Source organism: Microcoleus sp. D3_18a_C4, assembly GCF_036702415.1.
Lineage (GTDB): Bacteria > Cyanobacteriota > Cyanobacteriia > Cyanobacteriales > Microcoleaceae > Microcoleus.
Map to the genome: position 1 here is coordinate 1 of NZ_JAUBTI010000011.1, position 55,740 is coordinate 55,740.

A 55,740-nucleotide genomic window follows, 5' to 3' on the forward strand; every position below is an offset into this window, starting at 1 on the left:
ATATCTGCCAATAATTGACAATCTCAAAAACCCGCCCCGACCGGGATATTATGGTTAATCGATCGGACATGATATGAGGAGGTGATATGACAAATAACCCAGAAAAAATTACAATTAGAAATAAAGCTTTCGAGTGGGGAAAACGCACTTATTTAATGGGCGTTTTGAACGTAACCCCTGACAGTTTTAGCGACGGCGGAGATTTCTATACCATAGAATCTGCTTTAGCGCAAGCGGAAAATATGGTAAAGTCGGGGGTAGATATTATTGATATTGGCGGTCAATCTACTCGGCCCGGTGCAGTGGAAATATCATTAGGGGATGAGATCGATCGCGTTATACCTCTCGTACAAATACTGCGACAAAAAGCCGATATTTTTGGCTCAGTTCCTATTTCGGTCGATACTACCAGAGCGCAGGTTGCGAAAGCTGCGGTTGAGGCGGGAGCGGATATAATTAACGATATTTCGGGAGCAACTTTTGATTCGGAAATGCTGTCAACCGTTGCTCAGTTAAAAGTGCCAATAATTTTGATGCACATTCGGGGAACTCCCCAGACGATGCAACAACTGACAGATTATCGCGATTTAATCGGGGAAATTGGGGAATTTTTCGAGAGTCGAATTGCGGCAGCAGTTGCTGCGGGGATTGACAAATCTCAAATAATTCTCGACCCTGGTATTGGCTTTGCTAAGAATTACAGTCAAAACTTAGAAATTCTGCGAGAGTTGCGAAAATTCCGTGTTTTAAACTGTCCGATTTTAGTCGGAGTATCGCGAAAAAGCTTCATCGGTCACATTTTGAATCAGCCAGAAGCGAAACAAAGAGTTTGGGGGACAGCGGCGGCTTGTACAGGTGCGATCGCAAATTTGGCAGATATCTTGCGAGTTCACGATGTCAGAGAAATGCACGATGTTTGTCTGGTTGCCGACGCTATCTTCAGGAATCAGTCTTGAGAAGTCGGAGTCTCAATAACTTTTATTTCCCCGCCCTCAGAATGAATCACATCGGGCATAGAACCCATCAGCTCGCCCAGAGCTTCGCTCATGCTCCGGGGGTCCATAAACAGAATTTTGGCATTGTCGCTTTCGCCCAATTTTTGTTGAGCCTCTAAGTATTTTTCGGTTACTAAGTAATTCAAAACTTGCTTGCTATTGGGATGGGAGTCTAAAGCTTCAACTAAGAGCCTCATATACTCCTTAGTGCCGATCGCCTTATTGACCATTGCTTGCCACTCGCTCTTGGTAGCGCGCTCCAATTCCATAGCTTCTTGCACCCTTTTCGGAGGTGTAATGCTTTGAATTTCTACCCGAATTACTTTGACACCCCAAGTTTCGGTAGCTTCGTCCAACTTCTTGAGTAACTTTTTATTCATGTCATCTCGGGAACCCAAGATGTCTTGCATGGGCAATCGACCAATTTCAGCGCGAAACGTCGTTAAAACTAAGTTGGCGATCGCATTTTCAATTTGATCGATTCCATAATAAGCTTTCTGTAAATTCACAACCCGCCAATACACAACGGCATCGACTTCGAGAGCCACATTATCTCCCGTGATTGCTGACTGAGGTTTAATGTCTAAAACTCTTTCACGGCTTGTGTCCACGCAGACGACTTTTTCGACCAGGGGACTGATAAAGTGGAATCCTGGCTTGAGGGTGCGCTTGTATTGACCCAAACGTTCCACTAAAGCTTCGTCGCCACCGCTGACTATTTTGACGCTTGAGTTAACAGCGTAGCCGAGGATGAGCGCAAAGAGCATGGTAAGAATAGACTGCCCCATTTCTATTTTCCTGCTAAGGTTGACTGAGAATCGATCGGAATTCTACTCTAATTTAACTCAAACTCGGCCCCGCAGTGCTAAAATATCTCGACTGTTAATAACTAACTATTTCATCGGGTGGGCCCCATCGGCTCCGACTCTTACGGCGCTAGTCAAGAACCTCAGCCCTGACGGCATGAGGCTTGAAAGAGAAATCTAACAAGCCATCTTGACCCGCCAAGCGTCTTAACTGACTACGTTTTTTGAGTCACGACACCGGGCGAATGCGAAGCTAGTTCCCTGCTCTGTCGCTAGTGGTTAAACAGTTCTAAGGTCACGCTTTACAGTGCTGCTAGCCTAACAAGCTCAGAAAACATTGGCAAAGCTAACTTTACCCCAGAAATGGGAGATTGAGGACAACCATATCCTCACGGGGGGGGCAACCATACCCCCCTACCCCGCAAGGGGATTCAAATTAAATGTAAAGCCGTCCTGTAAAGACGGGGTTTCAAACCCCAGGAATTTTGATGAAAAACGATCAAGAGTTTCCCTGGTTCAAACCTTTAAGGTTGATCGCCCCAAGCATTTTGTTGGGTGCAGGAATCTGGAGTGTCGCAGCGGCCCAACCGGCACAAGCTGAAACAATCGCCCTGCAACTCTCGCAAAACTTGCAGTCGCAGAACTTGCAGCCATCGCGCCGAGGCCCTGCTGTTCGAGAAGTTCTGTCCTATGAGATGAAGGGAGACGAACTCAGGATTTGCAAGCAGGAAGGCAACTCCGAGAAAAAGTGCCAAGTTGTAGGTAAAGGCTACACGATCGGTTTGAGAACTGCCAACGACCTTTACGGTCAAGGAAACGCTGTCAATGCCGAAGCTTTGTACCGGCAACTCATCGCTCGCTATCCCAAAGAAGCGGATGCTTATTACAAGTTGGCAACTATGCTGTCGGGGCAAGGTAAAATGAGCGATGCGATCGCTCTATTCCAAAAAGCAATTGAAGTCAACCCGAAGCACGCCAAAGCTCACAACGATTTAGGCGTGGCGATGGCAAGTCAGGGGCAGTTGCCCGAGGCAATTGTTCAGTGGAGACAAGCCGTTAAAATTAACGATCGATATCCCGATGCTTTAAACAATTTAGGAGTCGGTTTGTACCAGCAAGGAGACAAGGAATACCACGCGGAGGCGGTAGCCAGCCTCAAAAAAGCTAAGGAGTTATTTATCAAGCAAGGTAGAACTCAAGCTGCTAACAGAGTAGAGAAAATTTTGGAGGAAATTAATTCGCGCTCCAGCGACTCCTAACCTCAACCGCCGATCGCCGATTGAAAGAAAAAACATCTTTGGCGATCGGCGTTAATGGGCGTTCAGCGGCGCTTAAACACCCCAAAAACCGCAACCTAAAGCATTTCCTTCAAAACTTGTATAATCAAATCCCCATCCACCCGATCGCTCACAGCAGCCTCACCCAAGCGCACCGGCAGCACAAACCGCACCTTGCCATCCTGCACCTTCTTATCCAGTTGCAAAGTATGCAAAATTTCCTCAACATCCACACCAGCGGGCAATTTGGCAGGTAAACCCGCTTTTTCAATTAAAGCAGATTGACGGCGATCGCACTCAGCATCCCACATTCCCAACTCCACAGCCAACCGGCTTGATCCAGCCATGCCGATGGCCACCCCTTCCCCGTGATTGATCGCCTTGTAATTGGTCAAACTTTCCACAGCATGACCGATGGTGTGTCCGTAATTCAAAATCGCCCGCAAACCCGATTCCTTCTCGTCTTTGCTTACCACCTCAGCCTTAGCTTGGCAAGACCTGCTCAAAATTTCTGCCAACAAATCCGCCTTCACATAACGCATTTGATCCAAACGCTTGCAATTCTCCAACTTCCCGAAAAGTTCAGCATCCCAAATCACCCCGTACTTGATGACTTCCGCCATAGCCGAACGAAACTCCCTCGCCGGCAGAGTTTTGAGTACATCCGGGTCAATCAAAACCAAGCGCGGCTGGTGAAAAGCCCCGATTAAATTCTTCCCTAAAGGATGATTTACCCCCGTTTTGCCGCCAATAGAAGCATCAACCATCGCCAGCAGCGAAGTCGGAACCTGCACGACATTAATTCCCCGCAGCCAAGTCGCCGCAGCAAAACCCGTCATATCGCCAACCACCCCGCCGCCCAAAGCCACCATTGTCGATGAACGTTCTAAACGGTTTTCCAAAGCCGCACCGTAAATTTTCTGTACCGAATTTAAAGTTTTGTACTGTTCTCCCGGTGGTAAAATGCAGCTACTGACTTCCATGCCGGCCGATTCGAGGGCTGCTGTTGCTCTTTCGCCGTACTGCCGAAAAATCGACTGATTCGACACCAGCAGCACTTTTTTGCCCAAGCTGAGATCGCCCATCAGACTGCCGAGTTCGTCTAAACCGCCCGATCGCACGCAAACATTGTAAGATTGTGGCCCCAAGTCAACTTTAATTATGGATTGCATATTTATCTAATTTAGATATTAGATTTTAGATTATCAGAAAATTGGGTTGAAAACCCCGTCACTTCGACGGATTAATGTCGATATAGTGTCGCTCTAGTATGGCATACTAGAGATAGCACAGGCTGAAAAACCGCTATCACAAGACAATATAAATCTGGGGTGTCCCCACTTGACAGGATAGGAAGTAGTAATGCGTAGTGGATGGCGATAACCACGATAAACAGAGCTAGGGTAGCCAACGATCACCCGTGAACCAGCAAAATCAAATACTTGATATTCAAGTTGTACCGTAGGGCATACGGAAACAAGGGGAGCAATCCTCTAAAGCTTGCGGAGATAAGCCCGCTGGGACTCCTCTAAATTAGACTCGAAACTTAGTTCTATTGAACGGGTTTTTGGTTTAAGTAGTGCCGAAAGGATAGAGAGTTTTAAGGTGTATCAGTGAACCAAGAATCCCCACCCATTAAGGCTGGGGAGTGTCAAATGTCTTTTTATTCATTGTTTTGGAGAAATGGCAATGACTCTTAGCGGAGCAATAACTTATTTCGGGCTTTTTGGTGGCATGATCGGCTTGGCGACAGTGCTGATGTTTGGTCTGCGGGCTGTCAAACTCATCTAATTTGCTCATTTAGATGTCTCAACCAGAGGATTTAATCTCTGGCCAAAGTATCAGTTCGACAAAGTATTTGCGCCAACAATCTCTAGGTTTATCTGTAGATTGACGGCGCAAATATTTGGTTTCATAGAACTTGATGCTAGAATTTCCTAATTTAATATTAGACCCAAAGTAATTTGGTTAATGCTTCAATCTAAAATCTAAAATCTAAAATCTAAAATCTAAAATCTAAAATCCCTCGATTCCCCAATTATTCACCTTGAGGATGAAGGAGCGATCGCACTTGTTGTAAAATTCGATCGCTCCTGATTAATTACAAGATTCGTTCTAATTGAGTCGATCGCACTTCTGCCAATTTCTCAGCCCCTGTCGTATCAAAAACGATCGCGTGTTTAGCCGTCGGCAACAACCGCCGTAAAATCTGTATGTATCCATCCGCATCGCCCCGACGGTGGAACCGAGCAACCACCAATCGCTGCATATTTGGCAATTGTCGCACGATACACCAGGGATGAGTGTTTAATTTGGGCTTGGATGTTGGTATCATAGGGTAATCCTTCCCCACCTTCGTGGGGTGTGATAGAAAAGGCGATCGCCCTTAAGTTTTCGAGGCTAGGAGGGCGATCGTTTTTAGTGTACATAGATATCATATGTTGCATACGCATCAATGTCAAGTTAAAACATGGGATACGTTAGACTGCGGATTCGAGAACTAGCTGAGCAAAAGGGTTGGACACTAAAGCAAGTTGCCGATCGATCCGGAGTTAATTACAACACTGTCAGAAGCTACGTTCAGCGCGATGCTTTGAATACAGCCGATCTTTCTGCTGTCTACAAAATTGCCCGCGCCTTCGACGTGACAATGGAAGATTTGGTCGAGATTTTGGAAGATTGAGGGCGCACCAATGGGGCGAGTTCGACTAAAGATTCGAGAGTTGGCAGAAGAAAAGGGCTGGACGCTGCAAGACGTGGCAGATCGCCAAGAGGGTCAATTACAACACGGTTAAAGGGTACGCTAGACGCGATGATGGGATGAGTATGGTCGATCTGAGTGCCGTTCAGAAGATCGCCCTTGCTTTTGATGTCATGAGTCAACTACCCAGCATCAAGCGGAGTACCGCCGGAGATGTGGGCTTGTATCTGAGCTCCACCGCAATTCCGAGAATCTTTGCAGAATCTCAGCTTTAGTTTCACGGCCCGACACATTAGGGGATGCTGACAAGCTCCCCGTACTCGTCCAGTCCTGCCGGACAAGCAACGTTCTCATGGCAATATTTCGCGCACCCACCAAATCAGCATGAAGCTCGTGTCCGCAACACTCGCAACGAAACAATAGTCCTTTTTTAGGTCTATTGCCGGCCGAAGTGTGTCCGCACTTTGGACAGCTTTGCGAGGTATAATTAGCTGGAACTTTAGTAGCTAAAGAGCCGTTCAAATTAGCTTTGTAGTCAATATAGCCGTGCAATTCGGCAAACGACCATTTAGCTTTATTTCGATTAGCTCTTCGCTGTTTCTTGCTAGCCTTTTTACCAGACTTGGACTTAATTATATCCCCAACTCCGGTTAGGTTTTCCAGTCCAATCAAAGTATTAGGTTTGGCAATGTCCTTGCTAATTTGGTGGTTCACGTCAGCGATAAACCGTCTTTCTCTTCCCGACAAAGCAATTAGTCTGCGCTTTGCCGAACGAGTGTCTTTACGCTGAAGAGTTTGTCTAGCTTTATGATAGCGGTTGGCTTTATGTCTAGCTTCTGAACCTGAGTAGAAATTAGACTTGTTTTGTAAGTCTGTTTGTACGGCTAAGTAGCGCATCCCCACGTCAACGCCAGAAACTCTAGTTATTTTCAGTGGGTCGAGTTCAGGGGTTTCTACCTCAACACTTACCATCAAATAGTAAACTTTAGAGGAACGCTGATAGACAATTTTAGCTGCTCCAACTTTGGAACCATTCGCAATGAAATCCAGATGCTTGTTGTAGCCATCATACGAGACTACTATTCTACCAGCTAGGGTAATAATACTCACCTTCTGCTCGGATTTAAACGAGTAGTCACGCTGATAATTCAAGGTACAGGTTCGAGAGATATACTTAGGGGGTTGGTCTAGTCCTTTGTACCGTTTCTTGGTGTACCCTTTAGCGATAGCATCGTTAGATTGTTTTACCTTAGTCCAGAGAGTTTTATACGTTGCCGAAACTTGTCTGGGTACATTGCAAGCCATCTGAGCGCCAAGTCCAAATCGAACTCGCAATTCATTGTAGACAGCCTTTTGTAACTTAGCACCATTGCTGGTTTTGTTCGCATCAAAAGCAACTTGTGAAGTATGATTCAAGGCATCGCGATAAGCCAAGGTAGTCTGAGATACCAAAGCTTTTTGCTCGGCATTCAGGTTTAGTTTTAGCTTGGCGGTGATTATTTGAGGCATTACTTTCACGAACTCTGACAAAATTCTATCTCGTGAAGATGGCAAAAGCAAGTGGTGTAGCAAAAATTATTTGTTCGCTCATCGACCGCCCCTCACCTTCCGACACATAAAGTCATCGGTTTGGTTCGGGGCGGCTCTCCTGGCTCACGCAAATTCCTCCCGACGCTCACCTGGGTACAGGTAGAGCGCGGGACTCCTTTTGGTTTAGTTGAAGATTTGGTCGAGTTTTTGGAATAGTAAGGGCGATCGCGCTAATGGGATACGTTAGACTGCGGATTCGAGAACTAGCTGAGCAAAAGGGTTGGACACTAAAGCAAGTTGCCGATCGATCCGGAGTTAATTACAACACTGTCAGAAGCTACGTTCAGCGCGATGCTTTGAATACAGCCGATCTTTCTGCTGTCTACAAAATTGCCCGCGCCTTCGACGTGACAATGGAAGATTTGGTCGAGATTTTGGAAGATTGAGGGCGCACCAATGGGGCGAGTTCGACTACAAATTCGATCGCTAGTAGAAGAAAAGGGCGAGATCGCTAATGGGATACGTTGATTAATGCCGTACTTCTCGCCGTCTTTTCTTTACTTGTTCGTAAAGCATATAACTACCTTCTATAGCCGATCGCCCGCTATCCCCTAAAATAATTTCTACTCCCTCAATCCAAAATCTAAAATCTAAAATCTAAAATCGATATGTCTCATTCCACCGATATCGTCACCCTCGCCCGCTGGATGGCCGCCGACTTCAGCAACCAAGCCCAAGCCTTTGAAAACCCGCCCTTCTTCGCCCACATCCGCGTCTGCATGAGACCTTTGCCCGTCGAAGTTCTGGATGGGATCAGCTTGTACCTAGAACAAGCCTACGATATTGAACTGCACGTACCGTACCGAGTCCGAGTTTTGAAATTAGTCCCAGTGGGCGATCGAATCGACATCGAAAATTATGCCATAGAAAACGAAGAACAATTCTACGGCGCGGCCCGCGACCCGCAACGGCTGCAAGAAATCAAAAAAGAACAACTGACTCTACTTCCTGGCTGCACCTTTATTACGCAGTGGACGGGCAACAGCTTCAAAGGGTCTGTCGAACCCGGAAAAGGCTGCATGGTGGTCAGAAAGGGCAAAAAAACCTATCTAGACAGCGAATTCGAGATTGACCAAGACAAATTTATTAGCCACGATCGCGGACGTGACCCAGAAACCGACGCCCACGTCTGGGGAGCCCAGGCCGGCCCCTTTGAATTCACCCGCCGGGCCAGTTTCGCCGACGAAATTCAGGTTTAATCTAAAAAAACAGACTCCTTCCTAGGCGAACACGCTTGATTAAAGGTTCAGAATGCACCATAACCTGATACATTAACCCAGTATTGGCAAGCAAGATTCACCGTTGATTTATGAAAGTCCTGGTTATTGGTGGCGATGGCTATTGCGGTTGGGCAACCGCACTCTACCTTTCTAACAAAGGTTACGAAGTTGGCATCCTCGACAGCTTCGTGCGGCGGCACTGGGATCTGGAACTGTGCAGCGACACCCTCACTCCCATCGCACCGATTCAGCAAAGACTCCAGCGATGGCAAGATTTAACGGGCAAGTCGATCGACTTGTTCGTCGGTGACATCACCAACTACGATTTTCTCAGCAAAAGCATGAGAAAATTTGCACCCCTTGCGATCGTCCATTTCGGCGAACAGCGTTCGGCACCTTTCTCGATGATCGATCGCGAACACGCAGTCCTCACCCAAGTCAATAACGTCGTCGGGACACTCAACCTGCTGTACGCCATCCGCGAAGACTTCCCCGATTGTCACCTAGTGAAATTGGGGACAATGGGCGAATACGGCACGCCGAATATTGACATTGAAGAAGGCTACATTACGATCGAACACAACGGTCGCAAGGATACACTACCCTATCCCAAACAACCAGGCAGTTTCTACCACCTGTCAAAAGTCCACGACTCCCACAACATCCATTTTGCTTGCAAAATCTGGGGTTTAAGAGCCACCGACTTAAATCAGGGCGTAGTCTACGGCGTGCTCACAGATGAAACCGGCATGGATGAACTGTTGATCAACCGTTTGGACTACGACGGAGTATTCGGTACAGCGTTGAACAGATTTTGCATCCAAGCTGCGATCGGTCATCCTTTGACGGTTTACGGCACTGGCGGACAAACCCGCAGCTTCTTAGACATTCGGGATACCGTGCGGTGCGTGGAATTGGCTCTAGCCAACCCCGCCGAAGCCGGACAATTCCGCGTCTTCAACCAATTCACCGAACAATTCAGCGTCGGCGACTTAGCCTCCTTGGTGCAAAAAGCAGGCATGGCTATGGGATTAAAAGTAGAAATCAACAACATCGAAAATCCCAGAGTCGAGAAAGAAGAACATTATTTCAATGCCAAAAACACCAATTTGCTAGACCTCGGTTTGCAACCGCACTATCTCTCAGATTCCCTGCTCGATTCTCTGCTGAATTTTGCTACAAAATATCAGCACCGTGTCGATAAAAACCAGATTTTGCCGAAGGTTTCTTGGAAGTAAGTTCAGACCTCTACCTGCGGGGAAAGAGATTTTTTAACGAACCGCGAAGGCGCGAAGGGCGCGAAGTAAGAGAAAAGAAGGGAAGAGAGGAGAAGGGTTCGCAAATTCTGAATGGAGTTTGCTGTATATTACGATAATCTATCTTTTTTATCTCTTTCTCTGTGTCCTCTGTGTCCTCTGCGGTTAATTAAAAAATTCCATTAGGTTTTTACTGCTGGCTTTTTGGGAATAAATGCTGTCTGTAGAAATTCGCACGATTATTCTGTTGCTTTTTGTTGTTCTGCCGGGATTTTCAGCGAGTGCAGTTTGTGCTTATTATTTAATAGCGGAATGGGCGGCACTAACGGCGAGTAATCAAAATTACCGCGCCCGTTAGCGAATCACCGGCTGCTGGGGAAAGGGAAATATTAATTGCTAAAACTGCACAGGAAATTCACAGAATTAATTGCTTTGCCGAAGGTGTGGGATTGCTTTGAGGTAGGATAATTGGATCGAGCGGAATTCACGGAATTTGTATGTTGCCCCCAGAAAAATCTCGATCGTAATTAGTGGCAATGAATCTGCGAACCGAACCATACTTAAACCAGGCAAGTAAATGGCCGAAAACAGGTCGTCACATTCTGGCACAATTTGACGAAAATACCGTTGTAGTGTACCAAGCTTACCGTCCGGCGATCGGTCTTTTTGCAGCGGAACAAGGTTATTTCGGTGGGGAATTTAGTCTGAATCGCATGAGTTGGATTAAGCCCAATTTTCTATGGATGATGTATCGATCGGCATGGGGTACTTCATCGGGTCAAGAAGTAATTCTTGCTATTTGGCTGAAGCGATCGGCTTTTGACGAAATTTTAGCATCGGCTGTCCATTCTAATTTCGTTCCAGCAGTGTATGGAAGCGAAAAAGAATGGCAACAAGCTGTTAAAAATTCGGCTGTACGGCTGCAATGGGACCCGGATCGTCACCCAAATGGATCGAAAATGGATCGGCGGGCAATTCAACTCGGTTTGCGCGGCAGTGTTTTAGCTCGTTACGCGCGAGAATGGATTGTTAAAATTGAGGATATTTCCCAATTCGTGCAGCAACAGCGTCAATATAACGGAGGCGATAGCACGCAATTACTGACTCCTTGTGAGGCAGTGTATCCTGTCATCGACCCCGACATCTCCCAGAAACTACGATTATCGGTTTCCTAAACAATTTACTATGAAAATTGCTCTGTTCACTGAAACATTTCTGCCAAAAATAGATGGCATTGTGACGCGCCTGATTCACACTGTAGATCACTTGCAGCGATCGGGCGAACAAGTTCTGATATTTTCTCCAGATTACGGGATTAAAGAATACAAAGGCGCACGAGTTTACGGTGTGGAGGGCTTGCCTTTGCCGATGTACCCGGAATTGAAAATGGCACTTCCTTCTCCGGCTGTCGGTCGCCAATTAGAGCAGTTTAAACCGGATATTATTCACGTTGTCAATCCCGCAATTTTGGGATTGGGCGGTATATATTACGGGAAAAAGTTCAACATTCCAATTTTGGCTTCTTACCACACGCATTTGCCCAAATACTTGCACCACTACGGTTTCGGAGTCCTCGAACCTTTATTGTGGGAATTGCTCAAAGGTGCTCACAACCAAGCAGAACTGAATTTGTGTACTTCTACAGCAATGGTGGAAGAATTGAGAACCCACGGGATTGAGCGAGTAGATTTGTGGCAGCGGGGTGTAGATACTGAAATGTTTGTCCCGGAATTGGCAAGTCGAGAAATGCGATCGCGCCTTTCTGCAAATAACCCAGACAGTCCCCTGCTGCTGTACGTCGGCCGCCTCGGTGCAGAAAAAGAAATCGAACGCATCAAACCAGTCCTCGCAGCGATTCCCGACGCCCGCCTCGCCCTAGTGGGAGACGGCCCGCATCGCCAAACCCTCCAACAATATTTTGCCGGTACACCCACTAATTTTGTCGGCTACCTCAAGGGGCAAGAACTCGCAAGAGCTTACGCATCGGCCGACGCCTTCATTTTTCCCTCCCGCACCGAAACCCTGGGCTTAGTGCTCCTAGAAGCAATGGCTGCGGGGACGCCTGTAGTGGCGGCGCGCAGCGGCGGAATTCCCGATATCGTCACCGACGGTGTTAACGGATATTTATTTGACCCCGCCGACGAAGAAGGAGCGCTCGCCGCCACTAAGCGTCTGTTTGCGAATCCCGAAGAACGGGAAACCCTGCGCCATAACGCTCGCCGAGAAGCTGAACGTTGGGGTTGGGCCGCCGCCGCTGCACAACTGCAGCGCTACTATCAATCAGTGGTATTTGCCGAGTCTGTGCCCAGAGCAGCCTAAATGTCAGGATCTGTAGCACCTTTAAACTTCACCGCCAGCTTAGCTTGGCTGTTCGATCGTCAGTTGGTATTGAATAGGGATGTTTTCAAAGACCGATCGAACTTTTTTGCTGCATAAATTACCGTCGTTATCCTGCTGTTGCGTTTACCATTAAACTATGAGTAAGCTCTGTAGGAATGCCTTGCGCGCTGCTTTCATAGCGCCCTTTACCTCACCGGATACGGTCGCCGAGTGCGCTAAAACTGTCACACCGCGCGCTGGGGCCGAGCACAGAGCGTCAAATCCACACTGCACTCTCGATCGAACGAAAGCCTGTCACCTAATTTTCAGGCCTTCTGTTTTGCGAACTCAAGTTCAGCTTGAATTGACGAACCCTCATCAGTATCGAGGTTGGAAAAAAGATCGATCGAGCATACATAACAAGCAAACTGAAGTTGCGTGCGCCACTTTTGAACTCACGATTCATCAAAACGACAAGCGAGTGCCGATGCGCTGGCAAACAAATTCAAGAGTTTGCACCGCCGCCGAATCTAGCGCCGATCGACCTGCGGTGAGTCTACCCCTCTGAGCAAGCAGTTAATCATGACATTCTCCAATACTGGTAGCGTTCTGGCTACACTGACTCAAGTCAATTTTATGGGGGCATTGACCTCCCGTGTTAAGAGCCTGCCAGTTCCTGAATTAGTGTGCCTGCTGGACTTTATCACGGCTGAATTTCAGCAATTTATCCGGGCGATGGACCTGATTAACAATGAAGCACTCGAAAGTCTCTTAGAGCAACTTTTAGATGCCTTCACTGTCAAAATTGGTCAAATTTTGCAAGCAGACCGGACAACTATTTTTTTGGTTGACTCCAACAAAAATCAACTGTGGCACAAAACAGTCGATCCACTTACGGGCGAAGATGTAGAAGTGCGCTTGCCTATGGATGCAGGCATTTTAGGCTACGTAGCAACAACCGGAAAATCGATCAATGTCGCCGAAGCTCGATCGCACGAGTATTTTAATACCGAAGTAGACGAACCACCGGGCTACCACATCGAGACCATCCTCTGTATGCCGATTTTTAGCAGCAAGAGCCAACAGGAACCCGTAGCGGTGGTCAGACTGTTAAATAAAGCTGGCGATGCCCCCTTTAGCGAGGAAGACGAACAGCAGTTCCAGGCTTTTGCAGATTCGATCGGGATTATTCTCGAAAGCTGTCAGTCTTTCTACGTCGTGGCCCGCAACCAGCGAGGGGTTGCCGCACTTTTGAGAGCGACCACGACTTTGGGTCAAAGTCTTGACTTGGAAACCACTTTGCGCTCTGTCATGGATCAAGCTCGCGACTTGATGCAGGCCGATCGCAGCACGCTATTTTTGTTAAATCGGGAAACCAACGAACTCTGGACAAAATTAGCTAAGGCTGACGGCAAAACGATGATGGAAATCCGTATTCCTGCGAATAGGGGAATTGCTGGTTACGTGGCTTCGACGGGTCAACCTCTAAATATTACAGATGCTTACGACGATCCCCGGTTTGACCCATCTACAGACCAGCAAACGGGATACCGCACTCGGACTGTCTTGTGTATGCCGGTGCATAACGCTAAAGGTGAGCTGATCGGGGTAACTCAGCTAATTAATAAGAACCAAGGTACTTTCACCCCTTCCGACGAAGAGTTTTTGCGAGCGTTTAATTCCCAAGCGGGAATGGCGTTGCAAAATTCTCAACTGTTTCAGAACGTGATGGTGGAAAAGCAGTATCAGAAAGATATGCTGCAAAGTCTTTCTGATGCAGTGATTTCCACGGATTTGAAGGGGCGAGTTGTGACGATTAACGAAGCAGCCATAGAATTGTTGGGCTGTCCGGTAAATCAAGCTAAAAGCAAACACCATCCCCAGATTTGGGAAGATAAACTTGTGAATCGCTATGTTTGGGAAGTTGTGCCGATCGACAATTTGCAATTTCGACTAGAAGACAGTCTCAAAACTGCTGCCCGACATTACGTTCCCGAACAAAGTTTAACTGTGGGACTGTTGGTAGAAAAAACGCTAAATTCCCAACCAAAAGAAGAAGGACAAGAAGAAGAAGAAGAAGAAGAAGAAGAAGAAGAAAGTTATATTTTGGCCGTGCCCGATCGCACCGATCCTAATTTATATTATGCTTGGGGCGAAAACCGCGCGTGGACTGAGGAAGTAGCGCTGGCAGAATTAGCTAATGCCCAATCTCTATTTGCGCTGCGAAATTCTGCCCTGTATCACCCTTATTGTCCGTTGCCCATCCCCGCCTCTGGAATTAAAGTAATTGAACGTAGTTTGAATTTGACTGTCAACCCCCTACTCAATCCAGAGGGCGGCGTGCGCGGCGGTTTAGTGGTACTCGAAGACATCAGCCACGAAAAGCGGATGAAAAATACGATGTACCGCTACCTGACTCCTGGAGTCGTAGATAAAGTGATGGCCTTGGGTGAAGGCGCCCTGATGGTGGGCGAACGCAAAGAAGTCACTATTTTATTTTCCGACATTCGCGGCTATACCACGCTGACCGAAAATTTGGGAGCATCCGATGTGGTATCCCTGCTGAACGAATATTTTGAGACGATGGTGGAGGCCGTTTTCCACTACGAAGGCACTTTAGACAAGTTTATCGGCGATGCTTTAATGGCGGTTTTCGGCGCGCCCCTGCCGCTGAATCCTCCGGAAAGTCACGGTTGGATGGCGGTTCAGTCGGCTTTAGATATGCGCCGGCGTTTGAAAGAGTTTAATGATTCTCGCCCCGGTGCAGATCCGTTTCGCTTCGGAATTGGGATTAGTTCGGGAGAGGTGGTTTCGGGAAATATTGGTTCCCAAAAGCGAATGGATTACACGGTAATCGGGGATGCGGTGAATTTGAGTTCGCGCTTGGAACAGCTTACAAAGGAGTATGGCTGCGATATAATTTTGAGCGAATTTACATACAGTTTGTGTCGCGAAGGGATTTGGGTGCGAGAGCTAGACAAGGTGCGGGTTAAGGGCAAAAATCAGCCGGTGGGTATTTACGAGTTGCTGCAAAATAGTTCTGAACCCATCGACGGCGAAACCGTTCGGTTTTTGGAACTTTACAGCAACGGTCGGGATGCTTATATTGCTAGAAATTTTCACAAAGCTATTAATTGTTTTGAAGCGGCTTTAGCGATGCGACCGAACGATCGACCTGTGGAAGTTCACCTCGACCGATCCCTAAGCTATTTGGAAGTCCCCCCGCCCGATGATTGGGACGGCGTGCATACTATGACAACCAAGTAGTAGATTATATTACATCCGAGCGATCAAAAGTAAAAAGATTTGATAAACTTTTGATATATTCCTTATGACAGAGTTAAGAAGTGGAAAAATGTGAAAACATAAATCGGATGCCATATTAAAGTTAGTATTTATTTCCAGGCTAACAATTAAATGAGTTATTTATCTGTTCCTAATGCCACAAAAGCCGATCGTATTCTGGTGGTAGACGACGCACCAGATAATGTTTTGTTGGTGCAGACAATCCTAGAAGAAGAAGGTTACGAAATTAGCACGGCAGAAAACGGCTTTTCGGCCTTGAGTCAAATTGACAAGTCAGCCCCGGATTTGGTACTGCTAGACGTGATGATGCCGGGAATGGATGGTTACGAAGTCACTAAACGAATCCGAGAAAATAAGGAATTGCCCTTTATGCCGATTTTGCTGATCACTGCTCACGACAGTGCCAGCGTAGTGCAGGGATTGGACATGGGAGCAGACGATTTCATCCGCAAACCAGTCGAAATGGACGAACTGCTGGCGAGGGTACGATCGCTCCTGCGGCTAAAACACAGCGTAGACGAGCGCAATTCGATCGCCCTCCAGCGCGAAGATTTTGTCTCCCGACTCGCTCACGACTTGCGGACGCCCCTGGTAGCAGCCGATCGAATGCTAAGTTTAATGCAGCAGGGAGCTTTGGGAGAAATTTCGCTTCCCATGCGCGACGCTTTCGGGACGATGGTTCGCAGCAACAAAAACCTCATCACGATGGTAAATATGTTGCTGGAAGTATATCGCTACGAAGCAGGCCGCAAATCCCTAAGTTTCGCTCCCGTGGACTTGCGCCAGCTTATTACAGAAGTAGCTGAAGAACTAGCTCCCCTAGCGGATGCTAAAGGTTTGTCGATAAATTTAGACTTGACAGAAAGTGCAGAAAGTGCACCGATTGCGAAGTATCCGGGCGATCGTCTGGAGCTGCACCGCTTGCTGACAAATCTCATCGGAAATGCGATAAAATTCACCGACAACGGCTCAATAGATGTCAGCTTAAAAGCTGCCAATTCACCTGCTTATACGAGCTTCAAAAACCAACCGCTGGCATGGGTAATCATGGAAATCAAAGACACCGGCGCCGGCATTTCTCCCACCGAACAAGCAAAGTTATTTGAAAGGTTTAGCTCGGGAACTCACAAGAAATCCAGCACAGGTTTGGGACTACACCTGTGCCGCCAAATAGTCGAAGCTCACCGCGGCACGATTGACGTAAAATCAGAGCTGGGCAAAGGCAGTTTGTTTAGTATTCGCTTGCCTTGTTAGAACAGTATAATTCACCCTAACTTTGGGGTGCCAAAAGCGAACATTAGTACAGATACACTGTAAGGGTAGGGTGCAAAGTGCGTACCTAATCGAATTAGGGTTAATTTACCAGATGTCATATAATTACTTCGCAACCGAATTTATGGCAATATGTCTAACTGTCCAGTGTGCGGTGCTGAATACATAGAAGAAAAAGCAGAGTTTTGCTCGATTTGCGGCTGGGATTTGACTCCCTACCCGCAACGTGCTAAGCCTTCCAAAACTTATTTAAAAAAAGAACAAGTTAGATTGCAGTGGGCCAAACAAATGTGGGAATTGGCCCGCACTCAACAAAATTGGTCAGCTAAATTTGATGAGTTGCATGGGGAATTGCAGCAAGGTGCGATCGCCCGCACATACCTGCAATCTCAGTTAGAATGGGTTCTGTACCGCCTCGAACAACTAAACCCCGAATTGATTGTCAGCACTCTACTGCGGCTGGAAGACAAAATCGGCGCTATACCTGCGACAACTCCGGCTATCTCCGAAGTGGGGATGGACTACCGCCAACTGACAAAGCTATTAGAAACTGGAAAATGGCGCAAAGCTGATGAACACACTTGGGAAATCTTGCTGCAAATCGCTGTCAGGGAAGACGAAGGGTGGCTGAGTGCAGCCGATATTGACAGTTTTCCTCCTACAGACCTTCGCACGATCGACAAACTTTGGCAACAATACAGCAGCGGGCGGTTCGGGTTGAGCGTGCAGCAGCAGATTTGGGAAAGTACCGAGGCAAATTATACTGAATTTTGCGATCGAGTCGGCTGGAGAGTCAAGGAAAATTGGAAATATTACAGCGAGCTCTCCTTCAACGAAGATGCTCCCCCCGGCCATCTCCCCGTCACCGCATGGAGACAGCGCGCCTGTTACGGTGCTGGTAAACTCACCGCAGCCGAAAACTTTGCCCGCATCGCTGCCAAACTCGCAACTGGCGATCGGTAATCATCAAAAAAAAATCAAAATCGACATTAACTGCTATAATCAAAACGGTTTAGCAACTGGGGCTGTGGCTCAGATGGATAGAGCAAGCGCCTCCTGAAGAATCGGGCACCCTGCGAGGAAACTCTGGGAGTGAATGTGGTCAAATTTGGTGAAACCTAAAGAGTTCGTGGATTCCTATGACTCTAAGGCAATACCAAGCCAAGCCTGAGTTCAGGGCGATTAAACAATCGCCTATATTGAAATCAGGAAGGTTTAGAGACTAGACGGTCACCACCTAAAGGCTGCAAGCCTATGGTGAAGGTATAGTCCAGAGAGTGGGGAAACTCACACAAATCTGAAGCGCTAGGTCGCCGGTTCGAACCCGGCCAGTCCCGTTAAAAATCAAGAAAAATTAACAGCAGGAGGGGTAAGCCTAAGTTTTGCCTCTCTTTTTTGCATATCCGCTAACGAATTCGCCCACAGACGAATACTTGCTGGAAGACGAGGACTTACCCAGAACCTCTATAGAATCCATCTGAAATCTCAAATCTGAAATCTGAAATCTAAAATCACCTGTTTAAGCCCCACCACCAGCGTAGAGTCAATCTAAAATCTCAAATCTCAAATCTCAAATCTATGATCCCCCGACCCTTTTTTAAATTTTAATTTTTAATTCCTGTTAGTGGGCTGTACGTGCGGTATTTTTTGCTATGGTTCCTTTGTGAGTTACATAAAATTTTTATAGGTTTAGATGTGGTTAAGAATCAATTCAAACACGCGGCGTTACCAGCCTTTGAATACTTCACGCAGTTTTTGGTTCCTAGTAGGGCTTTTGATGGCGTGTTGGTTTGGCTATCAGGAGGTTAAGAGCGAATTTCAGAGACCCCAAGCTTTGTTAGTTCTAGGTGGGGCTACGGAGCGAGAGGTGTTTGCGGCCAAATTTGCTCTGGATCACCCTGAATTGCCAATTTGGGTGTCGTCTGGCAGCAATCCTGAGTTCGCGGAATGGGTGTTTTCAGAAGCTGGAATTGAGTCCGATCGCGTGCACTTAGACTACAGAGCAGTGGATACGGTAACAAATTTTACTACGCTGGTAGATGAATTGAAAGCTAGAGGGATTGAGAGCGTGTATCTGATCACTTCTGACGATCATATGCGGCGAGCTCAGATTATCGGCGAAATCGTGCTCGGCAGTCGAGGCATTAGTTTTAAGCCTGTCGCAGTTCCGTCTGGGCGAACCCCCGAACCAATGGAAAAAGCTGTTCGCGACGGCGCTAGGGCTATTCTTTGGCTGACAACCGGTTATACAGGTGCTAACTTCAGCCAAGCCAGAATGGAATAAACAAAGGGAAGGATTGAGCAAGTTTTAATTTTTTTCCATTCCCTCTGGTTTTAAAACTTGTCTCCTCTAGCGATTTAACGAACCGCGAAGACGCTGATGACAAATTCGTAAAAGAAGAGAAGGAGTAGTTTAAAATTAAGAGATGAACTTCAAAAGCTAAAGTTAATGACCGACCAAATTCTGCCGCAAGTTCTGGATAAAATTTTGAGTGACAGCAAAACGCCGGATGCTGTTTTTTCGGCTTTGGTGCCGGCTTTAGGCGAGGTGTTAAATTGCGATCGGGTCTTTCTCTACCTCCGCAATCCTGAAACGCAAAGAGGCAGAGTACCTTACTGCTGGCGTCGCAACTCGAACTTTCCAGAGATTGGGGACGCGGAATGGAAAAAAGAACCAGAATCTTTAGGGGAAGAAGACCCTTTGTTTGCAGCAGCTTTGCGAACTGAACCTTCGATTTTTGTTGAGGATGTTGAAACAGCAAATCCTGAAGTAGTCAACAAAAATTTTGAGGCAAAAGAGTTCGGGCATCGAGCTTTGATTCACGCTCACCTTTGTTCTGACGGCTTATTGTGGGGGGTTTTGCAGCCTTGTATGTTCGATCGCCCTAGAGTTTGGACTGACTTCGATCGCCAAGTTATCGCAGCAGTTACAAAAAAAATTTCGCCTTTAGCTGTCGCTTATGTAACCGCTGCTAAAGCAGAAATCTGAGCGTCTGATTATATCAAGTCCGAGCGCTCGCTTATATTTATTGTTTAGTGCGAGCTTCTAGCTCGCGTGCGAGCTTCTAGCTCGCGTGCGAGCTTCTAGCTCGCGTGCGAGCTTCTAGCTCGCGTGCAGGCTTCTAGCTCGCGAGCGAGACGCTCGCACTCTTATGATAACTAATTAACCGGACATAATATTACCGCAATTTAACGCCCCAAATCGTGCATCGCATTAATTTCCGTTGCACATCTTTGAGTCAACGCTTGCAACTCCTCGCGATCCGACGAACCGGGCGCTTCAATTAGCTTGCCAATTCGCACCGTCAGCGGCACCGGACGCGGGATTCCCGAACCTTTCGACGAAATCGCGTGAGTTCCCCACAAACTAACAGGTAACAGCGGCGCTTTTGCCTTAGCAGCTATCAGCGCAGCACCTAATTTCGGTTCAGTAATTCTGCCGTCTGGGGTGCGAGTTCCCTGCAAAAATACACCCGTCGCCCAGCCATTTTCCAAAGAGTTGATAGCCGAGCGAATTGCACTGCGATCGGCACTTTCCCGCTTCACTGGATAAGCACCGTAAAGCGTAATTGCCTGCTTCAAAATAGGAACTTTAAATAACTCTTCCTTTGCCATAAATGCGACGGGCCGCCTCATGCAATTCGACAAAATCGGCGGGTCAAAATCGCTGGCGTGATTGCTGACTACCACCAGTGGCCCTTCTGTCGGAACATTTTCTGCACCGTAGATGCGGCCCCGAAAGTAAAGGTGCAGCATCGGGCTGACAATTGACCATTTGAATAAATAGTAGAGAAGTAAACTTTCGACTGGTTCGCGACTTTTGCTCACAGAAAAACCTTAAATTTTAAATTACATCGAATATTAGCCTATCAGTTCAGCAATCAAAAAAGAAGCACTACACGGATTTTGACACGGATACACGGATAGGCCCAGCGATCGGACTGTTTAGCTAATTGGCTAAGTTGAGTATCATCAGTGTATCCGTGTTTATGCGTGTCGTGTTGTTAGATGATTCGGCGGTTGAAACCGCTTTGCCAGCTTGTGTAGTGCCAGAATTTATTCTGGCGAATTCTTTACAAAGGCTCAATTTCCGGCCAGCATAGCTTTCTGTCCTTCCGAAGAAGTCGCGTAGCCCAAGAAATCCTTAACTGCTTGGCTAGGAGGATTTTTGTAGGCGTAGTACAACTGCCGGTGGTAAGGATAGTTACCAGCATCCGTCGTCGCACCGTTGACTGGAACAACTCGCACCGTTTTCTGATTGACTACTTGAGCGAAAGTCGCATAGCCAATGCCGTTGTTGCCTAAAGCTTGCAGCAGGGGAGTTGTAGCATCTCGATCGAGCGTGGTAATATTTGCCGTCCTACCAAACTCGCCACCTCCGAGCACTTGTTCTTTAAACGTTTGGTGAGTGCCGCTAACTTCGGGTCGATTTATCACTTTAATCGGGCCTGCCGGGCCGCCGACTTTCGACCAGTCTTGAGCATTTCCCTTGAAGATGGCTTGAACTTGAGCGGAGGTTAAACCTGCTTTGAAGGGGTTGTTAATGCCGACTACAAGGGCGATCGTATCTAGGGCAACGGGCACCGCTGCCAAACCCTGACCTTGTTCTTGAGCCGTCAAAGGTCGCGATACCGCTGCAATATCGGCTGTTCCCGCCACCAAATCCTGAATTCCTTTTTCAGAACCGTTCGCTTTGGTATCGACTGTCGTGCCGGAAAATTTGCCTTCAAAGCCGTTCTTGAGGTTCTGATTGATTGTCACCATGCTGGTGGAACCGTCAATTCTCACCGCCGTACCCGCAGGAACAGAAGCTGGAAGCGCAAAGGAAGTAGCTGCAACAGGCGAAGCGCGGCCAACTACTGGCGCGACGGGAAGTGGGACGCCATCGCCTGCGGGTGTGGGAGTGGGGGGATTGTTACTAACATCTTGCGATGCTGGTTTGTTGAGAAAAAAGAACCAACCGCCACCGGCTAGCAAGAGAAATAACAGGATAAAAACTATGGGGGGAGGCCCGCTCTTAGCCATAAAATTGTCCTTAGCTGGGAAGTTCTTTGTTGTTGGAGTCGTCTAACATTTGTAGCCTGCGATTAACTTCATCGTCTAAGGTCATATTGTCTAATTCTGCCTGAAGTCTTTCTTGGGGATTCTCAGATATTTCTGCTAAAGCTTGCTGTTGGAGGTTGCGGCCGTGGACGGCGTTTTTGGCTTGCTCAAATTGCGATCGAGCTGAATCGATACTGAGGTCGTTGTTGACTTTGGATATGGCTCCGAGAGCTTCGTTAATCTCTGCCATATCTTTCATATTTTGCATATCGGTTTTGTAGGCTTCCAGCTTCATCCGCTCTCGATTTAGCTTGTCTTTGGAAGCGTTGACGTACTGTTCGGCTTGTTTTACTTGGGCTTCTAACTGCGGCAGAATTTGTTCTGTCTGAATTACTTTCGACATTGCCAAGCGGGCTGCTTCTTCGTTGCCGTTGCGCTGGGCTGTGAGGGCTTGGCGCTCTACGGTTTGCATTTCTCTAACTTTTTCTTCATATTTCGTTTTGGCGCGCTGGTAGGCTGCAACTTGGGTGGAGACTGCTGCTGCTAGCTTTTGCACTGATTCTTGCATCGATCGCAGTGACTCTTCGGCTACCGCCACCGACACCTGGCCGCCGGATTCCACGGGCAGTCCCCACATCCAGTTCCAGGCACCTACGATGGTTCTGCCTGCCTTGTCGCCCATCAACCAGTAAAGGACTTTTTTCATATAAACATCCAGATAAGCTTGGTTTTTACGCCTAGTCTACATCAGGATTTGGCGATCGCCCCGTCAGGTCGATCGATTTCTCGATTTTTGATTAATATTTTCTAACTGTCTGGATCGTCTATCCCCAATTTGCACAACAGGCAATATTCGGATTGGCCTGTTGTGCGATTCGTTGTTGGGCAATCTTCGGGCCAATTAACTCTAAATTTTATAACCTGCCATTTAATAACAGGCTAAAAATAGATTAGGCGGGCAAATCTGCAAAACTGCTAACATTTACCAGCGCTAAATCGGGACAAGTCCGTTTGATCAAACCTGTGAGAACTTTGCCGGGGCCAATTTCCACTACCCGATCGATTCCCTGTTGCGGCAATTGCAGGGAAATTTCTCGCCAGCGCACGCCTTTGGTCATCTGCTGAGTCAAGCGCTGCTTTAAAGTAGCTGCGCTGGTAGTGGCTGACGGTTCTGCGTTCGAGAGCACCAGCATTTTAGCATCGGAAAACCTTGCAGACTTTAACGCTAGTTGAAACTCGGCCGCCACTGATGCCATCAGGGGAGAGTGAAACGCACCGGAAACATTCAATTTAACGGCGCGTTTGACTTTGATTTTGGCAAGCAAATCTTCTACTGCTGCGGGCGTTCCAGAAATCACGACTTGTGCTTCGCTGTTGTCGTTGGCCAGCACTACGTCTCGGCTGTATTGAATTTGCAATTCTAGTTCCTGCCTGTCGAACCCGATCAAAGCCACCATTTGCCCGCCGGAGGCAGTGTCCATGAGTTCGGCGCGGCGTTTGACTAAGCGCAATCCGGTTTCAAAGTCAAAGACGCCTGCTGCGTAGAGGGCAACGTATTCTCCTAAACTGTGACCGGCAACTACCGCTGGCCGATCGCTTTTTTCTCGCATTAAGTCGGCCAAAATACTTTCTACTACGAACAAGCAAGGCTGAGTGTAGAGAGTCCGAGATAGTTGTGCTTCTTCTTTTTGGCAAACTTCCGGGACAGACCAACCTAAAATTTCTTTAGCGAGCTCAAATTTGGCTTTGGCTGTTGGCAAGTTTAATAAGTCTGCACCCATCCCGATCGCCTGGGAACCTTGTCCGGGAAATACCCATGCTGTTTTAGTCATTTTTCCGGTAATCTGCTAATTGGTGGTTGCTAATTGGTGATTGCAAAAATTCTTTCTTTCCCGCTTCTAAGTTCGCTCGCTGGTATCCGCTATCTTTCCGTTAACGAACTATCTACTCGCGACTCACAATTCTAACATATAATTGCCTTTTTTACCAGGTTTATATTTTTTTTGCTACTTTAATTTGATTAATAGCCGTAGCACAATTTTCCACCTTCAAGCCGGGGAAAGTCGATCGAAGAATAGAGGATTTTCAATCTCAGGGCGGGCTTGTCAAGAACTCCTGTCCCGAGGCAGTACGGCTGCGCCTCTTGCCCTATGTATGGCTTGTTAAAGGATTTGTATTATGCAACGGTCGCACTCCCCACAATCATTAGCCAAAGTTTGAAGCCGCCAAACATTATACCAGTTCCCAAAAAGAATGAAACTGCTTTACCAGCTCCAAACCCATAGTTCCTCAGTAATTCCCAATCTAAAATCTAAAATCTAAAATCTAAAATGGTATTACCTTCCCCATTGAAAAATCGCCGCCCCCCAAGTCAAACCTGCACCGAAACCAGCAGCAGCAATAGTATCGCCCGCTTTAACTTTACCCAGACGCACGGCTTCGTCTAAGGCAAGGGGAATTGAAGCCGCTGAGGTATTGCCGTAATTCGCCAAATTGCTGATTACTTTTTCGGGGGGAATCTTTAGCCTTTGGGCAACTGCATCGAGAATCCGCTGATTGGCTTGGTGCAACAACAGCCAGTCAATTTCAGCAGCGCTGACATTTGCCCGAAACATAGCTTTTTCAATGACTTCCGGCACTTTTCTCACGGCAAAGCGATAGATTTCTTGACCGTTCATTGTGATGGGATGAAATCCGCCAACTCCGACGCTGACGCCCTCAATTAATTCTTTTGACTCGGCTTTGTAAGCCAAATTGAGAGACGAATTTTGTGTGCCGTCGCTGCGAATTTCAAATCCCAAAAAGGAATCGACTTCTGAAGCTTGCAATACCACCGCACCTGCACCGTCTCCAAAGAGAATGCAAGTACCCCGATCCGACCAATTCACCCAGCGAGATAAAATATCGGCTCCGATCAGCAAAACATTTTGATAAACCCCTGTCCGAATGAACTGCGAGGCTGTCACTAAACCAAAAATAAAGCCCGAACAAGCTGCTGTCAAATCAAAAGCCACAGCTTTTGTCGCGCCCAACTGATATTGAATTTTACTGGCCGTGCCAAACAAATCGTCAGGACTGGAAGTCGCCAAAATAATTAAATCGATATCTGTCGGCGAAATTTCTGCCATTGCGATCGCCTTTTGAGATGCCTCTGTGGCTAAATCGCACAAAGAAGTGCGATCGTCCGCCAGCCTGCGGGAGCGAATACCCGTCCGCGCGCCAATCCACTCGTCATTCGTTTCTACTATCTGACTCAAACCGTTATTATCCAGCGAAACCTGCGGTGTACAAGAACCGCTACCCGTGACGGCAATGCCGAACCCTGATTGCTGCAACATTCCTCTCCATTTACTCGCTGTTCCATCTAGAAATTAAAAATTAAAAACTACCAATTAAAATTATTTTTTAAACTGCTGAAATTACTCTTTTTTAAGCAAAACAGTTGGTTTAAGCTGACATTTTTAATTTTACATTTTTAATTTTTAATTCCTACTTACTGCCTCTAATTCACAGCTTCTTGTTCCAGAGCGCTTTGGTTGTTGGACGATCGAATTCGCTCCAGCACTTGGTTGTCAACAGCCTCCTTCGCCAAACGAATGGCATTGAAAATTGAAGCAGCTTGAGACGAACCGTGGCTGATAATGCAAACTCCAGCAACGCCCAACAGCAAACCGCCGCCGTGTTCAACGTGGTCTACCCGCTGCTTGAATCCTTGCAAGCTTTTTTGCAGCATAGGGTCGTTAATTTGATGTTGGAGTCCTTTGACCAACTCTTCCTTAAGCACCTGGACTACGACTTCGCCCACTGCTTCCGCAAACTTCAACAACACGTTGCCGACAAACCCGTCGCAGACAATCACGTCGAATTTCCCCGACAGCACGTCGCGGCCTTCGGCATTGCCCACAAAAGGAATGTTCGGGTTGTCCACCAATAACTGGTGAGTCCGCACGGCTGCGTCGTTGCCTTTAGAAGGTTCTTCGCCAATGTTGAGCAGGCCGATTTTAGGTTCGGCGACACCCAGCACGCACTGGCTGTAAATAGTTCCCATAAGAGCGAACTGCTCCAAAAATTTGGGGCGGCAGTCCACATTAGCGCCAACATCGAGAATGAGTACAGAGCTGCCCGGTATCATTGTCGGCAAAACCGCACCGATCGCAGGGCGATCGATTCCGGGGAGCCGGCCCAACCTGAGCAGGGCAGCAGCCATTGCCGCGCCGGAGTGACCGGCGGACACCACAGCATCAGCTTGCTGCTGCTTTACCAAGTTCATCGCTACGTTAATCGAAGCGTTGGGCTTGCGTTTGAGGGCACTCAAAGGTTCTTCGTGCATTTCGATCGCTCCTTCAGAAGGAACGATTTCTAGCTGACCTGTACAGACGCGGCCGATCGCGTCTTGTTGCCGGAGCGAGTCTTCTATTTGCTGTGGGTCGCCCACAAGCAAAATCTCTACGCCTAATTCTTCTTGTGCCTTAAGCGCTCCAGCTACAACTTCGGCGGGGGCATGATCCCCACCCATAGCGTCTATTGCAATTCTTGCGCGTGTCGATCCCATTGACCAATGTTTGAGAAACACTAAAAATTCTACCAGGAATTGAACCTCCCCACGTCTAAAGCCGGGGGATTCTTGCCCACCAATCAAGGCGACAACGGGACATTCAAGTATCCCTCTACTCACTCAAACAGCTTAAAGCTGAGATTGCGTATACTTTCTGAGGCCTTCGTATGTTTAAGTTTGAACGCTCCATACCCTGCCATTATTTGCCCTTTAACTATTCCAAATCTAGTTGGATCTGTCCGTTGCTGGGATTGCTCCATACTAGGGTACTTCAATGCGCTCTTATGTTATTCCTACTCACTTTTCGCTTGTGCTGATTATACACGGCGGTTGAAACCGCTACCGACTTATCCCCATGTCGGTAGCCCGGGGCTTGCGTCTCGTCTTTCGGTCAGGATCTTGCATCCACAAGTCTGAATAAAGAACTAAAATCCGCTCGCTAGGGCGATCGGACAATTCTTATTTCCGACTACTCTGATAGAACTTGTTTTGTCACTACTTTACTATTTTTGACGGCATCTTGAAAAAATCAATGAAATAGTTTACATGACCGCAAGCACTTTAGTCCGGAAACCCCGGATTCATCCGTGGAGCGAAAAAAAAGCTCCCCATCCTCATCACTTGCCCCCGGATTTATCAGTGGGAGCGCTTTCTTCAATTCTTTAATCTCAAATCTAAAATCTAATATCGATTGACTTTAGGAGTAAAAAATGCTGGATTTATTTAGCTCAGGGATGATGTCTCTGTGGCTGGACATGGCTGGAGTAGGCAGTGCCGCGCCTAATGCTGCGTCAGTGCTGGCTTGGCGGGGAGGGATACCCGGGTTAGTGGTGGCCGAAGATTTGGCTTTTGGGCGAATAAATGCGGCAAATCCCGACTTGCCAGCAGAAGCGACGGTGCGGGAATATTTAAAAGAGTTGAAAGACAAGAACTTGATTGAGGGCAATCAGGGAATTTGGGTGCAAGCGGGAATGATGCCGCTGGTAAGTCAGCAGGGCAAGACGCTGATGCCTGGGGCTTCGCTGACTAAGATTGCGACTTCTCTAGCGTCGCTGGAAACTTGGGGCGCGGATTATCAGTTTGAAACGCGGTTCCGGGGAACGGGGCCGATTAGGAATGGTGTATTGCAGGGGGATTTGGTGGTCAGCGGCGGGGGCGATCCGCTGTTTGTGTGGGAGGAGGCGATCGCCGTGGGCAATGCTCTCAATCAAATGGGTATCAATCGTGTGGCGGGGAATTTGGTGGTGACAGGCAATTTCCGCATGAATTATCAGTCCGATCCTTTGGTGGCGGGGGAGATACTGCGGCAAGCTCTTGAGGGTAGCAATTGGCCTGCGGACGTGGTGGCAATGTATTCTAAGATGGCTCCGGGAACTAGAAAGCCGCAAGTAACGGTTGCCGGCAGCGTCATTGCTGAGAAATTTGTGACTTCGGGGCGTTTGCTGCTGAAACGCCGATCGCTCCCTTTAGCCGAAATTCTCAAGCAGATGAACGTCCACAGCGATAATGAAATGGCTCAGATGCTGACCGACGATTTGGGCGGGGCAAAAATAGTGCAGCAGCAAGCGACTTGGGCTGCGGGGGTGCCGGAGGAGGAAGTTCAATTAGTTAACGGTTCGGGATTGGGAGTGGAAAATCGGATGTCTCCGAGGGCGGCTTGTGGGATGATGCAGGCGATCGGGCGCAACCTTCAGACTACTGGGCTGACAGTTGCTGACTTGTTTCCGGTGTCCGGCCGCGATAAAGGAACTTTGGAATACCGACACATTCCGCGATCGGCTGTGGTGAAAACTGGTACTTTGGACACGGTGATTGCTTTGGCTGGAGCCATACCCACGCGCGATCGGGGTTTAGTTTGGTTTGCAATTATTAATCGCGGCACCGATTGGGACTCTTTGAGAGCGCAGCAAGATATATTTTTGCAAAAATTGGTGCAGCAGTGGGGAACTGCATCGATTTTGCCAGTAGCAATTACACCGCACATTGACGGCGCCAGACCTGCCTTGGGGGCAGCAAATCGTAGCGATATTTTGGTCGGAGGTTAAGAAATAGGGGTTGAGTTGGGGTTCGGGGAAGGAGCACTGACAAAATAGCTTAGAATTGGAACAAGACTATTGTGCAAGAAGATGATCAAACTGCGATTGAAGAGATACGGGAAAAAACGCGAGACAAGCTACCGGATTGTAGCGATGAACAGTTCTACTCGCCGCGACGGCCGTCCCCTAGAAGAGCTCGGCTATTACAACCCCAGAAATAACGAAACCAGGCTGGATGTTCCAGCGATTGTCAAGCGCCTGCAAGAAGGCGCTCAGCCAACTGACACCGTGCGTGACATCCTGAGAAAAGCCCATGTATTTGAACAAGTCGGAGCCGGAGCTAACGTTGAATCCAGCACAGCAACAGTCAGCTAGTCCCAACTATGCTGGACTGGTTAAGTTTTTAATTGGGCCTTTTTTAGAGACCCCCGGCTCTTTGCGGGTTGATTGCGAACTGCACCCGCGCCAATCGCGGGTCTGGGTTAGGCTTGCTTTTGAAGATCCCGACAAAGGCCGGGTTTACGGTAGGGGCGGACGCAATATTCAGGCAATTAGAACTACGCTCGAAGCGGTGGCGCAGACGGCGGGTCAGTCCCTCTACTTAGATATATACGATGGTGAAGCGGGCGATCGCGGATCTGGCCCGCCCAGGGGCGATCGCGATCGCCCGGATCGCGACCGCCCAGATCGCGATCGGCCAGATCGTGGCTCGCGGGAGCCGCGAGGCGACTTCCGACCCCGGACGCCGCCTCCGTCGCCGAGTCCCTTGGCTAGCAGAACTCCGAGAGAACAACCTCGCCGTACTAACACACCTACGTTTAGAACGAGCAGAAATACTCCCGGTTATTAACTAACTGCAGAACCCAGAAAGAATTTTAGATTTTAGATTGCCTGTTGTAGAGTTTGTATTACAAGCCCCGTTTGGTTTGAAATTGCCGGTTTTGCGATCGGAAACAAATGTAAAATTTTAAATTTCAAATGTCAGCGGCATCAGGTTAATCTAAAATCTAAAATTTCAAATCTAAAATCTAAAATTGCCTGACTTAATAGAAGGGAGATTTGATTTGTGCCTCAAGCACCAAACTCATTTGGGAGCTAAATCTAAAAGACGCCTTAGATACTAGGTAAAACCTAGTAACGGGCGTCTTTTTGTTCGCAAATAGTGACTGGTTGAATGTTTAGGAATGAGAATTAAATAACTTCCACAAGTTTGTGGGATGGGCGTCCCGCCCGTCCAAAAAGGACGGGCGTCCCGCCCATCCCACAATAACAATTAAAATTGTAAGTTATTTAATTCGCGATCCTTAGTTGTTAACTTTTAATTGCTTATTTGGAGGAGATTATGTTGGCATGAATGAAAAACTAACAATAGAGTTACCGAGCACTCAAAGTGCAATGTCGCTGGCCGGTAATCAAGAAGAAAACCTGAAAATGATCTCTAAGCAAACCGGTGCTACCCTGGTAATGCGAGGGCAAGAACTGCTGATTTCTGGCACAAAAACTCAAGTAGAATTGTGTCATAAATTAGTGCGATCGCTCTCCGACTATTGGAAATCCGGCAAAAATATTACTGGAGTTGAAATCCAGACGGCGCGCCAAGCTTTGGATAGCAACCGCCAAGGCGATTTACAAGACTTGCAGCGAGACGTTCTCGCCAGAACCCGCCGCGGCGAAGAAATTAGAGCCAAAACCTTCAAGCAGCGGCAATACGTCCAAGCAGTACGCACGCACGACCTGACATTTTGCATTGGCCCCGCTGGTACTGGCAAAACATTTTTAGCAGCTATTTTCGCCGTGCAAGCGCTGTTGAGCAAGCAGTACGAACGGCTGATTTTAACCAGGCCAGCCGTGGAAGCTGGCGAAAAATTAGGGTTTTTGCCCGGAGATTTGCAGCAAAAAGTCGATCCGTATTTGCGCCCGCTTTACGACGCCCTGCAAGAAATGATCGACCCTGAAAAAATGGCCGATTTAATGGAAAGAGGCTTGATCGAAGTAGCTCCTTTAGCTTATATGCGGGGGCGCACTCTCAGCAATGCTTTCGTAATTTTGGACGAAGCTCAAAATACGACGCCGGCTCAGATGAAAATGGTGTTGACTCGTCTGGGCTTTCGATCGAGAATGGTAGTAACGGGGGATATCACTCAAACAGATTTGCCGCCAAACCAACAGTCGGGATTGTCAGTCGCCCAAAACATTCTACGCAACGTTGAGGGCATTGCTTTCTGCGAATTCTCTCAGGCGGATGTGGTGCGACATCCTCTAGTGCAGCGGATTGTCGCTGCTTACGAACTGCACGAAACATAGTCAGTAGTCATTAGTCAGTAGTCAGTAGTCAGTAGTCAGTAGTCATTGGTTGTTGTTTTTAATTACCAATAATCAATGCCCAATGCCCAATGCCCAATGCCCAATGCCCAATTCCAAATACCAAATACCAAATTCCCAATTCCCCAATTAAATTATGCCTAATCTGAAAGAATTCTTGGAAGCTTGCGAACAATTGGGAACGCTGCGTTTAATCGTGACTAGCAGCGCGGCGGTGCTGGAAGTGCGCGGTTCAATTCACAAGCTGTTTTATGCGGAGTTGCCGAAGGGTAAATATGCCAATATGCACGCCGAAATATTTGAGTTTCACCTAAATATGGACAAAATAAAACAGGTGAAATTTGAAACTGGCGAGGCGAAAAGAGGGAATTTCACTACTTATGCAATCCGTTTTCTCGACGAACAAAATGAGGCTGCTTTGAGTGCGTTTTTGCAGTGGGGAAAGCCGGGGGAATACGAACCAGGACAGGTGGAAAATTGGCACGAATTGAAGGAAAAATACGGGGAGGTTTGGGAACCTGCACCTGTTGAGGCGCTTTAAAAGATAGGTTTTTCCACCTGTGAATTGCATATTGGGGGCGGGTAGGATGCCCAACCCCTACTCCCCACAAGCAGAACATTTATTTTTGTGCAACAGGCATCTTGCGTGTTTATGAAAATGGTATAAAATATGATGTTTAACTGATTTGTTGTCTAATTTTTGAATTAATGAACCGCAGAGGGCGCCGAGAACGCAGAGAAGAGAGAAAGAAGAGAAAGAGAGACAGAAGGTTAGTTTTTTGAATGTAATTGGGTATGAAGGGAATTTGGGGTTTTTGTCTGGTTTTGCTGGTGTTGCTGTGGGGTGGCGGTGCGAGGGCGGGGGTTTTGGGCGATCGCATATCAAGTTTTCCCAATTGGGAAAGCAAGCCTCCTATCGCTGTAGCTAAGGGAGATTTGGTATATCCCGACTGGATGGCGGGGAATTGGAATGTTGCTAGCACTTTGGTAGATTTAGCCGCTCCTTTAGCGCCAAATATTGTCACGCCAGGGTTTGAAAGCAACCGCCAGTATTTGCAGCAGCCGGTATTATTTAAAGTGCGATTTCAACCTGAAAAAAATCTTGGGTTAATTTCTAATTATACATTTAAAAATGATCAAAAGATTGTAGCCGATCGCACTTTTAACGGTTTGAATATTGCCAAGGCTTATTTAGGCGATCGTGGCGTACTTTCGGTGAAAGTCGATCCGACCAATCCCAACCGCCAAATTACTGTTTTGAAAGGGGAACGCCAATTAATTTCGATTGTTACCAGTCGGGGGACTGAGACGCGGAATCCTCGCGAGTTTGTGTCTACAGAGATTTCTCAGCAGGTGTTTCGGGGGGAGTCTGATATTTATTTAAACGAGGTGGAAACAACAACGGCTTATCGAGTTGTTGGATGTGGCAAAAATGGCGATTCTGCGAGTAAAAGAATTCAGGCGGATCAGGTGACAGCGATTTATTTGTCGCCCCAAGACCCGGATTATTTTGCGGCTGGGGGGAATCCTGTGGCTTTGTACCGATATCGGTTGGAGTTGGTGGGGGCATCTTCCTTGTGACAGTGACGAGTGGTGGAATTGATACGCTGGAAATCTATCGTCGGGTGGGTGTGCAGGAGGTTTGGTTTTGGTAATATGGGGTAATTTCGGTTTATTGTTTGCGTCCAACGGGATATGAGTTGGTGAGTAAGAGTGAACTGTTGCCGGAGTTGGATTTGCGATCGATCGAGTTTTATTCGCGGATGGCGGATCAATATGATGGGGTGAATGCTTTTATGCGATCGATGTAGAAGTCCAGAAGAGCGATTAAAAAAATCCTGCTTTCCCCTCACATTTTGCCTTGGCGGGAGTTTGTTTCCCTGCAGTTTCGGTTCCCGGATTTCGGTAGTTTTGCAGCAGCAATTGGGGCAAAAAGTAGTCACGTAGTTCACGTAAACTCACCGGGACTCCAACATTTCCTCAACTGTAAAGCCAATATCAATTGCAATCCGCTGAAGCAATCGAGGTGATATATCACGCCCTTTATGAAAAGGAACTGTAGTTCCTCGCCCATCTTGGTGACGGAACTGCTTATGTGAGCCTTTTTGACGCACCTCTACAAAGTCAAGGTTCTCTAGTATGCGGACTATTTCCTGTGGTTTCAGAACTGGGATATTGCTCATGTTTATCGGATCACAATCTGTTGTGTACCTATAAACTCAGTCTGAATGACGAGAGTATCATCTTCTAGGAGCATCTCAATTACCTCACGCAGATTCTCGTGTAACTCATCCAAGGTTTCTCCCTGGGAATGCGCCCCAGGAAATCCAGGAATATAACCAACGTAAAGCTTGGTATCAGAATCTTTTTCGATTATAGCGGTAAATGTTTTCATAAGATTCGCTTTCTATTCGTTAAATGTAAGAAATGTAATCTCTTATAGATTATATAATATTTCACCTGCACTGAATGTATGCTTTGAATACGGGATTGAGGAAAAAGAGCGATCGCCCTCCTACTAACACTTTTTCCACTAAGCCGCGTCGGCCTAAAGATTGTATGGCTTGCCAAAATTCTGATTGGGATAATTCACTATCAGTAGTTTTTCGGGAAATATCTACAGTTTCCTTTTGAGTGGCTAACCAGTATAACGCCTTTTTTTCTGACTCTGATAAACGCTTTAGGTGAGATTCTAAGATGGGTTCTAAGTCACCTAAAAATAAATCATTTACATCGGATAAAAACAGGGAAACGCTACCATCAAATAACTCCAAAATAGTTGCAGCAATGATATTTAGCCAGGAAGGATGACCTTGATAAATGGCGATCAAGTCTGACCATTTTTCCTCATCGACTAATCCTTTTTGTTGGAAAATTTCTGCGGCTTCTTGTCCTAACCCTTTGAGGTGTAAGCTTCGCGTGGACAGGTTTTCGGCTTCTAAATTCGCTATTTCTTTGGGTTTTTCCCAACTGAGGAGGATTAAACAACTCTGATGAGAGGATGTGGCAAGTTGTTTAAAAAATTTGCCATAGTCTTCATAGCCTGCTAAATATTGACCTGCTAATTGACTGCTACTAAAAATATTCTGTACGTCATCAAGAATTACTAGACAGCGAGAAGATCGGAAATAATCGATGATTGTGGGTAATGAGGGTTGTTGCGATCGCCCAAAAAATTGCTTGAGTTCGGTTTGGACGGTTGAAAGTGTGGGTGTGTTGGTGAGGCTTAACCAAATAATATAATCAAATTCGGTTTGAATTTGTTCGATGAGTTTGAGGGCGATCGCACTTTTGCCAATTCCACTTAAGCCGTAGATGGTAATTAAGCGGGTGTGGGCTTGTAAAATCCATTGTTTGAGGGTGGAGAGTTCTGAGGTGCGATCGTAAAAGTAAGGGAATTCCGGTGCGTCTGTTAAATCGATGATTGGGGATTGACTGTTGTTTTGGGGAGAGTTAGGGGGAAAGGGCGATCGGGTTTTTGTATCTTCAATAGTTTGTACAAATTCATTACAAATATTAATATTTCCTTTTACACATCGAACAAAATTAGAAACTTGAGAAATAGTATATTTTTTTTCTAACTTAGAACGAAAATTAAATTTATTGAGGTCTTCTCCTAATTCCTCACCCAGTTTTTCCCATAACTTAGCCGCTTCTTTTTTTACGTGAGATTCGTTACAATTATAATCTTTAGCTATTTGAGGATATTTTTGCCTTTGCCAAACACCCGTTAGTATTGCTTCCTGTAGGGGTGTGAGATGTTCTCCAGTTTTGTCAACAATCAAATTATTCACCCATTGTACAACATCTTCAACATTCATACGTCAGCGTTGAGCGAGGTTTAGTGTACTATATTCTACCAAATCCTACTTTGTCAACTGAATTATACCAAATTTTACTAAATTAGTTCAGGATGGTTAGAAAAATTGGGTGCTAAATCCGACTGTTTTTAGTTGTCATATTTTATCTAAATATTGTAATCTAACAGAGAGAATCCACCACAATTGCTTTCTCGATACTTTAGGTAAATTAGTTTGAATAGTTAGGGGTTATGTATTATGGACTTTTTATTTGCCATACCAAGTTTTATTTTTCACTTGGTATCAACTTTCTTCTCTTGGATTTTCAGTGTCATTTTGGGAATTGGAGGTATTGCTTTATCACCGTTTAAGCTAGCGTGGGGGTTATTGATGGGGGTTGGTAAGGCACTAATTTCAATAGTATTATTACCAACTTTATTGTTTTCCCACCCAGGAGACATCTCAGCCACGCAACCTGTTGTCGGTACAAGTGCTACAGTTCCTAATACTTACAATCTTGAACAAATCTACGATGATATAAGTCGGCTAGAAGAAGAGGGCAGAAAACTGAAGCCTTTGAGCAATAATTATCAAAGAGAACAGTGCGTTATCCAAATGCAAGAATACCAAAATCAAGCCGCAGAGTTAGTAGAGAAAACAAAGGCTTTGCCAGATCAATTTAATACATTAAAGGCAGCCGCCGGATCTCTGAATTCGTGCCTTTCTTGTCGTACATCTTCTCTTGAACAACACTCCTGCAATGCGGTTAGCATGGGTCTTAGGGACTACCTCAATGATGAGTGAAGAGTAAGGAACAGCAATAAAAACAACTTAAGAGGGTATGTATAAATAAAAGCAATTGTAGAGTGCGTCAGGGAAAATAAATCTCCAATTGGAGAACAGGACTTGCCCTGATGCACTGTTATCCCAAGCTTTAGCTAGCGAGGCCCAGCTTCAATTGCAGAATTGGCTATGTTAACGAGCATTTCCTCTCGCCCATTCTTCATAGTTACTCGGTATAAAACGCCTTGATACTGCCATTCAACTAAGGCCGTGCAATAAGCACCGCAGACATTAGAAAAAACTCCTTGTGTTCGGCCTGCTAATTGAATGGTTTTGAATTCACTCCTAAATCCTCTGATCGGTGGTTGGGCTGGTTCTCCACCTCTTTTTGCTGAAATATCCCCGATATAGCAGGGCGTACCGCTGCAATTAGGTATGGAGCTCATTACAACGCTATAGCCCTGTGTTTCGACTCGGCTTTCCAAGTATATATCTCCTGAGAACGGAAGCTGACTGGGGAGAAAAATTGGGACTCTCGTCTTACCTTCCATGTGCGAAAGAATTTCACTAACTGGAAAAGAAATACTCGATCGCGAATTACCTCCTTCAGAATTAGCAGACTGAGGGCGAAACCCTTGCACAAAATTCGTCCACCGCTGAATTTTATTACCAGTAATATCTAAAATTGGAATAGAACGAGTCCTCGATATTGGCCGCCCAGCCTCCCCCTGAGAATATTCGATCGCAGTACGCTCTGGTTTCCCTAAACCATAAGTATTAGCAATCTCGCTAGCCAACGGACAGTTGATTCTAAATTGCCCCATGTCAATTTTACCATTTCCTGCGAAGTAATACCAAGTCCTACCGCCAGCGTTGGGTATCTCCTGACAGTCCAAATATGTCACCTCAAACATCTTCGCAATATGCACGTCATAGAGGCGCAATTGACCCCCATAAGCAGATTTTGTGGTATTGGTTTCTGACACCGTAAGGGTATAAGTTCCTTCCGCGTGTTGTAACCTCATGGGAACTTGTGTTTGAGCGATCGCCTCTGGTATCCTCTGAATGGGAGTTCCCAAAACCCAACTCAAAGTAATAATAGCAAAGCTGCTTAGGAATAGTTGTTTTACGCCTCTCATTTGTTCCTATAAAACTATTGGATAGTTGTATTATAGAGCCTTAGTTTAACCGAAGCAGGACTTACCTGCGTTGAGGCCAAGAAACCGGGTTTCTGCGATAATTTACGCATCGTCACCCAGATTTAGGAAGAAACCCGGTTTCTGACTACCCACGAGAAAACCCAAAATCCAAGAAACCGGGTTTTTGCGACAATCTCGGAATTCCCACGCCCGATTTTGCAAAAAAAACCGGTTTCTGACTCCACAAAATTATTTTTACATAGCAGTCAAAAAATTAGAGGTTTTCCCAATCACTAATATCAACTTTAGCCTGTCCCAAAATTTTAGCTAAAAAGTTGGCACTGATATCACCTTGATGAGGATTGGGGATGGTAATGCGAAGGTTATCTTTCAACATGAACTGATGCCTTTTTCCCGAATAGGGGCCGTCAAATCCCAGTTGTTTCAGGTAATAAATTAAGTCTCGACGTTTGATTGGTTTTAAAGGGGGCATCAGGCGACTTCTTTAGTAATTGTCAGGTCGATATTATCAAGAACTGGTAAAGGAAGTTTCAGGGTGAGACCAAGTAAAATCCAGTCTTCCAATACCTCTTGCAATTCTTCTCGACAAGCTTCGAGACTTACAGCATTTGCATAGACTCCCTCACAGATAGGAATTTCTCCGTAGAAAGTCCCATCATCAGGGAAAATTTCATACTTAGCTTGCTTCATGGCAGCTTGGATGTATTTAGTTAACATATTAAAGCAATCTCCTTTTGGGATTTTTAGCTGATGACGTTATGATAGAGTGCGATCGCACTTCTTCAACAATCTCGACCAACCTCATGGGATGAAAAGCCGACTTACACCCATATAAGTATTAATATCAATCACAATTTCAACCAGACTAATTGCACAACGCTGCCGATATTCAGAGTCATTCAACAAGCGATCGGCATCGCCAATAGTAATCACGGGGAGTGATGTTGAAGTAATTTCCTCGCGCATCACTTGTTCTAGAGAGTTATCGCCCTTCATACTCCGATTGGCCGTCAATAAAATCATCTGGTTTGATTGAGCCAACCGCCAAACTACCCGATCGTCACTATCGATCGGCAGGCTCATTTCATCAAAGGTGATAAATCGAATGAGAACCCAATCTAGCCAGCCACTACTCACAATGCTACCTGAGAGAAGTACGGCGTGTCCTCTCAAATTATGATCGACTAAAAAATTTATGGCTGAGACTTAAGTTTGGCTTTTGCTGCTTGAAGTTTGGCTCGAATAGCTTCTTCACCAGGTTTTGGTGGTTGGGCGGCAATTCGGGCAATCAGATCGCGATTTTTTTCTTCGTAGTACAGCCGCAGTTCCTCAGCTTCCTTAAGAACCATTTGATACTCAGCTTCCACATCAGCGCGATTTGCCTCAATATAAGTTAAAGCCACGTTAATTTGTTCCTCTGTAAGCTCAAACAATCCCCTGATAAACTTAGGCGGATATTGAGCCGTCACATAGTCCATGATGTCGTAGATAGTGATGCGCGTACCTGCGATCGACAGTCCTCTTTCTGTACGGATGATAGCTGTTTGTTCGTTGGATATGGTTGTCATGCTTATAGCCTCCTAGAAGTTATTTCTATATTACTAGCTGATTACGTGGAATTTTGAGATGAATTAACTCTATTATACTTGGCGATCGCTCTCTGAGGACGATCGCGGGAATTACGCGATCGCTCCTTCCACAAATAAACGTATTAACCAATTAGTGAATTTTACTGCGACATCTGTGTGAGGACGCAAAGCTTGACTTGTAATTGCCTTTCCCAAAGGATAACCAGGTTCATCATGCCAAGCAAGATATGTATGAATCACTGCTTTACTACGATGCACTTCTTTGAATGTGGTTACTTTACTATCCTGTGCCTGTTCAACACATTCTCGTGCAAATGTCAAAGATGCTGGTTCTGCAAGTTCAGCACAAAAGTCTTCTAACATTCCAGAATCTTGATTATTAGGCATCAGCCAAAACCCCAGTTTAGGTTCATCTGAAGAAGGCTCGACTACCGTTCCATCAGCATCAGGTTTGTTCGGTAACGTATAGTTGTAATGTTGTAACTTGCCTTTTATACTTTGCCATCTGCCTTCAAGAGAAGGCTTGTCAGCATCAAGCATAACTCCTATTACTTGAGGAGGATTAGGACGTATAATCAGCGCATTTAGTCGCTTCAAAACCCCGATATCTGAACCGCATTGATAGATACCGAAAGTCTTAGGAACATTATGAGCTTTGCATAAAGCCATCACCACATGGCAATCATTATCTCCTTCAACAAGTAAAACTCTATCTGTATCTTGCTTGCAAACACTATCCTTCTCAGACACCTCGCTTGTATTACTCATCGTACTTCAACATCCATGTCAATAGAATCACTCAGGGTCTCAGATGTATATTCTGTTGCTTTTATCGATTCATTTTTGGCATCCAATCTGAAGAAAGCACCAAGGGTAGGATAGTTATTCCAGGCTTGGTAGAAACCCTTGATACAATCGCGGCTGTGAGTTGTTGCAAAAATTTGAACATTAAGTCTCTCCGATATCTGAAAAACAATATCCCAAAATTTAGGTTGGATACTCCAGTGCAATCCATTTTCAAATTCATCAATTAATAGAAGTCCGTTTCGAGCATTGACAAGTGCAACAATTATATGAAACAAACGAGTCATACCATCTCCCATGCTCTTGAGAGGTAATGGTTCGTCTATGCCTTTAATTTTTACTAAAGGAACACGGTTGTCACTTGTACGACTTCTATTAACGTCCTCTACAAAAGCTACTCCAGTAACTCGATGGTCAATGATACGAAGCGCAGAAATAACCTCCGACTCTAAATCGGTCAAGCTAGTTAAATCCCAAAGAGCAGCTAATTTTCGATTTGGCATATTTTCTGTCGAAACAATCTGCCATGTGTATTTAAATTCTGATTCCTGCCTTTCATAAATAAGTCTAGAGCTACTAAGTCGGATGTTTCGCATATCGACACTATCTAACCTAAAAAGTCTTCGAGTTTTTTCGCCTTCTTCTGCTACAATAAAAACTTCAATACTAGATATATATTCGTCAAACTCTACATGAGAAAACTGTACATCAGAAAGACGAGTTTTTCTGATATTCCCTTCATCATCATTTTTATTTTGATATGCAGCAGTACCAATATTAAGCTTTATATTTGATGACACTTCCCCAAGAGAAATGCCATCTTCTCCGATTTGGGGCAATTTATGCCCAAAGAAGAGATGTCGCACAGAATTTCCAATAAAATTTTGGGAATGTGGTTGGGCTTCACTAAACCAATTCTCTTGCCTAGATTGTACAAGCTCAAGCATGACTGTAGCAGAAGCATTGCTGGCATAGAGTTCTACAGCTTCAAGAAATGTACTCTTCCCTGAATTATTCTTGCCAACAATCAGGTTGACACGACCCAGCTTTTTAACTTCAAGGTGTTGAAATAGCCTAAAGTTGTGTATCTGAAATGACTCCAGCATACAATATTCCTATAAGTTTTTATAACAAGCTTATATCATATTTGCTTAAAAAGCCAGTTTTTGAAATAACTCGGCAATTGGAAGAGTAAAGCCGGGGACGATTTCTTCCCCATCGAGGGAGTTAACGGACTTGAGCAGGCGATCGGGCTCTTGGGACGATCGATAAACTAACACATACTGTTCTTTAGGATGAATCACCCAGACTAAACGCGCCCCATTCTCGAAATATTCTACGAGTTTGTCGTGAATTTCTGCCACTGTATTGCTAGGAGAAAGGATTTCTACGGCAAGATCCGGCGCACCTTCTAGGAAGCCATCGGGGAGATCATCTAGCCCTTGCAGGCGTTCTTTTGCCATGAAGGAAACATCGGGCGATCGCTTGTTTCCTGATTTCATCTTAAAAGCAGTGCTGGAATCGAAAATTGCGCCTAATTTTCGCGTTGATACGCAGTTAAACAAGGCTGCACTCAAAATAACGGCAACATAACCGTGTTTTGCACCCGAATTTCCCATGTCAATTAGTTCTCCATTCACAATTTCATAGCGGTGTCCATCTCGGTTGAGTGCCATGAATTCGGCATCAGTCCAGATTTTTTTATCTGCTGGTGTTTCAACTTGGTTTTCAGTTAGGTTTGACCTTTGGTTTTGAATTAGAGTAGCCATAGCTTTCTCCTAAACTTATATTTCTCGTTAAATAGAATCCATTTCAGCCTCTTAAAAATCGCCCTTAAAAACTAATGCGGCGGTAGACTTCAGACATCGGAAGTTCTATATTTAAACTGTGCAGGACGATCGCCCGATCGAGCCGATCGCAAACTTGCCATTGCCAGCGATCGCTACTTGGGCGATCGCCATTATAATATTGCTCAATGTAGGGTTCAGCTTGACTAACCAGCAAATATTCACAAAAACTAGCAAGAGAACGATATTTTCTGAACTTTTCACCTCGATCGTAGCCTTCAGTAGAGGGGGAAAGAACCTCGACAATCAGTAACGGATTGAGAATTTCATCGGTGCGATCGCCATTGAATTCCGGTTCACCATCAATTACCAGAACATCGGGATAAGTTCCGTGATTGAAGCTAGGAATCCAAATTCGTAGATCGCCGTTATAGATTTGAAAATTTGTGTCTCGCACAGCCACGTTAAGAAAAGTCGTAATGTCTACGGTAATACGGCTGTGAGCGGGGGAACCTCCTGACATAGCGATAATCTCTCCGTTACAGTATTCGTGACGTTCTTCGGCTGTTTCCTCGATCGCCCGGTATTCATCTGGAGTAAAGCGAGTCTTTGTCGCATCTGGAAGATTTGGCGGGTTGGTTTGAGTTATAACCACGATCGCACCTCCTAAATAATTAGACCTTAAATAATTATGGCTGACAGCTAGATAATTGTCTCAACCCAGAGGCGATCGCTTTTTGGGCAAATAAATAAATAAATAATATGGGCGATCGCACAATCTCCTGACATCGCCTTCTCAAAGTTGAGATCCTTCGTGGCTCCGCTGCACCGCAGGATTTGACTGTTGGCGCTGTGCAATTTTGATTAACATCCTCAATGCGTCATTCACTGCTGCATCATTAGGAAAAGCTTGGGCAATATCGGGGTCTAAAAGCACCAAGTTTGTCCCTGCACGATATTGCTCAACATACTTGCCTTTAACACCTCCTTTCATCTGAGCAAAGTCATACTCAGCAAGTAATTCGTCTTCCATTTCGTTCTCAATATCCTTCTTCATAAAACCTCTGCTCCTGGCGGGTAGCTTTTCTGGCACTGATGATTCTTACTTTTTCTCCTCGATCGGTGTATGCAACAATTAAAAGTTGTCCCTACCTGGATATACCAATGATAACGTACCTGCTTTCTCCGATGGAATGCTGAGGATCGGGAAAAGTTACAGATAGCGGGTCATTAAATATGGTTGTGGCTTCTTGAAAGGAAACACCATGCTTCTCAACATTTAGTGTCGCTTTGTCTGGATTCCATTCAAATTCCATAAATAACTCTCCATGCCTTTTTCCGATTCTGCTTCACAACCGCTAAATTCTCGCTTTCCTTTTATTTTTAACACTCAATTGCTTAGTAAGCGATGTATAATAATGCAAAGCAAAAAGCAGATTAATTCCAAAAAACACCAAAGTTAAAACAAAGGTAAAAAACGACATAAACGACAGCCGGGAAGTCATCGTAAACATCGCCAAAATGATTGAGCAAAGCCCAAAACCGGAAGCAAAAGAACTTAAAAGTAGCAACCGCACCTTAGACATAGTTTAATTTAAAGATTATCAGTAAAATACACTCTTGGCATCTACAGAGGAGTGCCAAATGATACTTATTACTATATAGCGGAATTGCTCAGTTCCGCCAAGGGCAAAACGACTGCTTTCCTAAAAAGGTTTGAATTATTATACAGAAAAATACAGCCCGCGCTCTTGTAAACTCCTGTTGCTCGACTTAATATCAATCACAGGAATTCCCCAGCCTCTGCGAGCATTCCACCTTTCGCCGTACAGTCACCGCAGCCGCAATCCCGCTGACAGCAAAGTATTCGCTTCCAAAACCGCGCTTTCCCTGGGATTCCAAACATTGCCAAAATCCACCAACGCCGTCACCTGCAAAACTCCTTGGTTGTCGCGGGTTCGCTTGCATCGGATACCGCAACTCGGCTGAATCAAAAATCCCGCTATCGGTCAGCAAAGCATCCTGATGGTAGGCCCGCAATGTGTCTGAGCCCCCTATACCCAATGGTTCGATCGCCAAAAGCTCTGCCCCAGCCAATTTCACATCCGATCGCACCTGCAGCAGCGTCTCAGGAGCCAACAACCGCACGTACTGCAATTGACCCCGCCAAATCAAAAAGCGACTGTCAGGGCTGCTGCTGCTCACCGTAGCGCCAAATGCTGCCACTCCCTGACAGAACTGCCCTCGCGCCGCCAAGACATCTCTCTCCCCTCTGAGTAAAATCCTGAAACAGCCTCAGCACCGCAACCGGATTTCTACCCCGATTATCTGCTTCCGGCGACAGCGGAAAATCCTTTCCCAGCAAAGATGTATCGCTTTCTCGACTGCTGGTACCAATACCGATCGCGATTTCTCTTCTCGGATTTTGCACGATCGGCTCGCGGTAAGTCAACTGCCAACTACTTCAAATCGATCGACTTTTATCGTACCCGGAATCTTAGGAATTCTGCAGGCTGTGCCGGCGCAGGAATAGCAGGCGGCAAAAGCTGTTCGCCTGAAAGCAAGGGCGCTGGCGGCGCGGGTTACGGGAGACGAGGCGGATTTGGCCGCCGCGGGTTGGGAATCGGAAATTCGTGTCTGTTTTCTCCTCGGTTCGGCAATGGAGGGAGAGTTTCTGGGGTCTCACTTTGGGTCATTTGATCGAACTCCGGGATGCTATTTTCTTGCTCTGTAGTGTCTCTATCTAATTCTGAACCCGAGTATAAATCACGAAGCCGATCGCGATCGTCTGCTGTTTCTTGATCTAGTTTGAATTGAGACGGTAAATTATCATGCACAATTGGCGCTTGCACCCCTGAGTCGGTAGCAACCATCGACTCGCCAACACTTAGAGCTGATAGCAGTGCGGGGCAAATAGCGGCCATTGAAAAACCAAGCGCTAATGCCTTGAAAAACTTGATTTTACAAAAGCCTCTAGAAGATTGCACGGGCATGACAGATTAGCCATATTTGATAGTTATTTACACTTACGAGCGGGCGAGGCCGGCGCAATTGCAAGGAATAAAATTACTCTATCACTTTTTAAACAATTAATTCCTTAACTCAATATAAAGACAGTTGACAGCAACTCTAGTGTGTGTAGTTAACAATTACTAAAAACACTCCGACCGAAAGCATCCAGGATACCCGCCACGTGATTCATCCGTCCAGAAATAAAAAACCTGTATCCGATGAAACTTGCCCCCGGAATTTATGCGTGGGGCCAATGCTTCAATTCTTTAATCTAAAATCTAAAATCTAAAATCTAAAATCGATAGACCTCCCAAGCTACCCCTCTTGCAAGGAATAAAATTACTCTATCACTTTTTAAAGAGTTAATTCCTTAAGTCAATATAAAGATAGTTGACAATGACTATGTTTTGTGCATTCAACAATGACAAAAAAAAACTCCGACCTCCCAAGGTAGCCCTGTAGGTCGGCGGAGAATTTTATCAAACCTGCGATCTCAGAAATAGGTAAATTTTGATACAGATTACTACATTTTATTGAGCTGCGATCGCAATTCTTCCAACTCAGCATCAATCACCGGGCTCGACTCCGAGCTACTAGCTGCTGCCGTTTTACCCGCTGCTGGCAATTGACCTTGAGACACAGAGCCCCCGGTAAGTTGAGCTTTCATCTGAGCCAACTCGTCGTCAACATCACCGCCGCTTTCGAGCAAGCGGAACTGTTCCTCTAAATTGCTGCCGCCGGCGGCCAATTCTGCCGAAGCCCCCGCGCGAGCTTCAATCTGCAAAACTTTTTCTTCCATGCGATCGAAAGCCGCCATTGAACTGCCAGTATTCAAGGTGCCAATGGTATTGTTGAGCTGTTCCTGAGCTTTAGCAGCGGATATCCTCGCTTTGAGCATATCCTTCTTAGTCTTAGCTTCGGAAATTTTGCTCTCCAAACCGATCAAGTTGCGCTTGAGACTTTCCACCTGAGCCGATTGCTGATCCAGACTGGCTTTCAGGGTAGCCGCCGTTTCAGCGTGAGACTTTTTGCGAACCAGCGCTTCCCTGGCCAAAGTCTCGTCTCCTTTTTGCAGGGCTAGCTGAGCGCGCTGCTGCCACTGGTTAGACTGAGATTCAGCTTGATTGTACTGAGTCTGGGTGCGCTTTTGAGTGGCGATCGCGCTGGCAACTGCCTGACGCAACTGCACCAAGTCTTCCTGCATATCCGTAACAGACTGTTCTAAAATCTTTTCCGGGTCTTCAGCTTTGTTGACCAGATCGTTAAGATTGGCTTTGACGACTCGGCTAATGCGGTCAAATAATCCCATAATGCTATTTTTCCTGGGTGAGGTGTACGAAGTAGGCGGAAAGCAGGCTTGATAGCCCTAGCCCGCAGTTGTGAAATTTACTTGGTCAGATTTTTAGTGCGATTTAGTTTTTGGCAATTTTTGCAGACAGATAAATCCAGTTTAAAGCGATCGAGTAATGTGATGCAGGCAAGCTTATTCATGCACCTACCTATTGAGTTTAACTTCGATCCGGGAATTCCCCAACAGGCTTCGAGCCATCTCTAGCTAGGCTGTTGAGAAGTTTTTGCTCGTCCCGACTCTTGTTCTGTTGCCTGGGGTTCAGGATGCGGGCGGCTCCCTCGACGGCAATTTGGGTGTATTGTTGCCCGGAAGCATTTGTGCTTTCATCGCCGCCAACTCGGTATCCACATCGTCGGCACCTTCGAGAGAGAGAAACTTCTTTTCTAAATCATTAGTTCCGAGTTCTGCGATTGCTTCGGAGCGAGCTTCTAGCTGCATGACTTTCTCTTCCATCCGTTCAAACGCGCTCAAAGCGCTGCCGGTACTGAGATTGCCCATCATTTCTTGAAGCCTTTCCGACGATGCGGCCGATCGAGCTCGAGCAATGTACATATCTTTTTTAGATTTTGCCTCGGAAATTTTACTTTCGAGCGCCCGCATATTTTCTTTAAGTTTAGTCACAACAGCCGATTGCTGATCCAGACTGGCTTTCATCGCCGTTGCCGTTTCTTGATAAGATTTCTTGCGCGTCAGAGCTTCCCGCGCCAAATTTTCCTCGCCTTTTTGCAAAGCTAGCTGCGCCCGCTGATGCCATTCTGCTGCTGTAGACTCAGCTTGGGAACACTGGCGTTCAGTGCGTTTTTGAGCTGCAATCGCTCCTGCCACAGCTTGTCTGAGCTGCACTAAATCTTCCTGCATATCCATTACAGCCTGTTCCAGAATTTTTTCTGGGTCTTCTGCTGCCCCGACCAAACTGTTAATATTGGCTCGAATCACTCGCCATAGGCGATCGAATAATCCCATTTTGCCAGTCTCCCAATTTTAAACTTTAGAATTAAGACAGAGAAATCACCATTAAAAATTAAAAATGAATACTCATCAATCGTCTTTTTAATTTTTAATTTTGAAATTTTAATTCCCTCTAATTTAGGTCGTCATGATTATTTTTAGGATGGGTAGGGCGCGAGCATTACCCATCAAAACTGAGCAAATGTTGGGTGAAGCGAAACGAGGGTTCGTGCCTCGGCCCAACCTACTCCCCGATCATTAGTTTAATTGTCTTTGCCTAATTTATGGTTGATAGTATTGTGGCTTCACCCCTTTTTCTTGGAGTTCTTTCACCAAACGTTCTGCTGAGGCAGCATCGTTCAAAGCCCCCATTTGGATCTTGACACCCTTTGAGAAGTTCCGCACGTAGGCATCGGGAACTGCGGTTCTGGCTTGCTGCAGCGATTTTTCGTCGGTGTAATCGGTGACAACGTAATAGAAACCGTCGGCGGCCCGTGCAGGCCTTCCTAGCGGGGATGCGGCGGCTGGGGATGCTGTCGCTGGGGATGCTGTCGCCGGGGATGTGGCGGCTGGGGATGCTGTCGCGGGGGATGTGGCTGCAGGCTGGGCTGGGGAGGGTGTTGGAGGCAGTGTCGGCAGTGTCGGCACTGGCTGGGCGGCGCTGGGGCTGGGAGTGGGAAGCAAAGCCGTGCTCAGATTGTTGAGTCCTTGTTCCCTGCCTCTGGCCGGGTTGCCGTCTTCTGTAGGAATCGGCACAGCCCCGCTGGGGCCCGGAGGCGCTGGCGGAGTTGGGGGGATTGATGCTTTTGGTGACGGGGAAGGAATCGGGCTGGCTGTCGGCTTGACATTGCTGAGAGTGCTCAAATCTAGCTCGACAAATTCCTTGGATACCAGATTTGGTGCTTTCGGCAGTTCCTTGGTGCTGGTATCTGAGGTGGCACTAGAGGCGGGACTGTCGCTTGAAGAGGGTGAGGTGCGATCGAGCAAACGGTTCAGGCCTGCCATCTTAACTAAATTTGACGGGTACATGACTGCATAGCCCAAAGCTGTGCATGACAGCAAAAACAGCAGCATCGAACTCAGTCCCAAGGGAGTTAACAAACTGGCGGCTAAACTGCGTTCTACCGTAGGCTCAGCTTTTGACTCGTCCAAACTTTCGATCAGTTTTTCGCTTGATTCGAGATACTTGTTGGGTGCGAAGGCACTGCTAGATAATTTTGTGCCGCCCCTGGTAGTTGCTAGCGGGGCATCGCCCTGAGTGCCGGCAAGGGATAGGGGCAGCGATAGCGGCTGCTGGGTTTCCTCCGCAGTCTCCAGCGGCAAATTTTGGGCTAGCTGTTGCTCGGTTGTGGCTGTTTGCTTGCCGCTACGAACTGACGGCGACACCCACTGTTCTGCCCGCCGCCGGTGCCTTCTGTATGTTGTCAGTTCTGCTTCTAGGTTTACATCTAGACTCCCCAGGACTGCTTGCAAAGCAGGGTTGATTGGGGTTGAAGAGGATTGATGATTTGGGGATTCAACCGAAGAACGCTTACTCATTAGCAAAACTCCTACCGCCTCTGAATTAATTTTAATATGTTGATTGTAGAGATAAACAAGAAGGTTGAAAACTTGCCTATTTTATGATTAGCTACTTTTGGCGTCAATGCAACAGGGGCTCGCTCGCCGGCAGCTATTTTTCATTTTCATTGGAAAACTTAATTCTTGCTCTTTCCCGGAGGGTGCTTACCGACACTCTCAGCCAATTTTTGTATCCTGAGCTACCGCTTGTTTGTAACCTCTCATACTCGTTGGGCATTTGTACTTTTTCTTGATCCCTAACGGCTTTATAAACTTTTAACCTATGTTTTTACCTATACAATGAGCAACGACCGAGCTAATTGTTTCTATATATAACGAGATTATAAATAAATTATAAAATTTAATTATGCTCCGGGGATCGCTACAACCCAGACAGCATAAAGGTTGGGATGCTCTAAGGCAGACTAGCTCTGCAAGGGAGAATTAGAGATGAAAATGATTTCCCTAAGAACTTTTATGCAAACCTCCTTAACTTCACCTTTAACTTCAGCTTGTGGTCACTGCCGTCACTATACCCCTGAAGGCAGACGCGGGGGTGTTTGCGCTTTACTAGGCGGCCCGGTTCAAAGTCAGTGGAAAGCTTGTGCTTTAGCGGTTTCGCCTTTTAGGTCATCTTGGGAAAACATAGAAGAAATTGGACTGTGGCAAGAATCGACTCTGACGCTGCAGGATGCCACCGTCACTCTTTCCGATCGCCATGCCAGCCAGCTTACAGGCACAACCTTAACCGAAAAATCCGCTGCAGCATTCTCGGTCTAGTTAGTCTGCAGCAGGACAGCTCATACCATTTTCGATTGTCAATTTTCGATTGGGGAATCACTGATGACTATCATGGTTTGGATCTGGCAAAGCAGTTTCATTCTTTTTGGGAACTGGTATCCATACTGACACTTTTGGACGATCGCGTGCATTGGGCTTTACTAACCCAGAAAAATCAGCAGCATCTACTTTAATAGGATCGCATAAAAAAACTGATTTCTCTATCCAGCTATGGCAGCCAAGGATATTGACTAAAATCAGGTTGCCGTTTTTCTAAAAAGGCTTGTTTGCCTTCGGCGCCTTCCTGCGTCATATAGTACAGCAAAGTGGCATTTCCCGCCAGTTCTTGCAAACCGGCTTGACCGTCGCAGTCGGCATTAAAAGCGGATTTCAAGCAGCGAATCGCGATCGGACTTTTTTCGAGAATTTCCGCAGCCCACTGAATCCCTTCTATTTCTAGTTGTTCGACGGGCACGACGCAGTTGACTAAACCCATTTCTAGGGCTTGCTGCGCGCTGTACTGGCGACACAAAAACCAAATTTCTCGGGCTTTTTTCTGGCCGACAACTCTGGCGAGATAGCTAGCTCCGAAACCACCGTCGAAACTGCCGACTTTGGGGCCGGTCTGTCCGAAAATAGCATTGTCAGCAGCGATCGTCAAGTCGCAAATTAAGTGCAGAACATGACCCCCTCCAATTGCGTAGCCTGCAACTAAAGCAATTACAACTTTGGGCATAGATCGAATCAACTTCTGCAAGTCGAGCACGTTCAACCGGGGTATGCCACCTTCGTCTACATATCCCGCCGAACCCCGCACGCTTTGGTCGCCGCCGGCGCAAAAAGCGTATTTGCCGTCTGTATGAGGCCCCGCACCGGTGAAAAGGACAACGCCGATTTTTGTGTCTTCGCGGGCATCAGTAAAGGCATCGCACAGTTCCAGTACGGTTTTGGGACGGAAAGCGTTCCGTTTGTGAGGTCGATTGATGGTAATTTTGGCGGTGCCGCCACTTTTGTGATAGAGAATGTCTTCGTAGGTTTTGGCGGTTTGCCATTCAATTTGCATAATCAATCAATTTGAGATTGGAGATTGAGCTGAGTCAATCAAGGCAGCGACAAGTCGCTTTTAGATTTTAGAGGGATTCGGTTCAATGGGATAGAAGGGTCGATCGACTGTTGCCAAAAAAATAAAGCGGGACTTAGGCAGAAACCAGGTTTTTCACCAACATACGCCGTGCAGCGAGCGCTCTGGGTAGGGGTTAAACAACCCGGCTTTTGAGGGTAAGAGGGCCCAAGTACCATGTCAATTGGAAACAGCGTCAAATCCTCGAAATCCTCTGACTACTTTTACTGCCCCAAAATTTATATGCGCGGGATTATTGGCGGAGTAAAATATTCAGCAAGTGCTTTGCTGCTTTGCCAAATACCGGATCGCGGGACTCGAATTCGCTGGGATCGAGTAAAGCTTTAACTTCGGCAAAAGCTTCTGAGTCGAGGGTTCCTTCTTTAGTAAATAAAGTGTCTATGACTGCAATGTGTCTGGAGTCGAGGCCGAGCCGATTTGCGATCGACTGTAAGTACATTTGCTCCCGCATATCGATGTGTCCGTCGGCCGCTGACATTTCGTAGCCGGAACCGATGAGCAACAATTTTTCAGATTCTGAGAACAAAGCTGTCAGGGTTAGCAATTCTGTGGGGTTGAAGTAAACCTGCTGTTTGGATACTCCTTTGACAAGGCGCTGAATTAGTTCTATCCGATCGCGGTCGCCGCTGGCAAAGGCTTTGAGAGTCTTTTGCAGCCGTTCTTCTTCTTCAACTGCGATCGTCCTGTCAATAATCATCACTCCGCGCAGGATGGAAATCAGAGCAGTCAGAAACACTACCAAAGGAGTGATATCTTGTTCGCGCAGCTTTTGCCGGGTAATGCGGCACAACAGCTCAACAATTTCAGTGGTAATCGTAGTGGTGTCCATAATTAAAGACTCTCGATTAAGCTGTAATGTAACTTTATTTATCGATCTTAAGTTTTTCTGTTACTTAGGTATGACGTGAATTATAAAGCTGAGCCGTTGTCTATTAGTGATACTACTTATTTTATTCACAAACGCTGGATGACTAGGGCTGTGGAACTGGCACAAGCAGCCGGTGATGCTGGTGAAGTACCCGTGGGTGCTGCAATTGTTGACGGTACTGGCAAATTGATTGCCGAAGCGCAAAATCGGCGAGAGCGAGATTGCGATCCGACTGCTCACGCTGAAATCTTGGCTTTGCGGGCGGCCGGCCAAGTTTTGCAAGACTGGCATCTTAACCAATGCACGCTCTATGTAACGCTGGAACCTTGCCCGATGTGCGCTGGTGCGATCGTCCAAGCTCGGATTCGTCTGCTGGTATACGGAGCAGATGACCCGAAAACTGGCACGATTCGGACTGCAGCTAATATTCCCGATAGCGCGCATTCGTGTCACCGCTTAGAGGTGCTCGGCGGTATTATGGAGTCTGTTTGCCGCGATCAGTTGCTTTCTTGGTTTGAAGCGCGCCGGAAAAATTAACCGGTAAAATTTTTTACTTTCTTCGGGGGGAGGTTTAATCGAAATTGACCCTTTAGCTGAAATAATAGATCCGTAATTGCCTGCTCCAGCTTTCGAGGCGGCCGACTGCTCTGCATTAGTGCTGTCCGGTTGGCTGAGGTTTTACCTGTGACAGATTATCTCTTGCGGGTGCGATCGCTCGATCGGCACAAGGCCAATAGCAAAAGTGTCCCGACCCAAAAACTAAAGATTTGTCCCATCACTTACTTTAGACTTTAGCTCTCGAGAAAGCAGCTTAATTGCTATGCCCCACACCGCCACGATCGCCGTTGAGTCCAGTAAATCCTCTCTAGTGAAGCCCATGCCTGCCAAGGTAGCATCTAATACCTCTCGCGTTTCTCCTTGGTTAACCTCCTTGCTCTATCCGCTAGGTCACTATGTTGTCCTACCGTTTCATTTTGGCAAGATTGAGATAACCGGACAGGAGCACTTGCCGAAAGACGGGCCTGTCATCTTAGCCCCTACGCACCGTTCCCGGTGGGATGCCCTGATGATGCCTTATTCAACTGGACAGAAGGTGACTGGACGCGATTTGCGGTTTATGGTAACTGCTGATGAAGTGAAAGGACTGCAAGGTTGGTTCATCAGACATTTGGGGGGGTTTGCTGTGGATCTCAAGCATCCGGCAATTGGCAGTCTCCGTTACGGCGTGGAACTACTCCTCGACAAAGAAATGTTGGTGATTTTTCCCGAAGGCGGCATTTTTCAGGATGGCGAAGTTCACCCGATTAAGCCTGGATTGGCGCGTTTGGCAATGCAAGCAGAGTTGAGCAAACCGGGTTTGGGGGTGAAAATTGTACCGATGAGTATCCGCTATCGCCCGCGCATTCCTCAATGGGGTGCTCAGGTAAAAATTGCGATCGGTTCTCCGATTTGCGTGGCGGATTATGCCAATGGTGGCGGTGGTAAAAAAGAAGCACGATTGTTGAGTGCCCAGCTCGAAATGGATCTTAAAAAGCTTGATGAAAGTTGAGAAGAAGGAAGTTCGGCAACGGATTCTGTAACGGATGTAACGGATGTCAGGAAGTTCGGCAACGGATTCTGTAACGGATGTAACGGATGTCAGGAAGTTCGGCAACGGATTCTATAACGGATGTAACGGATGTCAGGAAGAAGGAAGTTCGGCAACGGATTTTGTAACGGATGTAACGGATGTCAGGAAGAAGGAAGAAGGAAGAAGGAAGAAGGAAGAAGGAAGAAAGAAAAAGAAATTATGATATAATTTTTTCTGGTGCTGGAGAGAGATGCAGCACCTATTTGGCTGCTTTGTTATGTCTGTATTAAGTGTGAGCATTAATGGGTTGTGCTTTGAACTTTAAGCCTGGTCAAATTGTCAGTTTAGAATGTGGAGATGCGTGCCTGCATTCCGAGGTAATCCAAGTGGTTGAGGCACGTCAAGTTTGTTGGGTGCGCCCTTTGATGTTAGTTGTATCGGCGTCGGGGAAGGATTTATCGGCAGAATACACTTTATCCGATTTGCGAGATGGGGCTGATTTGCTGTGGCCGCTGAGCTTGTTTCGGGAGGCTTTTGATACTGAGGTAATTTCACTGTTGACTGAGTTGCATTCTCTGGACTCGGAGAAAAAGGATGGTGCGATCGCATCTCGGCAACTTAGAGATTTTGTCGATCGAGTTTGGGAAGCTTTTCCCAGTGCTTTTCATTAAGCAGATGTCTGGCGTTTTGTCTATTAGTCCGCCAGGGGTTGAAAACCCCTGTCTAATAGCTAAAGCCCTCTTGGATAGAAGTAATACTCTCTTGATTCTTCAGTCCGCGTAGGCGGACTTCGTTTGTCTAGAAGCGATTTCAATCGCCCCATTTTCTTTTCGCTTTTGGCGGACTATTATACTAAAATACAGCGTGTGAAAGTTCTTCCGGGTTAAGATTATTGTGAATAACTTGACCGTCGCGGAACCAGACAACGCGGCGAGTTTGACGCGCCACTTCCGGTTCGTGCGTTACCATAACAACAGTCATGCCGCTTTCGTTGAATTCTGTAAAAATATCCATTACTTCTTGAGTAGTTTTTGTATCCAATGCACCTGTAGGTTCGTCAGCCAGCAACAACACGGGACGGTTGACAATAGCCCTAGCAATGGCAACCCGCTGCTGCTGTCCTCCTGATAGTTGATTCGGTCTGTTTTGCAGCCGACTTTCCAGGCCGACTTTCGTTAAAGCATCTACTCCCCGTTCGCGTCTTTCTGCTGCGGGAATGCCGGCATAAACCATCGGTAACATGACATTTTCTAAGGCGGTCAATTGAGGCAACAGGTGAAATTGTTGGAAGACAAATCCCAATTTTAAATTGCGAATTCCGGCTAATTCTGTTTCGGGCATTTGGGCGACATCTACGCCGTCTAAGTAGTAACTGCCGCTCGTAGGTCGATCGAGACAGCCGATAATATTCATAGCTGTAGATTTGCCGGAACCCGATGCGCCCATAATCGAGCAATATTCTCCTTGTCTTACGGTCAAGCTGACGCCGTTTAAGGCGCGAACTTCCAGGTCGCCAATTCCGTAAACTTTTGTTACCTCTTCCAGACCGACAACAACGGGCTTTGAGAGGACTTGCGGGTCGAGGTCTTGGTATGTATCGGTTTGTAGTTCAGGCATTTTTTTTATGTGCGATCGACACAACTAACTACTAAGCTAACACTTCCCATCGGTTTTGGCGATCGGGGTGACGGCTGTTTCGATGCTAATGAACAGAAAATCTATATTCAAATCAAAGTGAATACTTTGACACCAACTGGGAGGTAAAGTCGGAGTGGAAACAAAAATCGGCGTTGCTGAATGGGGTATAAAATTTGTAGGGGAAATCCCCCCGTGATTGCCCCACCGCTGACGGTGTAAGGACTTAGAATTATCCCTACAGGCAAAATCATACATAAATTCAGCAGAGTCAAAAAATCTATACTATTTATGCACTGACCGAAAGCATCCAGGATACAAGTCCCCGGATTCATGTGTCCAGAAATAAAAAACCTGTATCCGATAAACTTGCCTCCGAATTGATCCGTGGGGTCAATGCTAAAATCTAAAATCTAAAATCTAAAATCTAAAATCGATTGACTCTCTCTGTATGGTGCTTATGGCAACCACTGTCAAAATACGATCGCCCTGCTTTACGTCATCCTACCCCTTGGCGATGACCAATAAACCCAGTTTATTGGTCATCTACTGTTATACAAGGAATATTTAACGATCGCCATCAACAAATTTTCAAGGGTTTCAGGGCCTTCTTCACCAAGTTGACAGGGCTTGGGTGAAATAGACACCCAAATAGGCTAAACTTGTGTCCGATCGCCAAACAGACTACAAACCAATGACTACTTCTGCGGATACAAACCAGACCGAGATTTCCAATACAGTCTCATCGAGTCCACAAATGTTATCTTTCCTGAAAATTGTTGAGTATTTATCCCTAGCGACTTTTGTGGGTGCGTGCCTCCTTACCAGAGTTTTTCCCGACAATCAACTTATCGTTATTTTGGGATCTGTTCTTCTCTCTAGTTTTATTTTTCTATTCCTGGCCAATAGGCAATTGGCTCAAAGCTCTAGGAATAATGCTAATCAGTTAGAAATCCGAAGAAAAGCGGAACTATATAATTACCTCTTAAACCCGAATAATGTTTCGGATAACAATTCGATTACCCCTGTGAGAGAAAAGGCTTTACGATATTGCCAGGAGTTGATTGACGACTATAAAAACACCAGAGAGACTTCGAGAAATATTTACTATACTTTCCAGTTGGCAACCGTGATTTTCTCGGGAGTCACACCAATTTTAGTATTGGTAGACAAATTGGAACCAGGTCAATCTTTGCTCAAGTGGCTGCCCGTAATTTGTCCCGCTGTCGCCTCGATAGTCGCCAGTATAGTTACCTCCTTTCCTTTTCAGGAGAATTGGATTTCGGCTAACACGGCTGTGGAATTGTTAGAAGCGGAACAGGAGAAATTTGTATTAGGAGTGACTCCAGCTTATCGTTGCTATGATGTAGCCGACGCAGCCCAACATCAACAAATGACAAAAATGGCAATAGAAAACTTTATCAATCAGGTGAATGAGATTCATCTCAAGCAAATCCAAAAACCCGATGATACAGCGTCAAAGGATCAGAATACAGACCCAGCTCAATCTACCGAGTCAAAGTAGGGGCAGAGTTAACGAATCTGACAATACCAGTAAGCAGGTAGGGTTGAGTGAGGGGGAGCATCTCACTTTTTCAGCCAAGCTAGAAATTGGAGTTTTGAGGCAGGAGGCAGGAGGCAGAAGGCAGCAGGAAAGAGGAAGAAGGAGGGAGCTAGAAGAAGTTTTTTTACAAATATGAGATGCTCCCGACTGACGCTACCTGCTATTATACGGCTAAACTTTTCATCACAGATGGTATTTTGGGGCTATCCTATAACCAAATATCGGCTAGTCCCCCGTTTTTTTACCCCTCAATTAGCTCTATATGTAGCGATCGGAAGTGTTCACAGGCAAAATTTTTGAGCTATCATTAAGAAAATTTAAGCGTAAACTTGGTAAGTTGAGGATTTTTGGTAAATACAATTATGACATACGATTACGACTTGTTTGTGATAGGTGCGGGTTCCGGCGGATTGGCGAGTTCCAAGCGAGCAGCATCCTACGGCGCAAAAGTGGCGATCGCCGAAAATGACTTAGTAGGCGGAACCTGCGTAATTCGCGGCTGTGTTCCCAAAAAACTCATGGTGTACGCTTCAACATTTTCGCACCTTTATGAAGATGCGGTGGGCTACGGTTGGAGTCCCGTAGAAAGCAGTTTCGATTGGGAAAAACTCGTCACCACGGTAGACACAGAAGTGCGGCGGCTGAGCAAACTGCACATCAGCTTTCTTGAAAAAGCCGGAGTCGAATTAA

The 55,740-nt window shown here is 46.4% G+C and carries 63 protein-coding genes and 1 pseudogene (1 of these 64 only partly in view); 30 read left to right on the plus strand and 34 right to left on the minus strand.

Going from position 1 to position 55,740, the window contains the following annotated elements; genetic code table 11:
* Positions 1-86: 86 nt before the first annotated feature.
* Positions 87-956 carry a dihydropteroate synthase gene (gene folP, locus QUB16_RS08030; RefSeq protein WP_333315360.1) on the plus strand — a complete coding sequence of 290 codons (870 nt, stop codon included), beginning with the start codon at positions 87-89 and terminating at the stop codon, positions 954-956.
* Here folP and QUB16_RS08035 read toward each other — a convergent pair.
* A complete protein-coding gene (locus QUB16_RS08035) occupies positions 947-1,783 on the minus strand; it encodes a stomatin-like protein (protein ID WP_333315362.1) in 837 nt (278 codons plus the stop codon). The two genes, folP and QUB16_RS08035, sit on opposite strands and share 10 nt — an antisense overlap.
* Before the next feature lie 506 nt (positions 1,784-2,289).
* Between QUB16_RS08035 and QUB16_RS08040 the strand changes: the two genes are divergently transcribed.
* Positions 2,290-3,060: a tetratricopeptide repeat protein gene (locus tag QUB16_RS08040; RefSeq protein WP_333315364.1), complete on the plus strand. Its 771-nt coding sequence runs from the start codon at positions 2,290-2,292 to the stop codon at positions 3,058-3,060.
* 95 nt (positions 3,061-3,155) lie between these two features.
* Here QUB16_RS08040 and aroB read toward each other — a convergent pair whose 3' ends face one another.
* The gene (gene aroB, locus QUB16_RS08045) at positions 3,156-4,250 is read right to left on the minus strand and encodes a 3-dehydroquinate synthase (RefSeq protein ID WP_333315366.1); all 1,095 of its coding nucleotides are present in this window, start codon (positions 4,248-4,250) and stop codon (positions 3,156-3,158) included.
* A 517-nt stretch (positions 4,251-4,767) separates the two neighbouring features.
* Between aroB and petL the strand changes: the two genes are divergently transcribed.
* A complete protein-coding gene (gene petL, locus QUB16_RS08050) occupies positions 4,768-4,869 on the plus strand; it encodes a cytochrome b6-f complex subunit PetL (RefSeq protein WP_333102550.1) in 102 nt (33 codons plus the stop codon).
* Positions 4,870-5,179: 310 nt separating this feature from the next.
* Here petL and QUB16_RS08055 read toward each other — a convergent pair whose 3' ends face one another.
* Positions 5,180-5,413 carry a hypothetical protein gene (locus QUB16_RS08055; RefSeq protein ID WP_333139220.1) on the minus strand — a complete coding sequence of 78 codons (234 nt, stop codon included), beginning with the start codon at positions 5,411-5,413 and terminating at the stop codon, positions 5,180-5,182.
* A 135-nt stretch (positions 5,414-5,548) separates the two neighbouring features.
* Here QUB16_RS08055 and QUB16_RS08060 point away from each other — a divergent pair, with 135 nt between their 5' ends.
* Entirely contained in the window at positions 5,549-5,761 is a 213-nt protein-coding gene (locus QUB16_RS08060) for a helix-turn-helix transcriptional regulator (protein ID WP_333139222.1), read from the plus strand.
* A 210-nt stretch (positions 5,762-5,971) separates the two neighbouring features.
* Here QUB16_RS08060 and QUB16_RS08065 read toward each other — a convergent pair whose 3' ends face one another.
* A complete protein-coding gene (locus QUB16_RS08065; protein ID WP_333315367.1) occupies positions 5,972-7,288 on the minus strand; it encodes a transposase in 1,317 nt (438 codons plus the stop codon).
* 254 nt (positions 7,289-7,542) lie between these two features.
* Here QUB16_RS08065 and QUB16_RS08070 point away from each other — a divergent pair, with 254 nt between their 5' ends.
* The 11 genes from QUB16_RS08070 to QUB16_RS08120 all read left to right on the plus strand — a co-directional run bounded on the left by QUB16_RS08070 (position 7,543) and on the right by QUB16_RS08120 (position 19,731).
* A complete protein-coding gene (locus QUB16_RS08070; protein ID WP_333139222.1) occupies positions 7,543-7,755 on the plus strand; it encodes a helix-turn-helix transcriptional regulator in 213 nt (70 codons plus the stop codon).
* Positions 7,756-7,977: 222 nt separating this feature from the next.
* Positions 7,978-8,568, plus strand: a complete 591-nt coding sequence (locus QUB16_RS08075) for a chromophore lyase CpcT/CpeT (protein ID WP_333315369.1) — start codon at positions 7,978-7,980, stop codon at positions 8,566-8,568.
* A 110-nt stretch (positions 8,569-8,678) separates the two neighbouring features.
* Positions 8,679-9,827 carry an NAD-dependent epimerase/dehydratase family protein gene (locus tag QUB16_RS08080; RefSeq protein WP_333315370.1) on the plus strand — a complete coding sequence of 383 codons (1,149 nt, stop codon included), beginning with the start codon at positions 8,679-8,681 and terminating at the stop codon, positions 9,825-9,827.
* 554 nt (positions 9,828-10,381) lie between these two features.
* On the plus strand, positions 10,382-11,020 hold the full coding sequence (locus QUB16_RS08085) for a DUF4291 domain-containing protein (RefSeq protein WP_333315372.1): 639 nt from the start codon (positions 10,382-10,384) through the stop codon (positions 11,018-11,020).
* A gap of 10 nt (positions 11,021-11,030) precedes the next feature.
* Complete coding sequence (locus QUB16_RS08090) at positions 11,031-12,164, plus strand: glycosyltransferase family 1 protein (protein ID WP_333315374.1); 1,134 nt, start codon at positions 11,031-11,033, stop codon at positions 12,162-12,164.
* A 157-nt stretch (positions 12,165-12,321) separates the two neighbouring features.
* A complete protein-coding gene (locus QUB16_RS08095) occupies positions 12,322-12,732 on the plus strand; it encodes a hypothetical protein (protein WP_333315375.1) in 411 nt (136 codons plus the stop codon).
* A gap of 14 nt (positions 12,733-12,746) precedes the next feature.
* Positions 12,747-15,431, plus strand: coding sequence for a GAF domain-containing protein (locus QUB16_RS08100; RefSeq protein ID WP_333315376.1), 2,685 nt, complete (start codon positions 12,747-12,749; stop codon positions 15,429-15,431).
* Positions 15,432-15,581: 150 nt separating this feature from the next.
* On the plus strand, positions 15,582-16,724 hold the full coding sequence (locus tag QUB16_RS08105) for a hybrid sensor histidine kinase/response regulator (RefSeq protein WP_333315378.1): 1,143 nt from the start codon (positions 15,582-15,584) through the stop codon (positions 16,722-16,724).
* 150 nt (positions 16,725-16,874) lie between these two features.
* Positions 16,875-17,705: a GUN4 domain-containing protein gene (locus QUB16_RS08110; protein ID WP_333315379.1), complete on the plus strand. Its 831-nt coding sequence runs from the start codon at positions 16,875-16,877 to the stop codon at positions 17,703-17,705.
* A gap of 730 nt (positions 17,706-18,435) precedes the next feature.
* Entirely contained in the window at positions 18,436-19,026 is a 591-nt protein-coding gene (locus QUB16_RS08115) for a YdcF family protein (protein ID WP_333315382.1), read from the plus strand.
* 165 nt (positions 19,027-19,191) lie between these two features.
* Positions 19,192-19,731: a GAF domain-containing protein gene (locus tag QUB16_RS08120; RefSeq protein ID WP_333315383.1), complete on the plus strand. Its 540-nt coding sequence runs from the start codon at positions 19,192-19,194 to the stop codon at positions 19,729-19,731.
* Positions 19,732-19,931: 200 nt separating this feature from the next.
* Here the strand turns inward: QUB16_RS08120 and QUB16_RS08125 are convergent, their stop codons facing one another.
* The 6 genes from QUB16_RS08125 to plsX form a co-directional block, all read right to left on the minus strand.
* A complete protein-coding gene (locus QUB16_RS08125; RefSeq protein ID WP_333315385.1) occupies positions 19,932-20,570 on the minus strand; it encodes a lysophospholipid acyltransferase family protein in 639 nt (212 codons plus the stop codon).
* Between the two features lie 255 nt (positions 20,571-20,825).
* A complete protein-coding gene (locus QUB16_RS08130; RefSeq protein WP_333315386.1) occupies positions 20,826-21,767 on the minus strand; it encodes a phosphate ABC transporter substrate-binding protein in 942 nt (313 codons plus the stop codon).
* A 10-nt stretch (positions 21,768-21,777) separates the two neighbouring features.
* Positions 21,778-22,491: a PspA/IM30 family protein gene (locus tag QUB16_RS08135; RefSeq protein ID WP_333315388.1), complete on the minus strand. Its 714-nt coding sequence runs from the start codon at positions 22,489-22,491 to the stop codon at positions 21,778-21,780.
* 244 nt (positions 22,492-22,735) lie between these two features.
* On the minus strand, positions 22,736-23,617 hold the full coding sequence (fabD, locus tag QUB16_RS08140; protein ID WP_333315390.1) for an ACP S-malonyltransferase: 882 nt from the start codon (positions 23,615-23,617) through the stop codon (positions 22,736-22,738).
* Positions 23,618-24,121: 504 nt separating this feature from the next.
* Positions 24,122-25,123, minus strand: a complete 1,002-nt coding sequence (locus tag QUB16_RS08145) for a beta-ketoacyl-ACP synthase III (protein ID WP_333315392.1) — start codon at positions 25,121-25,123, stop codon at positions 24,122-24,124.
* Positions 25,124-25,287: 164 nt separating this feature from the next.
* Positions 25,288-26,337 (minus strand): phosphate acyltransferase PlsX, encoded by a 1,050-nt coding sequence (gene plsX, locus QUB16_RS08150; RefSeq protein ID WP_333108170.1) that lies wholly within the window; start codon positions 26,335-26,337, stop codon positions 25,288-25,290.
* 713 nt (positions 26,338-27,050) lie between these two features.
* Between plsX and QUB16_RS08155 the strand changes: the two genes are divergently transcribed.
* From QUB16_RS08155 to QUB16_RS08180, 6 genes are all read left to right on the plus strand, one after another.
* Positions 27,051-28,385, plus strand: a complete 1,335-nt coding sequence (locus tag QUB16_RS08155) for a D-alanyl-D-alanine carboxypeptidase (RefSeq protein WP_333315394.1) — start codon at positions 27,051-27,053, stop codon at positions 28,383-28,385.
* Positions 28,386-28,466: 81 nt separating this feature from the next.
* Positions 28,467-28,751: a 30S ribosomal protein S16 gene (gene rpsP, locus QUB16_RS08160; protein WP_006633724.1), complete on the plus strand. Its 285-nt coding sequence runs from the start codon at positions 28,467-28,469 to the stop codon at positions 28,749-28,751.
* On the plus strand, positions 28,723-29,226 hold the full coding sequence (locus QUB16_RS08165; RefSeq protein ID WP_333057401.1) for a KH domain-containing protein: 504 nt from the start codon (positions 28,723-28,725) through the stop codon (positions 29,224-29,226). Before rpsP ends, QUB16_RS08165 begins: the two co-directional genes overlap by 29 nt.
* Before the next feature lie 500 nt (positions 29,227-29,726).
* Positions 29,727-30,680 carry a PhoH family protein gene (locus QUB16_RS08170; RefSeq protein WP_333315396.1) on the plus strand — a complete coding sequence of 318 codons (954 nt, stop codon included), beginning with the start codon at positions 29,727-29,729 and terminating at the stop codon, positions 30,678-30,680.
* 154 nt (positions 30,681-30,834) lie between these two features.
* The gene (locus tag QUB16_RS08175; RefSeq protein WP_333057403.1) at positions 30,835-31,239 is read left to right on the plus strand and encodes a ChuX/HutX family heme-like substrate-binding protein; all 405 of its coding nucleotides are present in this window, start codon (positions 30,835-30,837) and stop codon (positions 31,237-31,239) included.
* Positions 31,240-31,493: 254 nt separating this feature from the next.
* Positions 31,494-32,279, plus strand: coding sequence for a DUF6816 family protein (locus QUB16_RS08180; RefSeq protein WP_333315398.1), 786 nt, complete (start codon positions 31,494-31,496; stop codon positions 32,277-32,279).
* A gap of 377 nt (positions 32,280-32,656) precedes the next feature.
* Here QUB16_RS08180 and QUB16_RS08185 read toward each other — a convergent pair whose 3' ends face one another.
* The 3 genes from QUB16_RS08185 to QUB16_RS08195 all read right to left on the minus strand — a co-directional run bounded on the left by QUB16_RS08185 (position 32,657) and on the right by QUB16_RS08195 (position 34,519).
* Positions 32,657-32,881, minus strand: coding sequence for a type II toxin-antitoxin system HicA family toxin (locus QUB16_RS08185; RefSeq protein ID WP_333315400.1), 225 nt, complete (start codon positions 32,879-32,881; stop codon positions 32,657-32,659).
* Positions 32,882-32,883: 2 nt separating this feature from the next.
* Positions 32,884-33,093, minus strand: coding sequence for a type II toxin-antitoxin system HicB family antitoxin (locus tag QUB16_RS08190; RefSeq protein WP_293133322.1), 210 nt, complete (start codon positions 33,091-33,093; stop codon positions 32,884-32,886).
* 61 nt (positions 33,094-33,154) lie between these two features.
* On the minus strand, positions 33,155-34,519 hold the full coding sequence (locus QUB16_RS08195) for an ATP-binding protein (RefSeq protein ID WP_333315401.1): 1,365 nt from the start codon (positions 34,517-34,519) through the stop codon (positions 33,155-33,157).
* A gap of 237 nt (positions 34,520-34,756) precedes the next feature.
* On the opposite strand from QUB16_RS08195, the gene QUB16_RS08200 reads away from it, so the two are divergent.
* The gene (locus tag QUB16_RS08200) at positions 34,757-35,302 is read left to right on the plus strand and encodes a hypothetical protein (protein WP_333315403.1); all 546 of its coding nucleotides are present in this window, start codon (positions 34,757-34,759) and stop codon (positions 35,300-35,302) included.
* 134 nt (positions 35,303-35,436) lie between these two features.
* On the opposite strand, the gene QUB16_RS08205 is transcribed toward QUB16_RS08200, so the two are convergent.
* The 15 genes and pseudogenes from QUB16_RS08205 to QUB16_RS08275 all read right to left on the minus strand — a co-directional run bounded on the left by QUB16_RS08205 (position 35,437) and on the right by QUB16_RS08275 (position 44,942).
* Positions 35,437-36,420, minus strand: a complete 984-nt coding sequence (locus tag QUB16_RS08205; protein WP_333315405.1) for a hypothetical protein — start codon at positions 36,418-36,420, stop codon at positions 35,437-35,439.
* A gap of 274 nt (positions 36,421-36,694) precedes the next feature.
* A complete protein-coding gene (locus tag QUB16_RS08210; protein ID WP_333139277.1) occupies positions 36,695-36,913 on the minus strand; it encodes a type II toxin-antitoxin system HicA family toxin in 219 nt (72 codons plus the stop codon).
* A complete protein-coding gene (locus tag QUB16_RS08215; protein ID WP_333139279.1) occupies positions 36,913-37,158 on the minus strand; it encodes a type II toxin-antitoxin system HicB family antitoxin in 246 nt (81 codons plus the stop codon). The genes QUB16_RS08210 and QUB16_RS08215 overlap by 1 nt, the downstream gene beginning before the upstream one ends.
* A gap of 84 nt (positions 37,159-37,242) precedes the next feature.
* A complete protein-coding gene (locus QUB16_RS08220) occupies positions 37,243-37,578 on the minus strand; it encodes an ACP S-malonyltransferase (protein ID WP_445251106.1) in 336 nt (111 codons plus the stop codon).
* Positions 37,579-37,634: 56 nt separating this feature from the next.
* Positions 37,635-38,009, minus strand: a complete 375-nt coding sequence (locus tag QUB16_RS08225) for a DUF433 domain-containing protein (protein WP_333315408.1) — start codon at positions 38,007-38,009, stop codon at positions 37,635-37,637.
* Positions 38,010-38,120: 111 nt separating this feature from the next.
* Positions 38,121-38,798 carry a DUF3226 domain-containing protein gene (locus QUB16_RS08230; protein ID WP_333315409.1) on the minus strand — a complete coding sequence of 226 codons (678 nt, stop codon included), beginning with the start codon at positions 38,796-38,798 and terminating at the stop codon, positions 38,121-38,123.
* Entirely contained in the window at positions 38,795-39,940 is a 1,146-nt protein-coding gene (locus QUB16_RS08235) for an AAA family ATPase (RefSeq protein ID WP_333315411.1), read from the minus strand. Before QUB16_RS08235 ends, QUB16_RS08230 begins: the two co-directional genes overlap by 4 nt.
* A 45-nt stretch (positions 39,941-39,985) precedes the next feature.
* Positions 39,986-40,603 carry a Uma2 family endonuclease gene (locus tag QUB16_RS08240; RefSeq protein ID WP_333315412.1) on the minus strand — a complete coding sequence of 206 codons (618 nt, stop codon included), beginning with the start codon at positions 40,601-40,603 and terminating at the stop codon, positions 39,986-39,988.
* 64 nt (positions 40,604-40,667) lie between these two features.
* Positions 40,668-41,276: a Uma2 family endonuclease gene (locus QUB16_RS08245; RefSeq protein WP_333315414.1), complete on the minus strand. Its 609-nt coding sequence runs from the start codon at positions 41,274-41,276 to the stop codon at positions 40,668-40,670.
* Between the two features lie 141 nt (positions 41,277-41,417).
* Entirely contained in the window at positions 41,418-41,678 is a 261-nt protein-coding gene (locus QUB16_RS08250) for a hypothetical protein (protein ID WP_333139289.1), read from the minus strand.
* A pseudogene (locus QUB16_RS08255) lies at positions 41,662-41,937 on the minus strand (BrnT family toxin). Before QUB16_RS08255 ends, QUB16_RS08250 begins: the two are co-directional and overlap by 17 nt.
* A 463-nt stretch (positions 41,938-42,400) precedes the next feature.
* Complete coding sequence (locus tag QUB16_RS08260) at positions 42,401-42,847, minus strand: ShlB/FhaC/HecB family hemolysin secretion/activation protein (protein WP_333315416.1); 447 nt, start codon at positions 42,845-42,847, stop codon at positions 42,401-42,403.
* A complete protein-coding gene (locus tag QUB16_RS08265) occupies positions 42,807-43,073 on the minus strand; it encodes a hypothetical protein (RefSeq protein ID WP_333315418.1) in 267 nt (88 codons plus the stop codon). The genes QUB16_RS08260 and QUB16_RS08265 overlap by 41 nt, the downstream gene beginning before the upstream one ends.
* Positions 43,074-43,203: 130 nt before the next feature.
* Positions 43,204-43,545 (minus strand): hypothetical protein, encoded by a 342-nt coding sequence (locus QUB16_RS08270; RefSeq protein ID WP_333315420.1) that lies wholly within the window; start codon positions 43,543-43,545, stop codon positions 43,204-43,206.
* Positions 43,546-44,156: 611 nt separating this feature from the next.
* On the minus strand, positions 44,157-44,942 hold the full coding sequence (locus QUB16_RS08275; RefSeq protein WP_006635936.1) for a PspA/IM30 family protein: 786 nt from the start codon (positions 44,940-44,942) through the stop codon (positions 44,157-44,159).
* Positions 44,943-44,990: 48 nt separating this feature from the next.
* Here QUB16_RS08275 and QUB16_RS08280 point away from each other — a divergent pair, with 48 nt between their 5' ends.
* The gene (locus QUB16_RS08280; protein ID WP_333315422.1) at positions 44,991-45,188 is read left to right on the plus strand and encodes a hypothetical protein; all 198 of its coding nucleotides are present in this window, start codon (positions 44,991-44,993) and stop codon (positions 45,186-45,188) included.
* 54 nt (positions 45,189-45,242) lie between these two features.
* On the opposite strand, the gene QUB16_RS08285 is transcribed toward QUB16_RS08280, so the two are convergent.
* Positions 45,243-45,947, minus strand: a complete 705-nt coding sequence (locus QUB16_RS08285) for a PspA/IM30 family protein (RefSeq protein ID WP_333315423.1) — start codon at positions 45,945-45,947, stop codon at positions 45,243-45,245.
* Between the two features lie 267 nt (positions 45,948-46,214).
* Entirely contained in the window at positions 46,215-47,471 is a 1,257-nt protein-coding gene (locus QUB16_RS08290; RefSeq protein ID WP_333315424.1) for a hypothetical protein, read from the minus strand.
* A 498-nt stretch (positions 47,472-47,969) separates the two neighbouring features.
* Between QUB16_RS08290 and QUB16_RS08295 the strand changes: the two genes are divergently transcribed.
* A complete protein-coding gene (locus QUB16_RS08295; protein ID WP_333315426.1) occupies positions 47,970-48,272 on the plus strand; it encodes a hypothetical protein in 303 nt (100 codons plus the stop codon).
* Positions 48,273-48,501: 229 nt separating this feature from the next.
* On the opposite strand, the gene menB is transcribed toward QUB16_RS08295, so the two are convergent.
* Both menB and QUB16_RS08305 read right to left on the minus strand, forming a co-directional pair.
* Positions 48,502-49,335 (minus strand): 1,4-dihydroxy-2-naphthoyl-CoA synthase, encoded by an 834-nt coding sequence (gene menB, locus QUB16_RS08300; protein WP_015176244.1) that lies wholly within the window; start codon positions 49,333-49,335, stop codon positions 48,502-48,504.
* A 310-nt stretch (positions 49,336-49,645) separates the two neighbouring features.
* Positions 49,646-50,242: a TerB family tellurite resistance protein gene (locus QUB16_RS08305; RefSeq protein WP_333315427.1), complete on the minus strand. Its 597-nt coding sequence runs from the start codon at positions 50,240-50,242 to the stop codon at positions 49,646-49,648.
* A 75-nt stretch (positions 50,243-50,317) separates the two neighbouring features.
* Here QUB16_RS08305 and tadA point away from each other — a divergent pair, with 75 nt between their 5' ends.
* The 4 genes from tadA (at position 50,318) to QUB16_RS08325 (ending at position 52,522) form a co-directional block, all read left to right on the plus strand.
* Positions 50,318-50,818 (plus strand): tRNA adenosine(34) deaminase TadA, encoded by a 501-nt coding sequence (tadA, locus tag QUB16_RS08310; protein WP_333315429.1) that lies wholly within the window; start codon positions 50,318-50,320, stop codon positions 50,816-50,818.
* 283 nt (positions 50,819-51,101) lie between these two features.
* Positions 51,102-51,830 (plus strand): lysophospholipid acyltransferase family protein, encoded by a 729-nt coding sequence (locus tag QUB16_RS08315; protein WP_333315431.1) that lies wholly within the window; start codon positions 51,102-51,104, stop codon positions 51,828-51,830.
* A gap of 43 nt (positions 51,831-51,873) precedes the next feature.
* Positions 51,874-52,074 (plus strand): hypothetical protein, encoded by a 201-nt coding sequence (locus tag QUB16_RS08320; RefSeq protein WP_333315433.1) that lies wholly within the window; start codon positions 51,874-51,876, stop codon positions 52,072-52,074.
* A 91-nt stretch (positions 52,075-52,165) separates the two neighbouring features.
* On the plus strand, positions 52,166-52,522 hold the full coding sequence (locus QUB16_RS08325) for a hypothetical protein (RefSeq protein WP_333315434.1): 357 nt from the start codon (positions 52,166-52,168) through the stop codon (positions 52,520-52,522).
* Positions 52,523-52,703: 181 nt separating this feature from the next.
* On the opposite strand, the gene QUB16_RS08330 is transcribed toward QUB16_RS08325, so the two are convergent.
* Together QUB16_RS08330 and QUB16_RS08335 are read right to left on the minus strand one after the other, a co-directional pair.
* Complete coding sequence (locus QUB16_RS08330) at positions 52,704-53,468, minus strand: ABC transporter ATP-binding protein (protein ID WP_333315436.1); 765 nt, start codon at positions 53,466-53,468, stop codon at positions 52,704-52,706.
* A gap of 36 nt (positions 53,469-53,504) precedes the next feature.
* Complete coding sequence (locus tag QUB16_RS08335; protein WP_333315438.1) at positions 53,505-53,744, minus strand: hypothetical protein; 240 nt, start codon at positions 53,742-53,744, stop codon at positions 53,505-53,507.
* A 655-nt stretch (positions 53,745-54,399) separates the two neighbouring features.
* Here QUB16_RS08335 and QUB16_RS08340 point away from each other — a divergent pair.
* The gene (locus QUB16_RS08340; protein ID WP_333315440.1) at positions 54,400-55,011 is read left to right on the plus strand and encodes a DUF4231 domain-containing protein; all 612 of its coding nucleotides are present in this window, start codon (positions 54,400-54,402) and stop codon (positions 55,009-55,011) included.
* A gap of 401 nt (positions 55,012-55,412) precedes the next feature.
* Positions 55,413-55,740 carry the 5' portion of a glutathione-disulfide reductase gene (gene gor, locus QUB16_RS08345; RefSeq protein ID WP_333315442.1) on the plus strand. Its footprint extends 1,016 nt past the window's final position, so 328 of the gene's 1,344 nt are visible here — the first part of the coding sequence; it begins with the start codon at positions 55,413-55,415; its stop codon lies off the right edge, out of view.

Bases quoted from the DNA above. Each gene is read 5' to 3' on its own strand.
- folP (WP_333315360.1), top strand. From the start codon at position 87: ATGACAAATAACCCAGAAAAAATTACAATTAGAAATAAAGCTTTCGAG.
- QUB16_RS08035 (WP_333315362.1), bottom strand. From the start codon at position 1,783: ATGGGGCAGTCTATTCTTACCATGCTCTTTGCGCTCATCCTCGGCTAC.
- QUB16_RS08040 (WP_333315364.1), top strand. From the start codon at position 2,290: ATGAAAAACGATCAAGAGTTTCCCTGGTTCAAACCTTTAAGGTTGATC.
- aroB (WP_333315366.1), bottom strand. From the start codon at position 4,250: ATGCAATCCATAATTAAAGTTGACTTGGGGCCACAATCTTACAATGTT.
- petL (WP_333102550.1), top strand. From the start codon at position 4,768: ATGACTCTTAGCGGAGCAATAACTTATTTCGGGCTTTTTGGTGGCATG.
- QUB16_RS08055 (WP_333139220.1), bottom strand. From the start codon at position 5,413: ATGATACCAACATCCAAGCCCAAATTAAACACTCATCCCTGGTGTATC.
- QUB16_RS08060 (WP_333139222.1), top strand. From the start codon at position 5,549: ATGGGATACGTTAGACTGCGGATTCGAGAACTAGCTGAGCAAAAGGGT.
- QUB16_RS08065 (WP_333315367.1), bottom strand. From the start codon at position 7,288: ATGCCTCAAATAATCACCGCCAAGCTAAAACTAAACCTGAATGCCGAG.
- QUB16_RS08070 (WP_333139222.1), top strand. From the start codon at position 7,543: ATGGGATACGTTAGACTGCGGATTCGAGAACTAGCTGAGCAAAAGGGT.
- QUB16_RS08075 (WP_333315369.1), top strand. From the start codon at position 7,978: ATGTCTCATTCCACCGATATCGTCACCCTCGCCCGCTGGATGGCCGCC.
- QUB16_RS08080 (WP_333315370.1), top strand. From the start codon at position 8,679: ATGAAAGTCCTGGTTATTGGTGGCGATGGCTATTGCGGTTGGGCAACC.
- QUB16_RS08085 (WP_333315372.1), top strand. From the start codon at position 10,382: ATGAATCTGCGAACCGAACCATACTTAAACCAGGCAAGTAAATGGCCG.
- QUB16_RS08090 (WP_333315374.1), top strand. From the start codon at position 11,031: ATGAAAATTGCTCTGTTCACTGAAACATTTCTGCCAAAAATAGATGGC.
- QUB16_RS08095 (WP_333315375.1), top strand. From the start codon at position 12,322: ATGAGTAAGCTCTGTAGGAATGCCTTGCGCGCTGCTTTCATAGCGCCC.
- QUB16_RS08100 (WP_333315376.1), top strand. From the start codon at position 12,747: ATGACATTCTCCAATACTGGTAGCGTTCTGGCTACACTGACTCAAGTC.
- QUB16_RS08105 (WP_333315378.1), top strand. From the start codon at position 15,582: ATGAGTTATTTATCTGTTCCTAATGCCACAAAAGCCGATCGTATTCTG.
- QUB16_RS08110 (WP_333315379.1), top strand. From the start codon at position 16,875: ATGTCTAACTGTCCAGTGTGCGGTGCTGAATACATAGAAGAAAAAGCA.
- QUB16_RS08115 (WP_333315382.1), top strand. From the start codon at position 18,436: ATGTGGTTAAGAATCAATTCAAACACGCGGCGTTACCAGCCTTTGAAT.
- QUB16_RS08120 (WP_333315383.1), top strand. From the start codon at position 19,192: ATGACCGACCAAATTCTGCCGCAAGTTCTGGATAAAATTTTGAGTGAC.
- QUB16_RS08130 (WP_333315386.1), bottom strand. From the start codon at position 21,767: ATGGCTAAGAGCGGGCCTCCCCCCATAGTTTTTATCCTGTTATTTCTC.
- QUB16_RS08135 (WP_333315388.1), bottom strand. From the start codon at position 22,491: ATGAAAAAAGTCCTTTACTGGTTGATGGGCGACAAGGCAGGCAGAACC.
- fabD (WP_333315390.1), bottom strand. From the start codon at position 23,617: ATGACTAAAACAGCATGGGTATTTCCCGGACAAGGTTCCCAGGCGATC.
- QUB16_RS08145 (WP_333315392.1), bottom strand. From the start codon at position 25,123: ATGTTGCAGCAATCAGGGTTCGGCATTGCCGTCACGGGTAGCGGTTCT.
- plsX (WP_333108170.1), bottom strand. From the start codon at position 26,337: ATGGGATCGACACGCGCAAGAATTGCAATAGACGCTATGGGTGGGGAT.
- QUB16_RS08155 (WP_333315394.1), top strand. From the start codon at position 27,051: ATGCTGGATTTATTTAGCTCAGGGATGATGTCTCTGTGGCTGGACATG.
- rpsP (WP_006633724.1), top strand. From the start codon at position 28,467: ATGATCAAACTGCGATTGAAGAGATACGGGAAAAAACGCGAGACAAGC.
- QUB16_RS08170 (WP_333315396.1), top strand. From the start codon at position 29,727: ATGAATGAAAAACTAACAATAGAGTTACCGAGCACTCAAAGTGCAATG.
- QUB16_RS08175 (WP_333057403.1), top strand. From the start codon at position 30,835: ATGCCTAATCTGAAAGAATTCTTGGAAGCTTGCGAACAATTGGGAACG.
- QUB16_RS08180 (WP_333315398.1), top strand. From the start codon at position 31,494: ATGAAGGGAATTTGGGGTTTTTGTCTGGTTTTGCTGGTGTTGCTGTGG.
- QUB16_RS08185 (WP_333315400.1), bottom strand. From the start codon at position 32,881: ATGAGCAATATCCCAGTTCTGAAACCACAGGAAATAGTCCGCATACTA.
- QUB16_RS08190 (WP_293133322.1), bottom strand. From the start codon at position 33,093: ATGAAAACATTTACCGCTATAATCGAAAAAGATTCTGATACCAAGCTT.
- QUB16_RS08195 (WP_333315401.1), bottom strand. From the start codon at position 34,519: ATGAATGTTGAAGATGTTGTACAATGGGTGAATAATTTGATTGTTGAC.
- QUB16_RS08200 (WP_333315403.1), top strand. From the start codon at position 34,757: ATGGACTTTTTATTTGCCATACCAAGTTTTATTTTTCACTTGGTATCA.
- QUB16_RS08205 (WP_333315405.1), bottom strand. From the start codon at position 36,420: ATGAGAGGCGTAAAACAACTATTCCTAAGCAGCTTTGCTATTATTACT.
- QUB16_RS08210 (WP_333139277.1), bottom strand. From the start codon at position 36,913: ATGCCCCCTTTAAAACCAATCAAACGTCGAGACTTAATTTATTACCTG.
- QUB16_RS08215 (WP_333139279.1), bottom strand. From the start codon at position 37,158: ATGTTAACTAAATACATCCAAGCTGCCATGAAGCAAGCTAAGTATGAA.
- QUB16_RS08225 (WP_333315408.1), bottom strand. From the start codon at position 38,009: ATGACAACCATATCCAACGAACAAACAGCTATCATCCGTACAGAAAGA.
- QUB16_RS08230 (WP_333315409.1), bottom strand. From the start codon at position 38,798: ATGAGTAATACAAGCGAGGTGTCTGAGAAGGATAGTGTTTGCAAGCAA.
- QUB16_RS08235 (WP_333315411.1), bottom strand. From the start codon at position 39,940: ATGCTGGAGTCATTTCAGATACACAACTTTAGGCTATTTCAACACCTT.
- QUB16_RS08240 (WP_333315412.1), bottom strand. From the start codon at position 40,603: ATGGCTACTCTAATTCAAAACCAAAGGTCAAACCTAACTGAAAACCAA.
- QUB16_RS08250 (WP_333139289.1), bottom strand. From the start codon at position 41,678: ATGAAGAAGGATATTGAGAACGAAATGGAAGACGAATTACTTGCTGAG.
- QUB16_RS08270 (WP_333315420.1), bottom strand. From the start codon at position 43,545: ATGGCCGCTATTTGCCCCGCACTGCTATCAGCTCTAAGTGTTGGCGAG.
- QUB16_RS08275 (WP_006635936.1), bottom strand. From the start codon at position 44,942: ATGGGATTATTTGACCGCATTAGCCGAGTCGTCAAAGCCAATCTTAAC.
- QUB16_RS08285 (WP_333315423.1), bottom strand. From the start codon at position 45,947: ATGGGATTATTCGATCGCCTATGGCGAGTGATTCGAGCCAATATTAAC.
- QUB16_RS08290 (WP_333315424.1), bottom strand. From the start codon at position 47,471: ATGAGTAAGCGTTCTTCGGTTGAATCCCCAAATCATCAATCCTCTTCA.
- QUB16_RS08295 (WP_333315426.1), top strand. From the start codon at position 47,970: ATGCAAACCTCCTTAACTTCACCTTTAACTTCAGCTTGTGGTCACTGC.
- menB (WP_015176244.1), bottom strand. From the start codon at position 49,335: ATGCAAATTGAATGGCAAACCGCCAAAACCTACGAAGACATTCTCTAT.
- QUB16_RS08305 (WP_333315427.1), bottom strand. From the start codon at position 50,242: ATGGACACCACTACGATTACCACTGAAATTGTTGAGCTGTTGTGCCGC.
- QUB16_RS08315 (WP_333315431.1), top strand. From the start codon at position 51,102: ATGCCCCACACCGCCACGATCGCCGTTGAGTCCAGTAAATCCTCTCTA.
- QUB16_RS08320 (WP_333315433.1), top strand. From the start codon at position 51,874: ATGTCAGGAAGTTCGGCAACGGATTCTGTAACGGATGTAACGGATGTC.
- QUB16_RS08330 (WP_333315436.1), bottom strand. From the start codon at position 53,468: ATGCCTGAACTACAAACCGATACATACCAAGACCTCGACCCGCAAGTC.
- QUB16_RS08335 (WP_333315438.1), bottom strand. From the start codon at position 53,744: ATGTATGATTTTGCCTGTAGGGATAATTCTAAGTCCTTACACCGTCAG.